The organism is Streptomyces sp. NPDC046909 (assembly GCF_040644695.1).
GTDB lineage: Bacteria > Actinomycetota > Actinomycetes > Streptomycetales > Streptomycetaceae > Streptomyces.
In genome coordinates, this window is record NZ_JBEYXC010000003.1 from 562,447 (window position 1) to 618,029 (window position 55,583).

The 55,583-nt window shown below is 70.4% G+C and carries 55 protein-coding genes, 2 tRNA genes and 1 pseudogene (1 of these 58 running past the window's edge); 25 read left to right on the forward strand and 33 right to left on the reverse strand.

The genetic code is table 11. The features are described from left to right. The 3 genes in view from pdhA (ABZ928_RS11350) to ABZ928_RS11360 are tightly spaced (at most 10 nt apart) and all read left to right on the forward strand, a layout consistent with a single transcriptional unit that may run on beyond the window. Positions 1-566 carry the final stretch of a pyruvate dehydrogenase (acetyl-transferring) E1 component subunit alpha gene (gene pdhA, locus ABZ928_RS11350; protein WP_361517051.1) on the forward strand. It extends 592 nt beyond the left edge of the window, so the window shows 566 of its 1,158 coding nt (coding positions 593-1,158); its start codon lies off the left edge, out of view; it ends in the stop codon at positions 564-566. Positions 567-568: 2 nt separating this feature from the next. Next, positions 569-1,564: an alpha-ketoacid dehydrogenase subunit beta gene (locus ABZ928_RS11355; protein WP_361517052.1), complete on the forward strand. Its 996-nt coding sequence runs from the start codon at positions 569-571 to the stop codon at positions 1,562-1,564. A 10-nt stretch (positions 1,565-1,574) separates the two neighbouring features. After that, complete coding sequence (locus ABZ928_RS11360; RefSeq protein ID WP_361517054.1) at positions 1,575-2,942, forward strand: dihydrolipoamide acetyltransferase family protein; 1,368 nt, start codon at positions 1,575-1,577, stop codon at positions 2,940-2,942. A gap of 67 nt (positions 2,943-3,009) precedes the next feature. On the opposite strand, the gene ABZ928_RS11365 is transcribed toward ABZ928_RS11360, so the two are convergent. The 3 genes and pseudogenes from ABZ928_RS11365 to ABZ928_RS11375 form a co-directional block, all read right to left on the reverse strand. Further along, a complete protein-coding gene (locus tag ABZ928_RS11365) occupies positions 3,010-3,546 on the reverse strand; it encodes a bacterial proteasome activator family protein (protein WP_361517056.1) in 537 nt (178 codons plus the stop codon). A gap of 115 nt (positions 3,547-3,661) precedes the next feature. Further along, complete coding sequence (locus tag ABZ928_RS11370) at positions 3,662-3,928, reverse strand: hypothetical protein (protein ID WP_361517058.1); 267 nt, start codon at positions 3,926-3,928, stop codon at positions 3,662-3,664. A gap of 215 nt (positions 3,929-4,143) precedes the next feature. Then, positions 4,144-4,341, reverse strand: a pseudogene (locus ABZ928_RS11375) (PadR family transcriptional regulator); the annotation flags it as partial. 33 nt (positions 4,342-4,374) lie between these two features. Here ABZ928_RS11375 and ABZ928_RS11380 point away from each other — a divergent pair. Next, entirely contained in the window at positions 4,375-5,145 is a 771-nt protein-coding gene (locus ABZ928_RS11380) for a hypothetical protein (protein WP_361517060.1), read from the forward strand. Between the two features lie 42 nt (positions 5,146-5,187). Here the strand turns inward: ABZ928_RS11380 and ABZ928_RS11385 are convergent, their stop codons facing one another. Next, the gene (locus ABZ928_RS11385) at positions 5,188-6,168 is read right to left on the reverse strand and encodes an NAD(P)H-quinone oxidoreductase (RefSeq protein ID WP_361517061.1); all 981 of its coding nucleotides are present in this window, start codon (positions 6,166-6,168) and stop codon (positions 5,188-5,190) included. A gap of 230 nt (positions 6,169-6,398) precedes the next feature. On the opposite strand from ABZ928_RS11385, the gene ABZ928_RS11390 reads away from it, so the two are divergent. Then, on the forward strand, positions 6,399-7,424 hold the full coding sequence (locus ABZ928_RS11390; protein ID WP_361517063.1) for an ATP-binding cassette domain-containing protein: 1,026 nt from the start codon (positions 6,399-6,401) through the stop codon (positions 7,422-7,424). Then, the gene (locus ABZ928_RS11395) at positions 7,421-8,269 is read left to right on the forward strand and encodes an ABC transporter permease (RefSeq protein WP_361517064.1); all 849 of its coding nucleotides are present in this window, start codon (positions 7,421-7,423) and stop codon (positions 8,267-8,269) included. Before ABZ928_RS11390 ends, ABZ928_RS11395 begins: the two co-directional genes overlap by 4 nt. Before the next feature lie 3 nt (positions 8,270-8,272). On the opposite strand, the gene ABZ928_RS11400 is transcribed toward ABZ928_RS11395, so the two are convergent. The 6 genes from ABZ928_RS11400 to pdhA (ABZ928_RS11425) all read right to left on the reverse strand — a co-directional run bounded on the left by ABZ928_RS11400 (position 8,273) and on the right by pdhA (ABZ928_RS11425) (position 15,204). Beyond that, complete coding sequence (locus ABZ928_RS11400; RefSeq protein ID WP_361517065.1) at positions 8,273-9,370, reverse strand: potassium channel family protein; 1,098 nt, start codon at positions 9,368-9,370, stop codon at positions 8,273-8,275. Beyond that, a complete protein-coding gene (locus ABZ928_RS11405; RefSeq protein ID WP_361517066.1) occupies positions 9,367-10,737 on the reverse strand; it encodes a molybdopterin molybdotransferase MoeA in 1,371 nt (456 codons plus the stop codon). Before ABZ928_RS11405 ends, ABZ928_RS11400 begins: the two co-directional genes overlap by 4 nt. After that, positions 10,734-11,642, reverse strand: coding sequence for an NTP transferase domain-containing protein (locus ABZ928_RS11410; RefSeq protein ID WP_361517067.1), 909 nt, complete (start codon positions 11,640-11,642; stop codon positions 10,734-10,736). The genes ABZ928_RS11405 and ABZ928_RS11410 overlap by 4 nt, the downstream gene beginning before the upstream one ends. 78 nt (positions 11,643-11,720) lie before the next feature. Continuing rightward, entirely contained in the window at positions 11,721-13,058 is a 1,338-nt protein-coding gene (locus tag ABZ928_RS11415; protein WP_361517069.1) for a dihydrolipoamide acetyltransferase family protein, read from the reverse strand. Then, the gene (locus ABZ928_RS11420) at positions 13,058-14,062 is read right to left on the reverse strand and encodes an alpha-ketoacid dehydrogenase subunit beta (protein ID WP_361517071.1); all 1,005 of its coding nucleotides are present in this window, start codon (positions 14,060-14,062) and stop codon (positions 13,058-13,060) included. The genes ABZ928_RS11415 and ABZ928_RS11420 overlap by 1 nt, the downstream gene beginning before the upstream one ends. Beyond that, the gene (gene pdhA, locus ABZ928_RS11425; protein ID WP_361517073.1) at positions 14,059-15,204 is read right to left on the reverse strand and encodes a pyruvate dehydrogenase (acetyl-transferring) E1 component subunit alpha; all 1,146 of its coding nucleotides are present in this window, start codon (positions 15,202-15,204) and stop codon (positions 14,059-14,061) included. The genes ABZ928_RS11420 and pdhA (ABZ928_RS11425) overlap by 4 nt, the downstream gene beginning before the upstream one ends. A gap of 190 nt (positions 15,205-15,394) precedes the next feature. On the opposite strand from pdhA (ABZ928_RS11425), the gene ABZ928_RS11430 reads away from it, so the two are divergent. Beyond that, complete coding sequence (locus ABZ928_RS11430; protein ID WP_361517648.1) at positions 15,395-15,880, forward strand: Lrp/AsnC family transcriptional regulator; 486 nt, start codon at positions 15,395-15,397, stop codon at positions 15,878-15,880. A 1-nt stretch (position 15,881) separates the two neighbouring features. Here ABZ928_RS11430 and ABZ928_RS11435 read toward each other — a convergent pair whose 3' ends face one another. Both ABZ928_RS11435 and ABZ928_RS11440 read right to left on the reverse strand, forming a co-directional pair. Beyond that, positions 15,882-16,472 carry a TetR/AcrR family transcriptional regulator gene (locus tag ABZ928_RS11435; RefSeq protein ID WP_361517075.1) on the reverse strand — a complete coding sequence of 197 codons (591 nt, stop codon included), beginning with the start codon at positions 16,470-16,472 and terminating at the stop codon, positions 15,882-15,884. Continuing rightward, positions 16,469-17,986 carry a 3-hydroxyacyl-CoA dehydrogenase gene (locus tag ABZ928_RS11440; protein WP_361517076.1) on the reverse strand — a complete coding sequence of 506 codons (1,518 nt, stop codon included), beginning with the start codon at positions 17,984-17,986 and terminating at the stop codon, positions 16,469-16,471. Before ABZ928_RS11440 ends, ABZ928_RS11435 begins: the two co-directional genes overlap by 4 nt. A 172-nt stretch (positions 17,987-18,158) precedes the next feature. On the opposite strand from ABZ928_RS11440, the gene paaN reads away from it, so the two are divergent. Continuing rightward, positions 18,159-19,868: a phenylacetic acid degradation protein PaaN gene (gene paaN, locus ABZ928_RS11445; protein WP_361517078.1), complete on the forward strand. Its 1,710-nt coding sequence runs from the start codon at positions 18,159-18,161 to the stop codon at positions 19,866-19,868. Here the strand turns inward: paaN and ABZ928_RS11450 are convergent. From ABZ928_RS11450 to ABZ928_RS11460, 3 genes are read right to left on the reverse strand one after another with little or no spacing between them, the layout of a single operon-like run. Then, the gene (locus ABZ928_RS11450) at positions 19,865-20,605 is read right to left on the reverse strand and encodes a TrmH family RNA methyltransferase (protein WP_361517080.1); all 741 of its coding nucleotides are present in this window, start codon (positions 20,603-20,605) and stop codon (positions 19,865-19,867) included. The two genes, paaN and ABZ928_RS11450, sit on opposite strands and share 4 nt — an antisense overlap. Beyond that, positions 20,602-21,819 (reverse strand): HTTM domain-containing protein, encoded by a 1,218-nt coding sequence (locus ABZ928_RS11455; RefSeq protein WP_361517082.1) that lies wholly within the window; start codon positions 21,817-21,819, stop codon positions 20,602-20,604. The genes ABZ928_RS11450 and ABZ928_RS11455 overlap by 4 nt, the downstream gene beginning before the upstream one ends. Beyond that, a complete protein-coding gene (locus ABZ928_RS11460; RefSeq protein WP_361517084.1) occupies positions 21,816-22,634 on the reverse strand; it encodes a DUF5819 family protein in 819 nt (272 codons plus the stop codon). The genes ABZ928_RS11455 and ABZ928_RS11460 overlap by 4 nt, the downstream gene beginning before the upstream one ends. Before the next feature lie 278 nt (positions 22,635-22,912). Between ABZ928_RS11460 and paaA the strand changes: the two genes are divergently transcribed. The 6 genes from paaA (at position 22,913) to ABZ928_RS11490 (ending at position 27,797) form a co-directional block, all read left to right on the forward strand. Beyond that, positions 22,913-23,932 (forward strand): 1,2-phenylacetyl-CoA epoxidase subunit PaaA, encoded by a 1,020-nt coding sequence (gene paaA / locus ABZ928_RS11465; RefSeq protein WP_361517085.1) that lies wholly within the window; start codon positions 22,913-22,915, stop codon positions 23,930-23,932. Further along, positions 23,929-24,216: a 1,2-phenylacetyl-CoA epoxidase subunit PaaB gene (paaB, locus tag ABZ928_RS11470; RefSeq protein ID WP_103554257.1), complete on the forward strand. Its 288-nt coding sequence runs from the start codon at positions 23,929-23,931 to the stop codon at positions 24,214-24,216. The genes paaA and paaB overlap by 4 nt, the downstream gene beginning before the upstream one ends. After that, complete coding sequence (gene paaC / locus ABZ928_RS11475; RefSeq protein ID WP_361517087.1) at positions 24,213-24,947, forward strand: 1,2-phenylacetyl-CoA epoxidase subunit PaaC; 735 nt, start codon at positions 24,213-24,215, stop codon at positions 24,945-24,947. Before paaB ends, paaC begins: the two co-directional genes overlap by 4 nt. Then, positions 24,941-25,480: a 1,2-phenylacetyl-CoA epoxidase subunit PaaD gene (gene paaD, locus ABZ928_RS11480; protein ID WP_361517088.1), complete on the forward strand. Its 540-nt coding sequence runs from the start codon at positions 24,941-24,943 to the stop codon at positions 25,478-25,480. The genes paaC and paaD overlap by 7 nt, the downstream gene beginning before the upstream one ends. Next, positions 25,480-26,541 carry a 1,2-phenylacetyl-CoA epoxidase subunit PaaE gene (gene paaE, locus ABZ928_RS11485; protein WP_361517090.1) on the forward strand — a complete coding sequence of 354 codons (1,062 nt, stop codon included), beginning with the start codon at positions 25,480-25,482 and terminating at the stop codon, positions 26,539-26,541. Before paaD ends, paaE begins: the two co-directional genes overlap by 1 nt. A 122-nt stretch (positions 26,542-26,663) precedes the next feature. After that, positions 26,664-27,797, forward strand: coding sequence for an acyl-CoA dehydrogenase family protein (locus tag ABZ928_RS11490; protein ID WP_361517091.1), 1,134 nt, complete (start codon positions 26,664-26,666; stop codon positions 27,795-27,797). A 14-nt stretch (positions 27,798-27,811) separates the two neighbouring features. Here the strand turns inward: ABZ928_RS11490 and ABZ928_RS11495 are convergent, their stop codons facing one another. From ABZ928_RS11495 to ABZ928_RS11515, 5 genes are all read right to left on the reverse strand, one after another. Further along, on the reverse strand, positions 27,812-28,159 hold the full coding sequence (locus ABZ928_RS11495; protein ID WP_361517093.1) for a rhodanese-like domain-containing protein: 348 nt from the start codon (positions 28,157-28,159) through the stop codon (positions 27,812-27,814). A 128-nt stretch (positions 28,160-28,287) separates the two neighbouring features. After that, a complete protein-coding gene (locus tag ABZ928_RS11500; RefSeq protein ID WP_361517650.1) occupies positions 28,288-29,082 on the reverse strand; it encodes a J domain-containing protein in 795 nt (264 codons plus the stop codon). A 228-nt stretch (positions 29,083-29,310) separates the two neighbouring features. Continuing rightward, positions 29,311-29,787 carry a hypothetical protein gene (locus ABZ928_RS11505; RefSeq protein WP_361517094.1) on the reverse strand — a complete coding sequence of 159 codons (477 nt, stop codon included), beginning with the start codon at positions 29,785-29,787 and terminating at the stop codon, positions 29,311-29,313. 37 nt (positions 29,788-29,824) lie between these two features. After that, entirely contained in the window at positions 29,825-31,258 is a 1,434-nt protein-coding gene (locus ABZ928_RS11510; RefSeq protein WP_361517095.1) for a DUF2252 domain-containing protein, read from the reverse strand. Positions 31,259-31,456: 198 nt separating this feature from the next. Then, positions 31,457-31,807 (reverse strand): helix-turn-helix domain-containing protein, encoded by a 351-nt coding sequence (locus ABZ928_RS11515; RefSeq protein ID WP_361517097.1) that lies wholly within the window; start codon positions 31,805-31,807, stop codon positions 31,457-31,459. A 109-nt stretch (positions 31,808-31,916) separates the two neighbouring features. Here ABZ928_RS11515 and ABZ928_RS11520 point away from each other — a divergent pair, with 109 nt between their 5' ends. Next, positions 31,917-32,570 carry an NAD(P)H-dependent oxidoreductase gene (locus ABZ928_RS11520; RefSeq protein ID WP_361517098.1) on the forward strand — a complete coding sequence of 218 codons (654 nt, stop codon included), beginning with the start codon at positions 31,917-31,919 and terminating at the stop codon, positions 32,568-32,570. Positions 32,571-32,707: 137 nt separating this feature from the next. Here ABZ928_RS11520 and ABZ928_RS11525 read toward each other — a convergent pair. Beyond that, a tRNA-Leu gene (locus ABZ928_RS11525) sits at positions 32,708-32,791 on the reverse strand. Between the two features lie 524 nt (positions 32,792-33,315). On the opposite strand from ABZ928_RS11525, the gene ABZ928_RS11530 reads away from it, so the two are divergent. From ABZ928_RS11530 to pknB, 6 genes are all read left to right on the forward strand, one after another. Continuing rightward, a complete protein-coding gene (locus ABZ928_RS11530; protein ID WP_361517099.1) occupies positions 33,316-34,191 on the forward strand; it encodes a DUF3662 and FHA domain-containing protein in 876 nt (291 codons plus the stop codon). Positions 34,192-34,201: 10 nt separating this feature from the next. Continuing rightward, complete coding sequence (locus ABZ928_RS11535) at positions 34,202-34,714, forward strand: FHA domain-containing protein (RefSeq protein ID WP_266824712.1); 513 nt, start codon at positions 34,202-34,204, stop codon at positions 34,712-34,714. Positions 34,715-34,803: 89 nt separating this feature from the next. After that, positions 34,804-36,372 carry a Stp1/IreP family PP2C-type Ser/Thr phosphatase gene (locus ABZ928_RS11540; protein WP_361517651.1) on the forward strand — a complete coding sequence of 523 codons (1,569 nt, stop codon included), beginning with the start codon at positions 34,804-34,806 and terminating at the stop codon, positions 36,370-36,372. A gap of 16 nt (positions 36,373-36,388) precedes the next feature. Next, positions 36,389-37,828, forward strand: coding sequence for an FtsW/RodA/SpoVE family cell cycle protein (locus ABZ928_RS11545; RefSeq protein WP_361517100.1), 1,440 nt, complete (start codon positions 36,389-36,391; stop codon positions 37,826-37,828). Further along, positions 37,825-39,294: a penicillin-binding protein 2 gene (locus tag ABZ928_RS11550; protein ID WP_361517102.1), complete on the forward strand. Its 1,470-nt coding sequence runs from the start codon at positions 37,825-37,827 to the stop codon at positions 39,292-39,294. The genes ABZ928_RS11545 and ABZ928_RS11550 overlap by 4 nt, the downstream gene beginning before the upstream one ends. 168 nt (positions 39,295-39,462) lie before the next feature. Beyond that, a complete protein-coding gene (pknB, locus tag ABZ928_RS11555) occupies positions 39,463-41,472 on the forward strand; it encodes a Stk1 family PASTA domain-containing Ser/Thr kinase (protein ID WP_361517104.1) in 2,010 nt (669 codons plus the stop codon). 117 nt (positions 41,473-41,589) lie between these two features. Here pknB and ABZ928_RS11560 read toward each other — a convergent pair whose 3' ends face one another. From ABZ928_RS11560 to ABZ928_RS11585, 6 genes are read right to left on the reverse strand one after another with little or no spacing between them, the layout of a single operon-like run. Continuing rightward, the gene (locus ABZ928_RS11560; RefSeq protein WP_361517106.1) at positions 41,590-42,321 is read right to left on the reverse strand and encodes a class E sortase; all 732 of its coding nucleotides are present in this window, start codon (positions 42,319-42,321) and stop codon (positions 41,590-41,592) included. A 13-nt stretch (positions 42,322-42,334) separates the two neighbouring features. Next, positions 42,335-43,381: a class E sortase gene (locus ABZ928_RS11565; RefSeq protein WP_361517108.1), complete on the reverse strand. Its 1,047-nt coding sequence runs from the start codon at positions 43,379-43,381 to the stop codon at positions 42,335-42,337. Beyond that, on the reverse strand, positions 43,378-44,016 hold the full coding sequence (locus tag ABZ928_RS11570; protein ID WP_361517110.1) for an aminodeoxychorismate/anthranilate synthase component II: 639 nt from the start codon (positions 44,014-44,016) through the stop codon (positions 43,378-43,380). The genes ABZ928_RS11565 and ABZ928_RS11570 overlap by 4 nt, the downstream gene beginning before the upstream one ends. Next, positions 44,013-44,210, reverse strand: a complete 198-nt coding sequence (locus tag ABZ928_RS11575) for a hypothetical protein (protein WP_361517112.1) — start codon at positions 44,208-44,210, stop codon at positions 44,013-44,015. The genes ABZ928_RS11570 and ABZ928_RS11575 overlap by 4 nt, the downstream gene beginning before the upstream one ends. Positions 44,211-44,228: 18 nt before the next feature. After that, positions 44,229-44,936 (reverse strand): class E sortase, encoded by a 708-nt coding sequence (locus tag ABZ928_RS11580; RefSeq protein WP_361517114.1) that lies wholly within the window; start codon positions 44,934-44,936, stop codon positions 44,229-44,231. Between the two features lie 19 nt (positions 44,937-44,955). After that, positions 44,956-45,735, reverse strand: coding sequence for a DUF881 domain-containing protein (locus tag ABZ928_RS11585; protein ID WP_361517116.1), 780 nt, complete (start codon positions 45,733-45,735; stop codon positions 44,956-44,958). A 142-nt stretch (positions 45,736-45,877) separates the two neighbouring features. Here ABZ928_RS11585 and crgA point away from each other — a divergent pair, with 142 nt between their 5' ends. Next, the gene (gene crgA / locus ABZ928_RS11590; protein ID WP_059194346.1) at positions 45,878-46,132 is read left to right on the forward strand and encodes a cell division protein CrgA; all 255 of its coding nucleotides are present in this window, start codon (positions 45,878-45,880) and stop codon (positions 46,130-46,132) included. Between the two features lie 282 nt (positions 46,133-46,414). Here the strand turns inward: crgA and ABZ928_RS11595 are convergent, their stop codons facing one another. Both ABZ928_RS11595 and ABZ928_RS11600 read right to left on the reverse strand, forming a co-directional pair. Then, entirely contained in the window at positions 46,415-47,326 is a 912-nt protein-coding gene (locus ABZ928_RS11595) for a rhomboid family intramembrane serine protease (protein WP_361517117.1), read from the reverse strand. A gap of 90 nt (positions 47,327-47,416) precedes the next feature. Next, positions 47,417-47,950 (reverse strand): peptidylprolyl isomerase, encoded by a 534-nt coding sequence (locus ABZ928_RS11600; RefSeq protein WP_361517119.1) that lies wholly within the window; start codon positions 47,948-47,950, stop codon positions 47,417-47,419. A gap of 351 nt (positions 47,951-48,301) precedes the next feature. On the opposite strand from ABZ928_RS11600, the gene ABZ928_RS11605 reads away from it, so the two are divergent. Continuing rightward, the gene (locus tag ABZ928_RS11605; protein ID WP_361517120.1) at positions 48,302-49,003 is read left to right on the forward strand and encodes a DUF5324 family protein; all 702 of its coding nucleotides are present in this window, start codon (positions 48,302-48,304) and stop codon (positions 49,001-49,003) included. Positions 49,004-49,475: 472 nt separating this feature from the next. Here the strand turns inward: ABZ928_RS11605 and ABZ928_RS11610 are convergent. Then, positions 49,476-49,548, reverse strand: a tRNA-Ala gene (locus tag ABZ928_RS11610). A gap of 182 nt (positions 49,549-49,730) precedes the next feature. Between ABZ928_RS11610 and ABZ928_RS11615 the strand changes: the two genes are divergently transcribed. Together ABZ928_RS11615 and ABZ928_RS11620 are read left to right on the forward strand one after the other, a co-directional pair. After that, entirely contained in the window at positions 49,731-50,279 is a 549-nt protein-coding gene (locus ABZ928_RS11615) for a DNA-binding protein (RefSeq protein WP_031036313.1), read from the forward strand. A gap of 276 nt (positions 50,280-50,555) precedes the next feature. After that, positions 50,556-52,193 carry a protein kinase gene (locus ABZ928_RS11620; protein ID WP_361517122.1) on the forward strand — a complete coding sequence of 546 codons (1,638 nt, stop codon included), beginning with the start codon at positions 50,556-50,558 and terminating at the stop codon, positions 52,191-52,193. Positions 52,194-52,314: 121 nt separating this feature from the next. Here the strand turns inward: ABZ928_RS11620 and ABZ928_RS11625 are convergent, their stop codons facing one another. The 3 genes from ABZ928_RS11625 to ABZ928_RS11635 form a co-directional block, all read right to left on the reverse strand. Then, on the reverse strand, positions 52,315-53,355 hold the full coding sequence (locus ABZ928_RS11625) for a restriction endonuclease (protein ID WP_361517124.1): 1,041 nt from the start codon (positions 53,353-53,355) through the stop codon (positions 52,315-52,317). A 166-nt stretch (positions 53,356-53,521) separates the two neighbouring features. Beyond that, the gene (locus tag ABZ928_RS11630; protein WP_361517126.1) at positions 53,522-54,895 is read right to left on the reverse strand and encodes a hypothetical protein; all 1,374 of its coding nucleotides are present in this window, start codon (positions 54,893-54,895) and stop codon (positions 53,522-53,524) included. Between the two features lie 299 nt (positions 54,896-55,194). Continuing rightward, entirely contained in the window at positions 55,195-55,323 is a 129-nt protein-coding gene (locus ABZ928_RS11635) for a DLW-39 family protein (protein WP_003999697.1), read from the reverse strand. Positions 55,324-55,583: the final 260 nt, after the last annotated feature.

Consider the following 55,583-nt stretch of genomic DNA (forward strand, 5'->3'; position numbering starts at 1 on the left):
CCTTCTCCGCGGTCTACAACGCCCCGGTCGTGTTCTTCTGCCAGAACAACCAGTGGGCGATCTCCGAGCCCACCGAGAAGCAGACCCGCGTCCCGCTCTACCAGCGCGCGCAGGGCTTCGGCTTCCCGGGCGTCCGCGTGGACGGCAACGACGTACTGGCCTGTCTCGCGGTCACCCAGTGGGCGCTGGAGCGGGCCCGCAACGGCGAGGGCCCGACGCTGGTCGAGGCGTACACCTACCGGATGGGCGCCCACACCACCTCCGACGACCCGACCAAGTACCGGGCCGACGAGGAGCGGGTCGCGTGGGAGGCGAAGGACCCGATCCTGCGCCTTCGCCAGTACCTGGAGGCCTCAAACCACGCGGACGAGGGATTTTTCGCGGAACTCGAGGCCGAGAGCGAGGCGTTGGGCAAGCGAGTGCGTGAGGCGGTCCGTGCCATGCCGGACCCGGACCACTTCGCCATCTTCGAGCACGCGTACGCGGACGGGCACGCGCTCGTCGACGAGGAGCGCGCCCAGTTCGCCGCCTACCAGGCGTCGTTCGCCGAGGAAGAGGGGGTCTGATCATGGCAACCGAAGCTGCGACCATCAAAAGCATGGCCCTGGCCAAGGCGATCAACGATTCGCTGCGCCGCGCCCTGGAGACGGACCCCAAGGTCCTGATCATGGGTGAGGACGTCGGCAAGCTCGGCGGCGTCTTCCGTGTGACGGACGGCCTCCAGAAGGACTTCGGCGAGAGCCGCGTCATCGACACCCCGCTCGCCGAGTCCGGCATCGTCGGCACCGCGATCGGCCTCGCGCTGCGCGGCTACCGCCCGGTGGTGGAGATCCAGTTCGACGGCTTCGTCTTCCCGGCGTACGACCAGATCGTCACGCAGCTCGCGAAGATGCACGCCCGCTCTCTGGGCAAGGTCAAGCTCCCGGTCGTCGTGCGCATTCCGTACGGCGGTGGCATCGGCGCGGTCGAGCACCACTCCGAGTCCCCGGAAGCGCTCTTCGCGCACGTGGCGGGCCTCAAGATCGTCTCCCCGTCCAACCCGTCCGACGCGTACTGGATGATGCAGCAGGCCATCCAGAGCGACGACCCGGTGATCTTCTTCGAGCCCAAGCGCCGCTACTGGGACAAGGGCGAGGTCAACACGGAGGCCATCCCCGGCCCGCTGCACAAGGCGCGGGTGGTCCGCGAGGGCACCGACCTGACGCTGGTGGCGTACGGCCCGATGGTGAAGACCTGCCTGGAGGTGGCCGCCGCTGCCGCCGAGGAGGGCCGGAACCTGGAGGTCCTGGACCTGCGCTCGGTGTCCCCGCTGGACTTCGACTCCATCCAGACCTCGGTGGAGAAGACCCGCCGCCTGGTCGTCGTCCATGAGGCGCCGGTGTTCTTCGGCTCGGGCGCGGAGATCGCCGCCCGGATCACGGAGCGCTGCTTCTACCACCTGGAGGCCCCGGTGCTCCGGGTCGGCGGCTACCACGCCCCGTACCCGCCGGCCCGCCTGGAGGAGGAGTACCTGCCGGGCCTGGACCGGGTACTCGACGCCGTCGACCGTGCCCTGGCGTACTGAGGAGAGGGTCGTGACGACGATGACGGAAGCGTCCGTACGCGAGTTCAAGATGCCGGACGTGGGCGAGGGCCTCACCGAGGCCGAGATCCTCAAGTGGTACGTCCAGCCCGGCGACCAGGTCACCGACGGCCAGGTGGTGTGCGAGGTCGAGACCGCCAAGGCGGCAGTCGAACTGCCCATCCCGTACGACGGGATCGTCCGGGAGCTCCATTTCCCCGAGGGCACGACGGTCGACGTGGGTACGTCGATCATCGCCGTGGATGTGTCGGGCGGGGCGGCTCCTGCACCCGTGGAAACCACCCCCGCACCGGAGCCGGAGAAGAAGCCCGAGGGACGCCAACCGGTGCTCGTCGGGTACGGCGTCGCCGCGTCCTCGACGAAGCGGCGGCCCCGGAAGGGGCCCCAGGTCCCGGTCCAGGAGGCCTCGGCGGCGATCCAGACCGAGCTCAACGGCCACGCGGCCGTCAAGGAGCGTCCGCTGGCGAAGCCGCCGGTGCGCAAGCTGGCCAAGGATCTCGGTGTCGACCTGGCGACGGTCACCCCGTCGGGCCCGGACGGCATCATCACCCGCGAGGACGTCCACGCGGCGGTGGCCCCGGCTCCCGAGCCGACGGTCGTCGAAGCGCCCGCGCCGGTGCGGGCCCCCGCGTCCGCGCCCGTGGCGACGTACGACACGGCCCGGGAGACCCGTATCCCGGTCAAGGGCGTGCGCAAGGCGACGGCGGCGGCGATGGTCGGTTCGGCGTTCACCGCGCCGCATGTCACGGAGTTCGTGACGATCGACGTGACGCGGACGATGAAGCTGGTTGAGCAGCTCAAGGCGGACAAGGAGATGCAGGGCCTGCGGGTGAACCCGCTCCTCCTCATCGCCAAGGCCCTGCTGGTCGCCATCAAGCGCAACCCGGACGTCAACGCGTCCTGGGACGAGGCGAACCAGGAGATCGTGCTCAAGCACTACGTGAACCTGGGCATCGCCGCGGCCACCCCGCGCGGGCTGATCGTCCCGAACATCAAGGACGCCCACGCCAAGACCCTGCCGCAGCTGGCGGAGTCCCTGGGCGAGCTGGTGGCGACGGCACGCGAGGGCAAGACGTCCCCCGCGGCGATGCAGGGCGGCACGGTGACGATCACCAACGTCGGCGTCTTCGGCGTCGACACCGGTACGCCCATCCTCAACCCCGGCGAGTCCGCGATCCTCGCGGTCGGCGCGATCAAGCTCCAGCCGTGGGTCCACAAGGGCAAGGTGAAGCCGCGTCAGGTCACCACGCTGGCCCTCAGCTTCGACCACCGTCTGGTGGACGGGGAGCTGGGCTCCAAGGTGCTGGCGGACGTGGCGGCGATCCTGGAGCAGCCCAAGCGGCTGATCACCTGGGCGTGAGACATGAGTGAAGGGGCCGGCGTCCACTGACGCCGGCCCCTTCTCGACATCTGTCCGGGCGTACGTCCTAGAGGTACGGCCCGCCCGAGCGGCCGCCCGGGTGCCCGTCCTCGCCGTCGTGGCCCACACCCGGCGGCAGCGCCCGGCGCATCTGCTCCAACTGCGCCCGCGCGGCCATCTGCTGGGCGAACAGGGTGGTCTGGATCCCGTGGAAGAGACCCTCCAGCCAGCCGACCAACTGGGCCTGAGCGATCCGCAGTTCGGCGTCGCTCGGGGTCGCGCCGTCCGTGAACGGCAGCGACAGCCGCTCCAGCTCCTCGACAAGTTCCGGGGCCAGACCGTCCTCCAGCTCCTTCACCGAGCTGCGGTGGATCTCCTTGAGCCGCACCCGGCTGGCCTCGTCGAGGGGAGCCGCGCGCACTTCCTCCAGAAGCTGCTTGATCATGCTGCCGATCCGCATGACCTTGGCGGGCTGCTCCACCATCTCCGTCACCGGAATCTCGCGGGAGTCCTCGTCCCCGGTGCCGCCGAGCGCCATACCGTCCTGACCCACGACCAGGATCTGGGGCTGCTCGGGCGACCGTTCGTTCCTCGGCATCTCCATGCCGCCATTCTCTCGCACCACTACACCTCACCACTGAGGTGCCCCCGGTGGAGGGTGATCCACCGTTTACGGTGCGGAAGTTTCCGTCGGAGGGAGAGGTGGTGAGCTGGGAGTGTCAGTCACCGGCTTCACGGGACTGGGTGAACCTCAGCGCCTCCGTGTGGCAGAGGAGCTGCTCCAGCACCAGGAGCCGGGCGACGTCGTCCGGATGCTCGGGCGCCCGCGCCAGGGCCTCGGCCCGCTGCCGCAGATGCGTGTGCAGGGCGCGCGAGACATGCCGCCGCTGGGCCTCGACGACCTGCCGTACGTCGACGCCGGCACCCCCCACCGCCATCACCAGCTTGATCGCCAGCTCGTCCCGCGGCGGCGTCTCCCGCTCCACGGGCCGCGCGAACCAGGGCCTGTCCGGCGGATCAGGCCGGCTGTAAGGAGCGGTGCCTGCCAGGCTGACCCGAGCGGGGGCGATGGGGGCCCCTCCCGCTCGAGCGAAGTCGAGAGTGGGGGAGCGTGCAGCTGCAAGGCGGAGGAGGGCGGCGACGCGGTGGGGGCCCCTCAGACCCCGCGACGCCGGCATGATCCGCCGGACAGGGCCTAGCCCCGCAGCTCGGCCCGGCCCGCCTCCGTCAGCCCGTACAGCGCCCGCCCCGCCTCGTCCACGCCCTCCTGCGCGACCATCCCGTCGGTACGCAGCCGTGAGCCATAGCGGGGGCCGCGTTCGAGGAGCGCCAGCAGGCCGTGTCGTATCGACATACCCGGATTGTGCGTCCGCCCCGGTACTTCGGCGGCACCCGGAATGCCGGAATCCCCGAGCGGTGTGACGCTGGTTCCGTGACGCGATGGCTGCGCACAGTGCGCGCTACTGGACTGGTGATCGCCCTGGGAGTGGGGGCGGTGGCAGCGCCGTGCGGGGTGGGGGCGGCGGAGGGTGTGGCCAGAGCACAAGGCACCGCACAGGGCAGCAGGCACACGCCCGGCAGAGCGGCCACCCCCGGAGCAGCCACACCCGGAACGCCGGACGCCGCGACCGAGCCGAAGGCGCCGGCCGGAGCACCCACGCCCGCGGCACGAGACACCCATCCCGCACGGGAGACGCGCGGCACGGAGCCCGCACCCGGAGCGCGAGAGACCGAGGCCGCGCGAGGCGCGCACGGCCCGCTGACAGCACCGCGGCCCAAACCGTCCGCGTCCGCGCCGCCGGCCCCCGAGCCTTCCCGCGCCGGGAGCCGGGCGGGCGAGGGGCGGGAACGGCCAGGACGGCAGGAGGCGGCGAGGCCCGACGGGGCGACGGACCAGGAAGCCGCCGAGGAGAAGCCGGACACGGAGGCCGGGGGCAAGACGGCCCCCGATCACGCCTCCGACGCCGACGCCCCCACCAACGGCGCCGCCACCCCCGTATCGAAACCGTCGCGCGAAGCCACCCCGCCGACGACATCGACAACGACCCTCGCCCCGCCACCTCAGCCCGCCCAGCAGTCCGTCGCGCACGCGGAACGCGCCGTGGAGCCCGTCCTGCGGATCCTGCCGCTCGGCAGCGGTCTGGTCCTGATCGGGCTCGGCCTGGGACTCGCCCTGCTAGGGGTACGGCTCCGCCGAGGCTGAACGCCGACGCGGAGGCGACCCCCGCCGCAAGCCCTCCCCGCCCTACTCCACGACCAGCAGCACCTTCCCCACATGCCCGCTCTCCTCCAGCACCCGATGCGCCGCCGCCGCGTCGCTCATCGGAAGCTCACGGTCCACCACGGGACGGACATGCCCCCCGTCCAGCAACGGCCAGACATGCTCACGCACCGCCGCCACGATCGCCGTCTTCTCGGCGAGCGGCCGGGCCCGCAGCGAGGTCGCGCTGATCGCGGCGCGCTTGTTGAGGAGCGCGGCGATGTTGAGCTCGCCCTTGATGCCGCCCTGCATGCCGATGATCGCGAGGCGGCCGTTCACCGCGAGGGCCTGGACGTTGCGGTCGAGATACTTGGCGCCCATGTTGTCGAGGATGACGTCGGCTCCCGCCCCGCCCGTAGCGGCCTGCACCTCGGCCACGAAGTCCTGCTCGCGGTAGTTGATCAGCACGTCCGCGCCCAGGTCGGCGCAGTGCGCGAGCTTCTCCTTCGTACCCGCCGTGACCGCGACCTTCGCGCCGACGGCCTTCGCGAGCTGGATCGCCATCGTGCCGATGCCGCTGGAGCCGCCGTGCACGAGCAGCGTCTCGCCGGGACGCAGGTGGGAGATCATGAAGACGTTCGACCAGACCGTGCAGGTCACCTCGGGCAGCGCGGCGGCCCGCCGGAGATCCACACCCTTGGGAACGGGCAGCAGCTGCCCCGCCGGAACGACGACCTTCTCCGCGTACCCGCCGCCCGCGAGCAGCGCACACACTTCGTCGCCGACGCCCCAGCCGGAAACCCCTGGCCCGAGCTCGACGATCCGCCCGGAGCACTCGAGTCCGGGGTAGGGGGAGGCGCCGGGCGGCGGATTGTAGAAACCCTGGCGCTGCAGGATGTCGGCCCGGTTGACGGCACTGGCCACCACTTCGACCAGCACTTCGCCCTCACCGGGCACAGGCTCAGGGACCTCGCTCCAGACCAACGCCTCAGGCCCACCGGGTTCAGGAATCGCGATCGCATGCATGCCCTTGACGCTACAGCTGGGGGCTCCTGCATCTGCCCTAGGGGCGCGGGGAACTGCGCGCGCAACCCCCACGCACCCGCAGCCGCCCGACAACCCGGCCAGGCACCCCCGGACGGCGCCGGCCCCCAAAATTCCCCGCGCGAAACCGATGAGTTCGCGCGACCGTAAAAGTCTCCCCATGCGTAGCCCAAGCAAGCGCCGGCGCCCCGCACGCGGAAGGAAACCCCACCATGAGCCAGCACACCTCCGGCCTGGCCATCGAGACCGCAGGACTGGTGAAGACCTTCGGCGAGACAAGGGCCGTCGACGGAGTCGACCTGGCCGTCCCGGCCGGCACGGTCTACGGCGTCCTCGGCCCGAACGGCGCCGGCAAGACGACCACTGTGAAGATGCTCGCCACCCTGCTCCGCCCCGACGGCGGAGAAGCCCACGTCTTCGGCCACGACGTCGTCCGCGAGGCCGACGAGGTGCGCGGCCGGGTGAGCCTCACCGGCCAGTACGCCTCCGTCGACGAGGACCTGACCGGCGCCGAGAACCTGATCCTGCTCGCCCGGCTCCTCGGCCACCACAAGAAGGCCGCGCGGGTACGTGCCGCCCAGCTCCTGGAGGCCTTCGGGCTGACGGACGCGGCCGGAAAGCAGGTCAAGCACTACTCGGGCGGCATGCGGCGCCGTATCGACATCGCCGCGTCCATCCTGAACACCCCCGACCTGCTGTTCCTGGACGAGCCGACGACCGGCCTGGACCCACGCAGCCGCAACCAGGTGTGGGACATCGTGCGCGCGGTCGTCGCCCAGGGCACGACCGTGCTGCTGACCACGCAGTATCTGGACGAGGCGGACCAGCTGGCGTCCCGGATCGCCGTCATCGACCGCGGCAAGGTGATCGCGGAGGGCACGAAGGGCGAGCTGAAGGCGTCCGTGGGCGCCGGGTCCGTTCATCTGCGGCTGCGGGATCCAGCGCGGCGGCCGGAGGCGGAGCACCTCTTGAGGCGCGCGCTCGACACCGACGTACAACGGGAACCGGATCCGGTGGCGCTGACCGCGCGGCTGTCCGGGGCGAGCGGGGATTCCGCCGCCGAGCAGGCGTCCCGCGCGCTCGCCGAGCTGGCCCGTACCGGCATCACCGTCGACAACTTCTCGCTGGGGCAGCCCAGCCTGGACGAGGTGTTCCTCGCCCTCACCGGACACGACACCCACGAGACCGGCCACGACACGCAGGGGACCGGCCACGAGACCGAGGAGGCGGCGGCATGAGCACCGCGACCACCACCGAGACCAAGGAACTCGCGCCGGTCAGTGCCGAGTCGCTGGCCGCTCTGCTCGTGGCCGGGGAGCGGCCGGCGCGGCCCAGCGCGCTGTCCGCCTCGCTCACCTTCGGCTGGCGGGCGATCCTCAAGATCAAGCATGTGCCCGAGCAGCTCTTCGACGTGACCGCGTTCCCGATCATGATGGTGCTGATGTACACGTACCTGTTCGGGGGCGCCCTGGCCGGGTCCCCGAAGGAGTACATCCAGTTCCTGCTGCCGGGCATCCTGGTGATGTCGGTCGTGATGATCACGATGTACACCGGTGTCTCGGTCAACACCGACATCGAGAAGGGCGTCTTCGACCGCTTCCGCTCGCTGCCCATCTGGCGTCCGTCGACGATGGTCGGCTATCTGCTGGGCGACGCCCTGCGCTACACGATCGCGTCCGTGGTGATGCTCGTCGTCGGCATGGTCATCGGCTACCGCCCGGACGGCGGCGTCGGCGGCGTCCTCGCGGGGATCGCCCTGCTGGTCGTGTTCTCGTTCGCGTTCTCGTGGATCTGGACGATGTTCGGGCTGCTGCTGCGCACCGAGAAGTCGGTGATGGGCGTCAGCATGATGGTGATCTTCCCGCTGACCTTCCTGTCCAACGTCTTCGTCGACCCGAGGACCATGCCGGGCTGGCTCCAGGCCTTCGTCAACAACAGCCCGATCACCCATCTGTCCTCGGCCGTACGGGGCCTGATGGCGGGCGACTGGCCCGCCGACGAGGTCGCCTGGTCGCTGGGGTGGGCAGGCTTGTTCGTCGCGGTCTTCGGCCCGGTCACCATGCGGCTGTACAACAGGAAATGACGGTCAGTCCTCGGGAATCGGACGGGCGTCGGGCGCGACCTGCGTGCCCGGCGTCACCCGCACGATCGTGATCAGCCGGTCCGTCAACTCGAGCGTCCCGACGGCCGGATCGTCGTATCCGAGCACCCGATGCCCGCGTACGACGCTCACCACCAGGTCCTCCGTCTCCCGCGGTTTCTTTCCCACCTCGGCCTTTATGACCGGCCGTTCGATGATGTCGAGCCCGCTGCCCTGCTGGATGAGGTCCTCCATCACCATGCCGGCGGCGGGGCTCAGCACGGAAAGCCCGAGCAGCCGCCCGGCGGCACTGGCGCTGGTGATGACGGCATCCGCACCGGACTGCTTCAGCAGCGGCGCGTTCTCCTCCTCGCGCACCGCAGCCACGATCTTGGCGGCCTTGTTGAGCTGCCGGGCGGTGAGCGTCACCAGGACGGCCGTGTCGTCCCGCTGCGTGGCGATGATGATCTTCCGCGCCTTGTGGACCTCGGCCCGCTTCAGCACCTCGCTGCGTGTCGCGTCCCCGACGATCCCCGCATAGCCCTCGGCTGTGGCCGCGTCGATCACCTTGGCGCTGGGGTCGACCACGATGACCTGCTCCTTCTTCAGTCCCGTGGCACAGACGGTCTGGATCGCCGACCGCCCCTTGGTGCCGAACCCGACGACGACGGTGTGCTCTCGCAAGGTGGACCTCCAGCGGTTGATCCGCCATTCCTCCCGCGTGCGTTCGGTGAGGACTTCGAGCGTGGTGCCGACCAGGATGATCAGGAACAGCACGCGCAGGGGCGTGATGACGAGGATGTTGGTGAGCCGGGCGCCGTCGCTGACGGGGGTGATGTCGCCGTAGCCGGTGGTGGAGAGGGTGACGGTCGCGTAGTAGGCCGCGTCGAGGAAGTCCACGGAGCCGTCGGAGTTGTCGTTGTAGCCGCTGCTGTCGGCGTAGACGAGGAAGGTGGTGGCCGCGAGCACCAGCAGCGCCATGGCGAGCCGCTTGGCGACCTGCCGGAACGGGTTCTCCACCGCCTTCTTCGGGAGTTTCACTCGATGGGTCACGAGATGTTCGTCCGCCTGGCGGGCGATCGCGTCATGGCCCGGAAGTTTCACGTGAAACACACCTCGATCCCGGCGGACGCCCAGGGCAGATCAAGCAGTTCGAGCACCTGACCGGGCCGGGCACCACCAGGCGGTACGACGGCCAGCGCATCCGCCGCCGCGATGCCCCGCAGCATGGCCGGACCGTTGTAGTGCAGTGGTACGGCACTGTCGCCGCGCAGGGCGACGGGGATGAGCCGGGTGTCGTACGGGTGCCCGTGCGCCTCTTCCCGCAGCGGCACCCCGTACGGCTCCGGGGCCGGGTGCGCGGCGAGGGTCCGCAGCAGCGGCTCGGCGAGCGTGAGCAGGCCGGAGACGGCGGCGAGGGGGTTGCCGGGCAGTCCGACGAGGTGCTGGTTCTCCTTGGTGCGGGCCAGCAGCATGGGGTGGCCGGGGCGGACCTTGACACCGTTGACGAGGAGTTCGGCGCCGATCCGCTTCAGGGTGGGGTGGACGTGGTCGACGGGGCCGGAGGCGGTGCCGCCGGTGGTGACGATCAGGTCGGCGTCGGAGCTGGTGATCGCCTTGTACAGGGCGCTCGCGTCGTCCCCGAGCCGGCGTACGGCGATGACCTCGGCGCCGAGTGCGCGCAGCCACGGCGGGAGCATCGGGCCGAGGGCGTCCCGGATCAGGCCGTCGTGCGGGCGTCCTTCGGTGAGCAACTCGTCGCCGAGGACGAGGACTTCGGCGCGGGGGCGGGGGACCGCGCTGAGGGTGTCGTATCCGGCGGCGGCGGCGAGTCCGAGGACGGCCGGGGTCACGAAGGTGCCGACGGGCAGGAGTTGATCGCCGTTACGGCACTCCTGGCCCCGGGGGCGGATGTCCTGACCGTGTGCCAGGTCCCGGACGGCGTGCAGTCGGCCCTGGGCGTCGGTACGGCCGTGCTCGCTGCGCAGGACGGCGGTGGTGTCCGGGGGGATCCGTGCGCCGGTGGCGATCCGGACGGCCTCCCCGTCGGTGAGCGGCTGCGGCTCCGCATGCCCGGCGAGGACGCCCTCGTCCCGTACGTCCCAGGGGCCCGGTCCGGCGACCGCCCAGCCGTCCATCGCGGAGGTGTCGAAGGAGGGCAGGTCGGTGAGGGCGGTGAGGGGGGCGGCCAGGGTGAGGCCGAGAGCGGCGCCGAGGGGGACGGAGACGGGGGCGCGGCGGGCGGCCCGGGTCGCGGTGCGCGCGGCGCGGGCGGCGATGGCGCGGGCCTCGGGCCAGGCGGTGGCCTTGTGGTGGGCGTCCGGCTTGGTGGCGCCGGTGGGTGAGGAGGCGGGCGGGGACGCGGGCGTCCCGTCGGCGGGGGTACGGCCGTTGTCGTTCACGAGGGCGAGCACCTCCTCGACGTCCAGGTCCTCGGCGGCCTCGGCGTCCGCGCCGGTCCGGGCGGTCATCCGGCGTCCGTGCCGGGCTGGGGATCAGCGGCGGGGGCGGGCTGGGCGTCGGAGGTGTCCTCCTCGGACCAGCCGAGGGCGAGGGCGGCGGCCTTCTGGGCGAGCTCGGCGACCTTCTCCGGGCCTCCCCCGGCCTGTGCGGCGGCGTAGCCGACGAGGAAGGTGGTCAGCGGCGCACCCGGCCTGGCCACGTTGTGGGCGGCGTCGCGCGCGAGATCGAGCAGGACGCCGGTGTCGACGTCGAGCTCGATGCCCAGCTCGTCCTTGACTGCGGAAATCCATTCATCCAACACGTGACCATGCTCCCTGATGCGTGCCCTGGCGGTGGCGATGTCGTCCCAGGTGTCGCAGTCGAAGGACGCGACGGGGTCGGGGACGCGGGTGAGGTGGAGTGCGCCGGTCAGCCGCCGCAGCGGGAGCCCGGTGAGGCCGTCGCCCGCGGCGGAGCCGCTGATCGATGCCGCTTTCGCGAGCGCCGTCAGCTCGCGGTGCAGCGCGGCCGTACGGTACGCGGCGACCAGCGGCTGGTCGCGGCCGTCGGCGTCGGTGAGCAGGGCGCCGTCGGCGTCGCTCTCCCGCAGGGCCGTCAGCAGCTGCCGGACGGTGTCGGGCGCGAGGAACGGCAGGTCGGCGGAGAGGACGACGACGTCCGGTGCCGTGGTGTGGTGCAGCCCGGCGCCGAGCGCGGCGAGCGGGCCCCCGCCGGGCGGGTCCTCGCGGGCCCAGGTCACGGGCCGGGAGGTGGGCCGGGGGTCGGCGACCACCACGGTCGTGCGCGCGTCGGCGCAGGCGGCCAGCACCCGGTCGAGCAGCGCCCGGCCGCCCACCCGTACGGCGGGCTTGTCCGCGCCGCCGAGCCGCCGGGCGGCACCTCCGGCGAGCACGACGACGTCGTATGCGGTCACCCCCCGAGTATGCGTGCCCTGGCGATCACAGGGAACGCGGGGGAGACCGCGCAATCAGAGCATGCGCGGGCTGTTGGATCAGAGGGTGCGCAGCAGCACCGCCGGTTGTTCGACGCAGTCCGCCACGTACCGCAGGAAGCCGCCCGCGGTGCCGCCGTCGCAGACGCGGTGGTCGAAGGTGAGCGACAGCTGGACGACCTGCCGCACGGCCAGTTCTCCCTCGTGCACCCATGGCTTGGGGACGATGCGGCCGACGCCGAGCATGGCGGCCTCGGGGTGGTTGATGATCGGCGTGGAGCCGTCGACGCCGAAGACGCCGTAGTTGTTCAGTGTGAAGGTGCCGCCGGTGAGGTCCGCGGGCGTCAGCCTCCCGTCCCGGGCCGCCTCGGTCAGTCGCGTGAACTCCGCGCTCAGCGCCTCGGCGTCGCGCGCGTGGGCGTCCCGGACGACGGGCACGACGAGCCCGCGCCCGGTCTGCGCGGCGAACCCGAGGTGCACCTGGTCGAGCTGGACGACCTCCCTGGCCTCCATGTCGACGGTGGAGTTGAGCTCGGGGTACCGGGCGAGGGCGGCGGTGCAGATCCGGGCGAGGAGCGCGAGCAGGGAGATCTTCGGCCCGCCCGCCGCGTTCATCGCCGTACGCGCGCGCATCAGCTCCGTGGCGTCGGCGTCCACCCAGCAGGTCGCGTCGGGGATCTCGCGCCGGCTGCGGGAGAGCTTGTCGGCGACGGCGCCGCGGATGCCCTTGAGGGGGGTGCGGAGGCCTCCGGCGGTGCGGGCGGGGGCGAGCGTCGCGTCCGGTATGGCGGCCGGCACGGGTGCGGGGCGGGCCTGTGCCTCCGCGGCTCGCAGCGCGTACTCGACGTCCGCCCGCAGGATGAGCCCCTCAGGCCCGGAGCCGGTCAGCTCCCGCAGGTCGAGGCCGTTCTGGCGGGCGAGGCGGCGCACCAGCGGGGAGATCACCGGAACCGGGCCCTCCACCACTTCGGGCACCACCGGCCGGCCGTTCGCCGCCGCTGCCGCCCGCTGTTCGGGCCGCACCCTGCGCCGTCGCGCCGGTGCCTCCGAAGTGCCGTATCCCACGAGGACGTTGCCCGAGCCCTCGCTCTTCTGACCGGAGGTACCGGAGCCCGGTTCCGGCAGGGCCTCCGCCGCGCCGGTGGCGACCGGTGCCCCGACCGCCACCGTCAGCAGCGGCGCCCCCACGGGAAGTTCCGTGCCCTCCTCGCCGAACCGCGCGGTGACCACGCCGCCATAGGGGCACGGCACGTCGACCAGTGCCTTGGCGGTCTCGACCTCGACCACCGGCTGGTCGACGGCGACGACGTCGCCGACCTGCACCAGCCAGCGCACGATCTCCGCCTCGGTGAGCCCCTCCCCGAGGTCGGGGAGCCTGAACTCCAGGACCTGTGCCATCAGTTCTCGGCCTCCCACTGCAGGCGCCCCACGGCGTCCAGGATCCGGTCCACGCCGGGCAGGTGGTGACGCTCCAGCATCGGCGGCGGGTAGGGGATGTCGAACCCGGCCACGCGCAGCACCGGCGCCTCCAGGTGATGGAAGCAGCGCTCCGTGACACGGGCCGCGATCTCCCCGCCCGGGCCGCCGAACCCGCCCGACTCGTGTACGACGACCGCGCGTCCGGTCCGCCGTACCGACGCGCAGACCGTCTCGTCGTCGAACGGCACCAGCGAGCGCAGGTCGACGACTTCGAGGTCCCACCCCTCGGCCCGAGCCGCCTCGGCGGCTTCGAGGCAGACGGGTACGGACGGCCCGTACGTGATGAGCGTGGCGCTCCGGCCCGAGCGCCGCACCATCGCGCGGCCTATCGGTTCAACGTCCGTCGGATGCTCGGGGTTCCAGGTGTCCTTCGACCAGTACAGGCGCTTGGGTTCGAGGAAGACGACCGGGTCGTCGGAGGCGATCGCGGCGCGCAGCAGGCCGTAGGCGTCGGCGACGGTGGCGGGCGTGACGACGTGCAGGCCCGGGGTCGCCATGTAGTAGGCCTCGGAGGAGTCGCTGTGGTGCTCGACGCCGCCGATGCCGCCGCCGTAGGGGACGCGGACGGTGATGGGCAGCGGCATCGCGCCGCGCGTGCGGTTGCGCATGCGGGCGACGTGGGAGATCAGCTGCTCGAAGGCGGGGTAGGCGAACGCGTCGAACTGCATCTCCACGACCGGCCGAAGGCCGTACATCGCCATGCCCACCGCGGTGCCGAGGATGCCGGCCTCGGCGAGGGGGGTGTCGGTGCAGCGGTCCTCGCCGAACTCCTTGGCGAGGCCGTCGGTGACGCGGAAGACCCCGCCGAGGGTGCCGACGTCCTCGCCCATGACGTGCACGGTCGGGTCGGCGGCCATCGCGTCGCGCATCGCGCGCGTGAGGGCCTGCGCCATGGTGGCGGGTTTGAGGGCGACGGTGGTCATCGGTGCGTGCCCCCCTGGTCGAGGTGTTCCGCCGCCAGCTCGGCCCGCAACTGTGCCCGTTGCTCGCGCAGTTGGGGGGTGGGCTCGGCGTAGACGTGGGCGAAGAGGTCCATCGGGTCGAGCGCCGGGTCCTGGTTCATGCGCTCGCGCAGGTCGGCGGCCATGGTCTCGGCGGCGTCGCGCGCGGCCTGTATGCCGTCGTCGTCGATGAGTCCGCGCGCGGTCAGTTCGTGTTCCAGGAGGGCGATCGGGTCGTGCCGGCGCCAGGTCTCGACCTCGGCGTCGCCCCGGTAGCGGGTCGCGTCGTCGGCGTTGGTGTGGGCCTCGACGCGGTAGGTGATGGCTTCGACGAGGGTGGGACCGCCGCCCGCGCGCGCGTGCCGTACGGCATCGGCGAGGACCTCGTGCACGGCGGCCGCGTCGTTGCCGTCGACCAGCCGGCCGGGCATGCCGTAGCCGACGGCCTTGTGGGCCAGCGACGGGGCCGCGGTCTGCTTGGCGAGCGGGACGGAGATCGCGAAGCCGTTGTTCTGGACGAGGAAGACGACCGGCGCCTGCCAGACCGCGGCGAAGTTCAGTGCCTCGTGGAAGTCGCCCTCGCTGGAGCCGCCGTCGCCGACCATGGCGAGCGCGACCACGTCGTCGCCCTTGAGGCGGGCGGCGTGGGCGAGGCCGACGGCGTGCGGGAGCTGGGTGGCGAGGGGGGTGCACAGGGGGGCGATCCGGTGTTCGCGCGGGTCGTAGCCGGTGTGCCAGTCGCCGCGCAGCAGGGTCAGCGCGTGGACGGGGTCGAGGCCGCGGGCGACGGCGGCGAGGGTGTCGCGGTAGCTGGGGAAGAGCCAGTCGCACTCTTCGAGGACCAGCGCGGCGGCGACCTCGCAGGCCTCCTGGCCGGTGCTGGAGGGGTAGACGGCGAGGCGGCCCTGCTTGGTGAGGGCGGTGGCCTGGACGTTGTAGCGACGGCCGCGCACCAGTTCGGCGTACAGGCGGCGCAGCAGGCCGGGGTCGGCCTGCGCGGCCGCGTCCGTGCCGAGGACGCGGTACGGCTCGGCGTCGGGCAGCAGCGGCGCGGGGTCCGTGCGGGGCTGCCAGGCGGGCGGCGGCGATGGCCGGTACGCGCCCCGCTGCTCCATGACCGTCATGACGGCACCTCCTCGTGGGAGCGGCTTCAGACGCGTCACGGGTTGTGATGCGCCTCACCTACCGATTGTTCGGTCGTCGGCACATTTTGGCTACAGGCACCCTCAGGCTGTGGACAAACGGTTCTGCACAGCCTGCAATGAACGCAGTACGTCCATGGTAGGGAGGCGGGGGGACATGGCACCTGAACAAATGGCCGAAAGCCCGGAGGGCGGCCGCCCGCTGCCGCCCGCCCGTCCCCTCGACTCCATCGACGAGGACATCCTGAAGATGCTCCAGGCGGACGGCCGCGCGTCGATAAGGTCCGTCGCCGAACGCGTGCACGTCTCCCGCGCCAACGCCTACGCGCGTATCAACCGCCTCGTCGAGGACGGCGTCATCCGCGGCTTCGGCGCCCGCGTCGACCACGAACGCGCCGGTCAGGGCACCTCCGCGTACATCACCCTGAAGATCGTCCAGAACACCTGGCGCACGGTCCGGGAACAGCTCATCCAACTCCCCGGCGCCTCCCACATCGCCCTGGTCGGCGGCGACTTCGACGTCCTGCTCCTCGTCCACACCCCCGACAACAGGGCCCTGCGCGAACTGGTCCTCACCCGCCTCCAGGCGATCCCGGAGGTGCTCAGCACGCGCACGCTGCTGGTGTTCGAGGAGGAGGACCTGGAGCCGCAGGGCTGAGTCAGCCGGCGTTCCTGAGTCCCCCGAACACCAGCTGCACCACCGCGTCCGCCACTTCCCGCTCGCTCATCCCGCGCCCGTCCGGCCGGTACCACTCCACGATGGAGTTGATCATCCCGAAGACCAGCCGGGTCGCAAGCCGTACCTCGACATCGCCGCGCACGTCCCCCTCCGCGGCCGCCGCCTTGAGCAGTTCGGCGACCCGGTGGTCGAAGTCGCGGCGCCGTTCCAGGGCCCAGCGCTCGGTGCCGGTGTTGCCGCGGACGCGCAGCAGCAGGGTGACGTACGGCAGTTCGGTGATGAGTACCTCGACCATGCGGCGCACGACGTACTCCAGGCGCTCGGCCGCGCCGCCCACGCGCGCGTGCTCCTCGTCGAGGATGCCGAAGAGGCCGTCGAGGGCGCGGCTGACGGCTCTGCGCAGCAGTTCCTCCTTGCCCGCCACGTGGTGGTAGATCGAGGACTTGGAGATACCGGCCGCCTTGGAGAGGTGCTCCATGGACGTGCCGTCGTAGCCGCGCTCGTTGAAGACCTGGACGGCGACGGACAGCAGCGTCTCCGGCGTGTACGTGTCGCGCTTGGCGGTGGTCATGAGGTGCTGCCCTCCCGCTTGTCGGTGGCGTACGCGTGGCGGTACAGCGCGAGGGAGGGCGCGTAGCGGCCGCTCGGGTCGCGCAGATGCAGGTCGTCCAGGAGGGCGTACGCCCAGTTGCGGCCGAGCCTGCGGCTCCATTCGAAGGGGCCCAGCGGATAGTTGACCCCGAGCCGCATCGCCGTGTCGATGTCCTCCTCCGTGGCCACGCCCTTGGCGACCGCGTCGTGCGCGAGGTCGACGATCCGGGCGACCGTACGAGCGACGATCATGCCGGGAACGTCACCGATCACGCTGACGTCCTTGCCGAGCGCCTGGAAGAGGCCGATGGCCTCGGCGAGGGTCTGCGGCGCGGTGTCCTGGGAGGCCGACAGGGCGATACGCGTGGCGCGGCGGTAGTCGAGCGCGAGGTCGAAATACACCACGTCCCGGAACTCCACCGACGTCTGGCCGTCGGCGAGCGCCAGCTGGCCCCCGCTCGGCAGCACCAGCCGCGTCCCGTGGTCCTCCTCGTCCTCGCGCACCGGGATGCCCCTCTCGCGGATCAGCGCGAGCAGTTCGGACGCGGGGCCCAGGTCGCCCTCGGCGACGACGTACGCGGGCGCCTGGGCCGGTTCCGCGGTGTGCGGCTCGGCGGGCTCGGCACCGGCGCCGTACTCGTACCAGCCCTGCCCGCTCTTGCGGCCCAGCCGGCCCGACTCGACCAGGCGGCGCTGGGCGAGCGAGGGCGTGAAGCGGACGTCGTGGAAGAAGGACTGCCAGACCGAGTGGGTGACGGACTCGTTGACGTCCTGGCCGATGAGGTCGGTGAGTTCGAAGGCGCCCATCCTGAAGCCGCCCGACTCGCGCAGCACCGCGTCGATGGTGGCGGGGTCGGCGCCCTGCGCCTCGTACACCGCGAAGGCCTCGGCGTAGTACGGCCGGGCGATGCGGTTGACGATGAAGCCGGGGGTGTCGGCGCAGGCGACCGGCGTCTTGCCCCAGGCGCGTGCCGTCTCGTACGCGCGCGTGGCCGAGGTGACGTCGGTGGCGAACCCGGAGACGACCTCGACGAGCGGCAGCAGCGGCGCGGGGTTGAAGAAGTGCAGGCCCACGAGCCGGCCCGGGTTGCGCAGGGCGCCGCCGATGGCCGTCACCGACAGGGAGGAGGTGTTGGTGGCGAGCAGACAGTCCTCGCCGACGACGTCCTCCAGCTCCCGGAACAGCCCCTGCTTGACGTCCAGGCGCTCCAGGACGGCCTCCACGACCAGGGCGCAGTCCGCGAGGTCGGCGACGCTCCCGGCGGCCGTCAGACGCGCGCGTGCCGCGTCCCGGTCGGCCGCGGTGAGACGGTCCTTCTCGACGAGCCGGTCGAGCCGGGCGCCGATCGCGTCGGCCGCCTCCTGGGCGCGCCCGGGGGCAGTGTCGTACAGCCGTACGGGATGGCCGGCGACCAGCGCGACCTGGGCGATGCCCTGGCCCATGGTGCCGGTGCCGACGACGGCCACGGGGCTGCTGAGGTCGAGTGCTGTCATGTGCGCGATCCTCCCGCACGGGGTTTTCCACAGATGCGGCGGACCCCCTTGTCCCGACCGATCGTTCGGTTACTCTAACTCTGACTGGCCGTTCCCGCCCATGGTTCCGACCATGGTGGTGCCCAGGTCATGAGCTCGACGAAGAGTTCTCAAGACGAGGAGTTGGTCCCGCATGGCCGCCGCCGAACTGACCGCCCACGAGCTGATCGCCAAGCACCGGCCCACCCTCGACCAGGCGCTGGAGGCGATCCGCACCCGCGCGTACTGGTCGCCGCACCCCGAACATCCCAAGGCCTACGGCGAGAACGGCAGCCTGGACGCGGCGGCGGGCAAGGCCGCCTTCGACGCCCTCCTGGGCACCCGCCTCGACCTCGGCCAGCCCGGTACCGACGGCTGGGTAGGCGGCGAGGTGTCGCCGTACGGCATCGAGCTGGGCGTCGAGTACCCGCACGCGGACGTGGACGTGCTGCTGCCCGCCATGAAGGCCGGTCAGAAGGCCTGGCGGGACGCGGGCGCGGAGATCCGCGCGGTGGTCTGTGTGGAGATCCTCAAGCGGATCAGCGACCGGACGCACGAGTTCGCGCACGCGGTCATGCACACCTCGGGCCAGGCCTTCATGATGGCGTTCCAGGCGGGCGGCCCGCACGCCCAGGACCGCGGTCTGGAAGCGGTGGCGTACGCGTACGTGGAGCAGGTCCGCACCCCCGACACCGCTGAGTGGACCAAGCCGCAGGGCAAGCGCGACCCGCTGGCGCTCACCAAGCAGTTCACGGCCGTCCCTCGCGGGACCGGCCTGGTCATCGGCTGCAACACCTTCCCGACCTGGAACGGCTACCCGGGCCTGTTCGCGTCCCTGGCCACCGGCAACGCGGTCCTGGTCAAGCCCCACCCGCGCGCGGTGCTGCCGCTCGCGCTCACCGTCCAGGTCGCGCGCGAGGTGCTGAGCGAGGCCGGGTTCGACCCGAACCTCGTCGCGCTGGCCGCGGAGCGCCCCGGCGAGGGCATCGCGAAGACCCTGGCGACGCGCCCGGAGATCCGCATCATCGACTACACCGGCTCGACGGCGTTCGGCGACTGGCTGGAGGCCAACGCCCGCCAGGCGCAGGTCTACACGGAGAAGGCCGGCGTCAACACCGTGCTGGTCGACTCGACGTCGAACTACAAGGGCATGCTCTCCAACCTGGCCTTCTCGCTGTCCCTGTACAGCGGCCAGATGTGCACCACCCCGCAGAACCTCCTCATCCCCCGCGACGGCATCCGCACCGAGGAGGGCCCGCGCACCTACGACGAGGTCGTCGCCGATCTCGCCCGCGCGGTGGACGGCCTGCTCGGCGACGACGCCCGCGCGAACGCGCTCCTCGGCGCGATCGTCAACCCGGACGTCAAGGCCCGCCTGGAGGCCGCGGCGGGGCTCGGCGAAGTCGCCCTCGCCTCCCGCGAGATCGCCAACCCGGACTTCCCGGACGCGGTCGTGCGCACGCCGGTCATCGTCAAGCTCGACGGTGCGCGGAAATATTGGGAGGGGGCGGACGACGAGGCCGCCTACATGAGCGAGTGCTTCGGGCCCGTCTCCTTCGCCGTCGCGGTCGACTCCTCGGCCGACGCCGTGGAGCTGCTGCGGCGCACGATCCGCGAGAAGGGCGCGATGACGGTCGGCGCGTACACGACCGACGACGAGGTCGAGCAGGCCGTCCAGGAGGTCTGCCTGGAGGAGGCCGCGCAGTTGTCGCTGAACCTCACGGGCGGGGTGTACGTCAACCAGACGGCCGCGTTCTCCGACTTCCACGGGTCCGGAGGCAACCCGGCGGCGAACGCCGCCCTGACGGACGGCGCGTTCGTGGCCAACCGGTTCCGGGTGGTCGAGGTGCGCCGGGAGGCCTAGAAGCCGGCCGCGCTCCAGTGGTACAGCGTCATTCCCACGCTCGTCGCCAAGTTGTAGCTGGAGACCTGCGGACGCATCGGCAGGCGCAGCAGATGGTCGGTACGCGCGCGTAGGCCGGCCGACAGGCCGCTGCGTTCCGAGCCGAAGGCGAGGACGGCGTCGTCCGGGAGCTTCACGCCCCGGATGTCGTCGCCCTCGGCGTCGAAGGCGAACACCGGGCCCGGGGGCAGCTCGTCGACGGACAGACGCTCCACCGCGGTCGCGAAGTGCAGTCCGGCCCCGCCGCGCACCACCGTCGGATGCCATGGATCGAGCGTCCCCGTCGTGACGACGCCCGTCGCTCCGAAGCCCGCCGCCAGCCGGATCACGGCACCGGCGTTGCCGAGGTTGCGCGGCTGGTCGAGGACCACCACCGGGGCGGTGCGCGGCACCCGGGCCAGCCGCTCCAGATTGGCCGCGCGGGACGGTCGTACCGCCAGGGCGGCCACCGCCGTCGGATGCGGGCGCGGCACCAGCGAGGCGTAGACCGGCTCCGGGATCTCCGTCAGCAGCGCGTCCAGGGACGGTCGTACGTCGGGGGCGAGTTCGTCCGCGAGGGCGAGCGCGGCCCCCCGATCGGTGGTGACCGCGACCGTGACCTCGGCGCCGAAGCGCACCGCGTGCTTGAGGGCGTGGAAGCCGTCGAGCAGGACGGCGGAGCCGGCGAGCCGGTGCCAGCGGGCGGCGGGGTCGGTCATGCCGTGAAGCCTACGTGCGTCTCCTCGGCGCTCTCGGGCGTACGAGGCGGCGGCACCGGCGTACGGCCGCCCCGTGCCGCCAGGACGCGGGCACGCGCGCGTGCCGCCCAGTCGCCGATCCGGCGCAGGAACGGCGTCGGCAGGAAGACCGCGTCGGCGGCGATCATCGCCAGCGAGAAGAACGGCAGCCCGAGGACGACCGCGATCACCGCGTGCTCGGTCATCATGGCCGCCAGCAGGACGTTCTTGACCCGCCGGTTGAACAGGGTGAACGGGAAGGCGACCTGGACCAGGACGGTCCCGTACGTCACGAGCAGCACCATCACCGCGCTGGACGACAGGGCGTCGGCGAGCGCGGGCCAGGGCGAGAAGTAGTCCAGGTGCAGCGGGTAGTAGACGGCGGTGCCGTCCTGCCAGCGCGAGCCCTGGATCTTGTACCAGCCGGCCGTGGCGTAGATCAGACAGGCCTCGGCCATGATCACGAGCAGGGCGCCGTTGTGCACGAGGTTGGTGATCACGTCGAGCAGGATCCGCGGCTGCGCGCTCCGCGCGAACCGCCCGACCGCCCACCGCACACCGAGCCCCAGCCACACCGCCCACAGCAGCGCCGGAACGAACAGGTCGCCCTCCAGCAGCCGGCCCCCCGCCGTCACCGCGACCAGCGTCGCCCCGAGCACCACCCACAGGGCCGGACCGGTCCGGTCCGCGACCCGCTCCCCACGCGCGCGTGCCGCGCTCTCGCGCCGCGCCCTGCGCGCGTCCAGGGACCAGACCTGGCCGCAGCGGGTGAAGACGAGGTAGACGCACATCAGGTGCAGGACGTTGTCGCCGCCGTCGCCCATGAAGATGGACCGGTTCTGCAACGACAGCACGCCGACCATGAACAGCACCGACAGAGTGCGGGTGCGCCAGCCCAGCAGCAGCAGGACCGCGGACAGCACGGCGAGACCGTAGACGATCTCGAACCAGAGGCCGCTGTCCGACCACATCAGCGCCGTGAAGGCGCCGTTGCCGGCGATCAGCTGCTCGGCGAGGTCCCAGCTCCACGGGCCGTCGGGGCCGTACAGCTCCTGGCGGTGCGGGAGCTCGCGCAGCAGGAACAGCAGCCAGGTCGCGCTGAAGCCGATCCGGACGACCGCGCTCTGGTAGGGGCCCAGCGCCGAATCGGTGATCCGGGCGATGGCGCTGGACAGGCACAGGGCGAAGCGGTTCACCGGTCACCTCCGGGCAGGTCGGCCGGTGTGACCGACCACCAGGGCAGTTCGCGGTGGACCGGTTTGTCGGAGACCTGCTCCTGGCTCCACTTCGGCGGGCGCACATTGGTGGTACGCGAACGGACCTGCACGCGTTCGACGCTGCCGCCGGGACCCGGCCCGGCCGCGTCGTCCCGGTCCAGGCGCATCACCACGATGCGGCGCAGATACGTCTCCGACAGGGCGCCGCGCAGGCCGACCGGACGGTTGTCGGTGCCGTGCGTGGCGACGAAGAAGTCCCACGCCCGGCGCAGCTCGTTCTGCTGCGTGTGGCTCGGCAGCAGATTGCCGTCGATGGCCCGGCCGTCCTCCGCGGACAGGTCGTACCAGCCGGTGGTCCGCACCGTCCCGTCCGCGTCCAGGACCTGCGCCCGGACCTGGATCGCGATGTTCTGCTGGAGCGGGTTCGGCGCGAACAGCTTCCAGTTCTGCTCGAACTCCGGGTAGATCCAGTCGTCGATCGCCGCGCCGTGCTGCTTGGTCACCGCGTTCGCCGGCGCCACGTGCAGAAACGTCATCCCCAGGTGCACACAGACCGTGACCGCCACGATCGCCAGCGCCAGCGCGGCCCCGATCTGGTACCGCAGCGAGAGCGCGGCGACACCGGTACGGGGCTCGGCGAGCGGGTCGAGAGGCGGGGGCGGATCACCGTACGGCGGGAGCGGGGGAGTCGACGAGGGCGGCAGGGCAGCCCGCGGCTCGGCGCCCCCTTCCGGCTCCCGCGGCCCGTCGTCCGGCCCCTGCCGGGCGTCCGAGCCTGTGTCGTACGCGTCCATTGCGCCCCGTCTCCCGATGTCGGTCCCGTCCCGCCGCCGCCCGGCCGCGCCGCGCCGTACGCCCCTCGTACGCCGCTCCGCCGCGCTCGCACGGGAACGGTACTCAGGCCCGCCCGCCCGGCACACCCCTCGCCGGAAGACGCCCTCGCCCACAGGGGACCCCCGCAGGTTATCCACAGCGGTTGACACCTTACGGCGCCCGGCACACCATGGAATCGACGAACCGAACGATCGGTCGGGAGCCTGCCCCGGGCAGCGCACAGGGTCGAGGGGGCCACATGGCAACAGCAGCGCAGGCGTACGACAGGACGGACGCCGCCGGTCAAAGCGCCGGTCAGGACGCGTACGAGCGTGCCTTCGACGCCGCCGTGGCCGCCGACGAGCGCATCGAGCCGCGCGACTGGATGCCGGACGCCTACCGCGCCACGCTGGTCCGCCAGATCGCCCAGCACGCGCACTCCGAGATCATCGGCATGCAGCCGGAGGCGAACTGGATCACGCGCGCGCCCAGCCTGCGCCGCAAGGCCATCCTGATGGCCAAGGTCCAGGACGAGGCCGGCCACGGCCTGTACCTCTACAGCGCCGCCGAGACCCTCGGCACCGGCCGCGACGAACTCCTCGACAAGCTCCACTCCGGCCGCCAGAAGTACTCCTCGATCTTCAACTACCCCACGCTGACCTGGGCAGACGTCGGCGCCATCGGCTGGCTCGTGGACGGCGCCGCGATCACCAACCAGGTCCCCCTGTGCCGCTGCTCCTACGGCCCGTACGCGCGCGCGATGGTCCGCATCTGCAAGGAGGAGTCCTTCCACCAGCGCCAGGGGTACGAACTGCTGCTGGCCCTGAGCAACGGCACCCCCGAACAGCACGCGATGGCGCAGGACGCGGTGGACCGCTGGTGGTGGCCGTCCCTGATGATGTTCGGCCCGCCCGACGACGAGTCCGCGCACTCCGCGCAGTCGATGGCCTGGAAGATCAAGCGCCACTCCAACGACGAACTGCGCCAGCGCTTCGTCGACATCTGCGTCCCCCAGGCCGAGTCACTCGGCCTCACCCTCCCCGACCCGGACCTGAAGTGGAACGAGGAGCGGGGGCGGCACGACTTCGGCCCGATCGACTGGACCGAGTTCAAGAACATCCTCAAGGGCAACGGCCCCTGCAACGAACAGCGGATCACCCAGCGCAGGCGCGCCCACGAAGAGGGCGCCTGGGTCCGCGAGGCCGCCGCGGCCTACGCCGGCAAGCACAGCGGACAGCACAGGGCACAGCACACCGAGACGGGAGCCACGCGCGCATGACGAACACCGACTGGCCTCTGTGGGAGGTCTTCGTACGCTCCCGCCGCGGCCTCTCGCACACCCACGCCGGCAGCCTGCACGCGCCCGACGCGGAGCTCGCCCTGCGCAACGCCCGCGACCTGTACACCCGCCGCGGCGAGGGCGTCTCGATCTGGGTCGTACCGTCCGCCGCGATCACCGCGTCCTCTCCGGACGAGAAGGACCCCTTCTTCGAACCGTCCGCCGACAAGCCGTACCGCCACCCCACGTTCTACGAGATCCCGGAAGGGGTGAAGCACCTGTGACCGCCGACGTGACCCTCGACGCGACCACGCGCACCGCCGCCCTGGCCCTCGGCGACGACGCCCTGGTGCTCTCCCACCGCCTCGGCGAATGGGCCGGCCACGCGCCCGTGCTCGAAGAAGAGGTCGCCCTCGCCAACATCGCCCTCGACCTGCTCGGCCAGGCCCGCGTCCTGCTGTCGACGGCCGGCGACGAGGACGAACTGGCGTACCTGCGCGAGGAGCGCGCCTTCCGCAACCTCCAGCTGGTGGAGCAGCCGAACGGCGACTTCGCCCACACCATCGCCCGCCAGCTGTACTTCTCCACCTACCAGCACCTCCTGTATGCCGAACTGGCCGCCGGCGAGGGCCCCTTCGCCCCGCTCGCCGCGAAGGCCGTCAAGGAGGTCGCCTACCACCGCGACCACGCCGAACAGTGGACGCTGCGCCTAGGCGACGGCACCGACACCAGCCATGAACGCATGCGGCGGGCGTGCACGGCACTGTGGCGGTTCACCGGCGAGATGTTCCAGCCGGTGCCGGGCGTCGACGTCGACTGGACGGCCATGGAGGCGACTTGGCTGGCGTCCGTCACGGACGTCCTGGGCCGCGCCACCCTGACCGTCCCCGAGGGCCCCCGCACGGGCGCGTGGGCGGCCGGTGCGGGACGGCAGGGCCTGCACACCGAGTCCTTCGGGCGGATGCTCGCCGAGATGCAGCATCTGCACCGCAGCCACCCGGGGGCGTCATGGTGACCGTGACCCCGCTGGAGGCGGAACTCCTCGAAGTGGCCGGGTCGGTGCCCGACCCCGAGCTCCCCGTGCTCACCCTGCGCGAGCTGGGCGTCGTACGGGCGGTGCACGCCCACGGCGAGGACGCCGCCGAGGCCTCGGTCGAGGTCGAACTGACCCCGACCTACACCGGCTGCCCCGCCGTCGAGGCCATGTCCGTGGACATCGAGCGGGTGCTGCACGCCCACGGCGTCCGCGAGGTCACCGTCCGCACCGTGCTCGCGCCCGCCTGGTCGACGGACGACATCTCCGACGAAGGCCGCCGCAAACTGCGGGAGTTCGGCATCGCCCCGCCGCGCACCCGGCAGCCGGCCGCCGGACCGGTGCCCCTGTCCCTGGGCCCGACCAGGACGGCCGACGCCGCCGACCCCGTCCGGTGCCCGCACTGCGGATCCGCCGACACCGAACTGCTCAGCCGTTTCTCCTCCACGGCCTGCAAGGCGCTGCGCCGCTGCCTGGACTGCCGTGAACCGTTCGACCACTTCAAGGAGTTGTGATGGCCCGCTTCCACGCGCTCCCGGTGGCGGCGGTCGACCGGCTCACCGACGACTCGGTGGCCCTCACCTTCACCGTGCCCCCGGAACTCGCCGAGGAGTACCGGTACACCCCCGGCCAGCACCTCGCCCTGCGCCGCAGGATCGACGGCGAGGAGATCCGGCGCACGTACTCGATCTGCTCACCCGCCCCGGACAACGGTGACGCGCCTCGCCGACTGCGCGTCGGCGTACGCCTGGTCGACGGCGGCGCGTTCTCGACGTACGCGCTCAAGGAGATCGCCGTCGGCGACGAGCTGGAGGTGATGACCCCGGCCGGGCGCTTCACCCTCACGCCCGCGCCCGGCCGGTACGCGGCGATCGTCGGCGGCAGCGGCATCACCCCGGTGCTGTCGATCGTGTCGACGCTGCTGGCGCGCGAGCCGGAGGCCCGGTTCTGCCTGATACGCAGCGACCGTACGGCCGCCTCGACGATGTTCCTGGACGAGGTCGCCGACCTGAAGGACCGCTACCCCGAGCGGCTCCAGCTGGTCACCGTGCTCTCCCGCGAGGAGCAGCAGGCGGGGCTGCCGTCGGGGCGCCTGGACCGGGAGCGGCTGACGGGGCTGCTGCCCGCGCTGCTGCCGGTCGCGGAGGTGGCGGGCTGGTTCCTGTGCGGGCCGTTCGGTCTGGTGCAGGGCGCCGAACGCACCCTGCGCGAGCTCGGTGTCCCGCGCGCCCGCATCCACGAGGAGATCTTCCACGTCGACGAGTCGACGGCCTCGGCACCGCGCTCCCCCGCCCCCGCGCACAGCAAGGTCACGGCCCGCCTCGACGGCCGCGGCGGTACCTGGCCCGTCCAGGACGGCGAGTCCCTCCTCGACGCGGTCCTGCGCAACCGCCCCGACGCGCCCTACGCCTGCAAGGGCGGCGTGTGCGGCACCTGCCGCGCCTTCCTCGTCTCCGGGGAGGTCCGCATGGACCGCAACTTCGCGCTGGAGCCGGAGGAGACGGAGGCGGGGTACGTACTGGCGTGCCAGTCGCACCCGGCGACGGAGACGGTGGAACTGGACTTCGACAGGTAGCAGGCGAGGGGAGCGGGCGGCCGGACCCGGACGAGCGGAGGTTGCGGCCCCGTTCCCTTCTTCTAGAACCTGTTCTATCTTGACGCACCGTCAGATCAGTGGCCGTCGGGAGGACAGGGACCGTGGACTTCACCTTCACCGAGGAGCAGCAGGCGGCGGCCGAGGCGGCGCGCGGAGTGTTCGCGGGGGTCGCACCGGACTCGGTGCCCAGCCCGGCACTCACCGTGGGCGCCGTCGCCGACGGCTTCGACCGCGCCCTGTGGAACAAGCTCGCCGAGGCGGACCTGCTGAGCCTGCTGCTGGCGGAGGAACACGGCGGGGCGGGCCTGGACGCGGTAGCGCTGTGCCTCGTACTGGCCGAGTCGGCGAGGGTACTGGCCCGGGTGCCGCTGCTGGAGAGCAGCGCGGCCGCGGCGGCCGTACAGGCCTACGGCAGCAAGGAGTTGAGGTCCGACCTTCTCGCCCGGGCGGGCCGCGGTGCGACCGTCCTGACCGTCGCCGCGAGCGGCCGCACCGGCCACGACCCCGCAGAACTCGCCGTCACCGCACGCCAGGAGGGCCCGGAGTGGGTCCTGGAGGGGGTGCAGACGGCGGTGCCCTGGGCGTACGACGCCGACCGCGTCGTCGTACCCGCGCACACCGCGGCCGGAGCGACGGTGCTCGCGCTCGTCGCACCGGACGGCGAAGGGGTCGTCCTCGCCGAGCAGTTCTCCACCACCGGCGAGCGGCTGGGCGAGCTGCGCCTGGAGTCGGCGCGGATCGCGGCCCGGGACGTCGTCGACGCGGACGGCGCGTGGGAGTGGCTACGGCATCTGCTGACCGTCGGCACCTGCGCGCAAGCCCTCGGTCTCGGCCGCCAGGTCCTGCGGATGACCAGTGAGTACACCGGCAAGCGGGAGCAGTTCGGGTTCCCGGTGGCCACCTTCCAGGCGGTCGCCGTGCAGGCCGCCGACCGCTACATCGACCTCAAGGCGATGGAGGCCACGCTGTGGCAGGCGGCCTGGCGGATCGGCTCCGGCACGCAAGGGGCGCTGCCCGTCTCGGGCGAGGTCGCCGTCGCGAAGATCTGGGCCTCCGAGGGCGTACGCCGGGTCGTGCAGACGGCACAGCATCTGCACGGCGGCTTCGGCGCCGACGTCGACTACCCCCTGCACCGGTACCACGCCTGGGCCAAGCACCTGGAACTGTCGCTCGGCCCGGCAGCGGCCCACGAGGAGACCCTGGGCGACCTGCTGGCGGCCCACCCACTGAGCTGAGCAAGGGGAAGGTCCTAGAGGACGAACGCCGGCGAACCGCTCTCCGTCACCATCGGGCGGCCGGCGCCGTCCCAGGCCAGCATGCCGCCGTCGATGTTCACGGCGTCGATGCCCTGCTGGACCAGATACTGGGTGACCTGCGCGGAGCGACCACCGACACGGCACATCACATAGGCCCGCCGACCGTCCGCCACCGCCTCGGTCACCTCACCGAACCTGGCCACGAAGTCACTCATGGGCACATGCAGCGCACCCTCGACATGCCCCGCGGCGAACTCGTCGGCCTCACGGACATCCAGCACAAGACCGTCAGCCGGAACACCGGCGACATCCACCGAGGGCAAGGCAGCTCCGAAACTCATGGCCCGAGGCTACCTGAGCGACACCGGGAGGCGAGGGCCACGGGATCTGTGCGCACCCGGGGGACACGGCCGACACCAGCGAGCGCATCCGACGAACGCACCCTGCCGACGCCCCCGACTGACGACGCCTACTGCCCCAGCAACTCCGCCAGCTCGCGCTCCCGCTCGGCGACCTGTGCCAGCAGTTGCTCGGCGATCTCCTCCAGGAGGCGGTCGGGGTCGTCCGGGGCCAGCCGGAGCATCGAGCCGATCGCGCTCTCCTCCAGCTCCTTCGCGACCACGGTGATGAGTTCCTTGCGCCGGGCGAGCCACTCCAGGCGGGCGTAGAGCTCCTCGCTCTCCGTCGGCCCCTGCTCCGGCGCCTTCGGCCCCGCGGCCCACTCCTCGGCCAGCTCCCGCAGCAGCGGCTCGTCGCCACGGCCGTAGGCGGCGTTGACCCGGGTGATGAACTCCTCGCGCCGCGCCCGCTCGGTCTCGTCCTGCGCCAGGTCGGGGTGGGCCTTGCGGGCCAGCTCGCGGTAGAGCTTGCGGGCCTCGTCGCTGGGCCGCACCCGCTGCGGGGGCCGCACCGGCTGCTCCGTGAGCATCGCCGCGGCCTCCGGGAACAGCCCGTCCCCGTCCATCCAGCCGTGGAACAGCTCCTCGACACCCGGCATCGGCATCACCCGGGCACGGGCCTCGTCCGCCTTGCGCCGGTCCTCGGGGTCACCGGAACGCTCGGCCCTGACCTCGGCGATCTGCGCGTCCAGCTCGTCGAGCCGGGTGTACATCGGCCCGAGCTTCTGGTGATGGAGCCGGGAGAAGTTCTCGACCTCGACCCGGAAGGTCTCCACCGCGATCTCGTACTCGATCAGCGCCTGCTCGGCGGCCCGCACGGCCCGCTCCAGCCGCTCCTCGGGCCGGGGCACACCGTCCTCGGGCACCGCCCGCGTCCCGCCGGCGACACCCTCCTGCTCAGCTTCCGGGCTAGTCACCCGCCCAGCGTAGGCCACGACGGGGGCGACCCCTTCTGGCGCGGGGCAGCGAACCCACCCAAGGGTCGCGGACCTGCACAGCTATGCGGCTCCGCCGCGTGGGCGCGACCAGCCACAAACAGCCCGCACTCGCCGACGACCAGTCCGCCCCCCTACGAGCAGGCGCCCGGCCCCACCTCACCCGAATCCGGGCGCATCCGGACAATCGGCCGCCACCCACTCCGCCACCAGATCCCCGCACGCCACGATCAGCGTCCCCGGCCGACAGGCGACCTCATGCGTGCAGCCACCCTCATACGGCAGCACCTCGTCGAGAATCACCTCCCCGAGCCCCGCCACATCGCACCCGTCCAGCACATCCACCTGGAACCGCGAGACCCCCACGTACCGGACGACCAGATCCTCGTCGTGCTTCCAGCAGTTGTGCCCGAAGCGGATCTCGATCTCCTCGTCCCCGATACGCCGCACCCGCTCCGGCTTGAGATCCTTCACACACCGCTTGCCGGAGAACGCGTAGTGCCCCGGATCGGTCGCGAAGGCCCGCGCCCCCGGCGGCAGTAGCTCCGCCAGCTCGGGCAGCTTCGCGAGGTACGGCCGCGGGTCGATGATCCCCGTGACCTCCCCGTCCCGCCCGTCGAGATCGACGTACCTCACCGAAGACCCCCCACGCCGCCCACCGGCCGCCCGCCTCTCAGACCCCCATCTCCGCCGCGACCCTCCCCGACCGCACCGCCGCCACCAGTTCCGCGTGGTCCGCCTCCGTGCGGTCGGCATAGGCCACGGCGAACGCGGCGATCGCCTCGTCCAGTTCCTCGTTCTTGCCGCAGTAGCCGGCGACGAGACGCGGGTCGGTGCTGTGGGAGTGGGCGCGGGCCAGGAGCGCGCCGGTCATGCGGCCGTAGTCGTCTATCTGGTCGGCGGCGAGCGCGGCGGGGTCGACGCTGCCCTTGCGGTTGCGGAACTGCCGCACCTGGAAGGGCCGCCCCTCGACCGATGTCCAGCCCAGCAGGATGTCGCTGACGACCTGCATCCGCTTCTGCCCGAGGACGACCCGGCGGCCCTCGTGCTCGACGACGGGCGCCTCGAAGCCGGCGGTCACCAGGTGCGGCAGCAGCGCCGAGGGGCGGGCCTCCTTGACCTGGAGGACCAGCGGTTCGCCCCGGTGGTCGAGGAGCAGCACCACGTACGACCGCGTGCCCACGCTGCCCGTGCCGACGACCCGGAAGGCGACGTCGTGCACCGCGTGCCGGGACAGCAGCGGAAGCCGGTCCTCGGAGAGCGACTCCACGTACTGCTCCAGGGACCCGGCCACCGCAGCGGCCTCCGCGTCCGGCACGCGCCGCAGCACCGGCGGGGCGTCCACGAACCGGCGCCCGCCGTCCTCGGTCGGCTCCGTCGACTTCGCCGCGAACCGCCCGCTGGTGTTGGCCCGCGCCTTCTCGGAGACCCGTTGCAGGGTGCCGACCAGGTCGTGGGCGTCGGTGTGGGAGACGAGCTCCTCGTCCGCGATGGCGTTCCACGCGTCCAGCACCGGGAGCTTGGCCAGCAGCCGCATCGTGCGCCGGTACGCGCCGACCGCGCCGTGCGCCGCGCTGCGGCAGGTGTCCTCGTCGGCGCCCGCCTCCCGCCCCGCGAGCACCAGCGACGCGGCGAGCCGCTTGAGGTCCCACTCCCAGGGCCCGCTGACCGTCTCGTCGAAGTCGTTGAGATCGATGACGAGGTCACCGCGCGCGTCCCCGTACAGACCGAAGTTGGCCGCGTGGGCGTCGCCGCAGATCTGGGCGCGGATCCGGGTCATGGGGGTGCGCGCCAGGTCGTACGCCATGAGGCCCGCCGAGCCGCGCAGGAACGCGAAGGGCGTGGCCGCCATGCGTCCGACGCGTATCGGGGTGAGTTCGGGGATACGGCCGCGGCTGGACTCCTCGACCGCGCTCACCGCGTCGGGCCGCGAGCCGTCCAGGTCGAGCGCGACGTGCGCCCCGCGCGGGACCTTCCGCCGCAGCGCCTTGCCCTCTTCCTTGGGCGAGCCCTGCGCGGGCCACTCGGCGAAACCGCGCGCCCGCGGCAGCCTGCGCCCCGCCTCCACGGAAACCTCCGCAGCAGTCCCGGTACCGACCTCGGTCACACCGACCGCCTCCCCCGAACACGAACCCGCATGCCTGTACGCACGCACCGAACATCAACTCGTCCAGACCGTACCGCCGGTGGCCGAAACGCGTCAGACCCTGTGGACAACTCCACGGCTGTGGGAAACCCCGCTCACCGCACCGCCAGGCACCGCCCGGTCACCGCACCGCCCCCACCGCCCGGCCCCGCGGAGCGCCTAGCACCCGCTGCCCGGCAGATGCACCTTCGACCAGTCCCGCAGCGCCGCGAACGCCGGCTCCAGCGCCGCCCCCGCCTCCGTGAGCCGGTACGACACCCGCAGCGGAGGTCCCTCGTCGACCTCGCGCAGGACGAGCCCGGCGGCGGCCAGCTCGGTGAGGCGGTCGGAGAGCATCCGCTCGCTGATGCCGGGGATCGCCCGGCGCAGGTCGACGAAGTACGCGGGACCCGGGGTGAGGACGGCCACGATCGGGCCGGTCCAGCGCTTACCGAGCAGCTGGAAGACCCGGGTGATCCCGTCGTCCACCCGCCTGCACGCCTCCGTGCCGTGACTCTCCTCGACCGTCATACCCCTCAGGGTACTGCGCTCCCGTATGGGGATGAAAAAAAGTAAGTCCCTGTGTTATCAATAGTCGAGTACGAACTATTAGCCACGCACCGCTCCTCAGGAGATCCCCATGGCCACGCTGCTGCACATCGACTCCTCCGTGTTCCCGCACGGCGCCTCCTCCTCCCGCTCCGTCACGGACGCCTTCCGCAGGACCTGGGAGGAGCAGCACCCCGAGGGCACGGTGATCTACCGCGACCTCGCCGCCGACCCCGTGCCGCACATCACCGCCGACGCCCACACCGCCGGCTTCTCCGATCCGGCCACGCACACCCCCGAGCAGGCCGCGGCCTTCCACGCGCGCGTGCGACTGATCGAGGAACTGGAGGGGGCGGACGCCGTACTGATAGGCGCCCCCATGTACAACTTCGCGATCCCCTCGACCCTCAAGGCCTGGCTCGACAACGTGATCCTCATGGGCCGCACCTTCATGACCGAGGAATCGAAGATCGCCGGCACCCCGGTCACCGTCGTCGCCAGCCGCGGCGGCTCCTACGCGCCGGGCACCCCGCGCGAGGGCTACGAGTACGTGCAGAACTATCTGCAGGCGGTGCTCGGCGACACCCTCGCCCTGGACGTCGACTTCATCGTCCCAGAGCTGACCATGGCCCCGCAGAACCCGGCGATGGCCGAACTGGTCCCCCTCTACGAGGCCTCCCGCACCCGCACCCTCCAGGAGGCGGAGGCCAGGGCGAAGACCCTCACCGAGCGCCTGGCCGCATAGGCCTTCGCCCGGGAGCACATCGTGTGATTGTCCTCACCACGCGGCGACGCCCGCGGCCCCGCCGAACGGCAGCGCCACGGGCGCGTGCGGACAACGCAAAAGCCCCGCAGGTCCGAGACCTGCGGGGCTTCCAGCTGTGCGCGAGGGGGGAGTTGAACCCCCACGCCCTTGCGGGCACTGGAACCTGAATCCAGCGCGTCTGCCTATTCCGCCACCCGCGCATTGGGTGTGTCCTCAGGCCCTCTTCCCCTTGGGGCTGGCGCCTTCCGACATCCAGAACATTAGCACGCTGGCAGGGGTGGATTCACATCCCTTATCCAGGGCAGCCGCCCACCAGGACGACCGCCAGCACGGCCGACAGCACCCCCACCAGCGCCGTCGCCGACGCCCGCCCGAGAAGCCACCAACCCGCCGGGTCCCCGGCTACGTATCAACCCATGTCTGTTCACGTATCAACCTCGTACCGGTACCGCCCGTCTCCCCAGGAGCCGGTCGGGGTCCACAGTCAGGTGCGGGACACTTGTCTGCGGCCGCCTCTACGATCCTTGACAGGAGAGGAGTCGGCCCGGGGAGTTCGAAGAGGAGCTCCACAGGGAACTTCGGAGGCGTCGACACCCGTCGACGGGGCCGACAGGGGGAACCAGCCGATTGACCGGCGCGTGGATACGATCAGTAAGCAGTACCAGGTAAGGCAGTACCCGCTCTGCGGGGTGCAGGACGGCAGCAGCTACGGAGGAGGTGCCCCATGGGAGTCCTGAAGAAGTTCGAGCAGCGCCTCGAAGGTCTGGTCAACGGCACCTTCGCCAAGGTGTTCAAGTCCGAGGTACAGCCCGTGGAGATCGCGGGAGCGCTCCAGCGCGAGTGCGACAACAACGCGACCATCTGGAACCGCGACCGCACGGTCGTACCCAACGACTTCATCGTGGAGTTGAGCACACCGGACTTCGAGCGCCTGAGCCCCTACTCCGGGCAGCTCGGCGACGAACTCGCCGGCATGGTGCGCGACTACGCCAAGCAGCAGCGCTACACCTTCATGGGCCCCATCAAGGTCCACCTGGAGAAGGCCGACGACCTCGACACCGGCCTGTACCGGGTGCGCAGCCGCACGCTCGCCTCCTCCACCAACCAGCAGGCCCCCGGTGCGGCCGCCCCGGCCGCCAGGCCGACGGCCCCCAGCGGCTACGGCTACCCGCAGCCCGCCGCTCCCGCGGCAGCCCCGGGCGCCCCGCCCATGCCCGCCGCGCCGCCGCCCGGCGGCCGCCCCGGCGGTTACGGATACCCGCAGCCCGCCCAGGCCCCGCGCTCCGGCGGACCGGCCGGAGCGCCGGCGCCCGGCGCACGCACCCGCCACTGGATCGAGATCAACGGCGCCCGCCATCAGATCTCCCGCGCGACGCTCGTGCTGGGCCGCAGCACCGAGGCCGACGTGCGGATCGACGACCCCGGCGTCTCCCGCCGGCACTGTGAGATCCGGACCGGAACGCCCTCGACCGTCCAGGATCTCGGATCCACCAACGGCATCGTGGTGGACGGGCAGCACACCACCCGCGCTACGCTCCGCGACGGCTCGCGGATCGTCGTGGGCAGCACCACCATCATTTACCGGCAAGCCGAAGGGTGAAGCGGGGGCAATGTCAGAGCTGACCCTCACGGTCATGCGGCTGGGTTTCCTGGCCGTACTGTGGCTGTTCGTGATCGTGGCCGTGCAGGTCATCCGCAGCGACCTGTTCGGTACGCGCGTCACCCAGCGCGGGGCCAGGCGAGAGGCCGCCCGGCCGCAGCAGGCCCAGCGGCAGCAGGCGCCCCCGCAGCAGCGCCAGCAGCCCGCCGCCGGCCGCCGCGGCCGTAACGCCCCCAGCAAGCTGGTCGTCAGCGAGGGCACCCTCACCGGCACCACCGTCGCGCTCCAGGGCCAGACCATCACGCTGGGCCGGGCGCACGACAGCACCATCGTGCTGGACGACGACTACGCCTCCAGCAGGCACGCCAGGATCTACCCCGACCGGGACGGCCAGTGGATCGTCGAGGACCTCGGATCCACCAACGGCACATACCTGGACCGGAGCCGGCTGACGACCCCCACACCGATTCCGCTGGGCGCGCCGATCCGCATCGGCAAGACAGTCATCGAGCTGCGGAAGTAGTGCTACATCATGAATAGGCGCGAGCGGAGCGAGCACGCGGTGGCCGACGGCCCCGGCGCGCTCCCGACCGGAGGGTGGGCACCGTGCGGATGTACCCGGAGCCGACGGGCGAGGTGCGCATGAGTCTGTCACTGCGCTTCGCCGCCGGATCGCACAAAGGCATGATCCGCGAGGGCAACGAGGACTCCGGATACGCCGGTCCCCGTCTGCTCGCGATCGCCGACGGCATGGGCGGCGCCGCCGCCGGTGAGGTCGCCTCCTCCGAGGCCATCTCCACCATCGTCGCCCTCGACGACGACGTGCCCGGATCCGACGTCCTCACCTCCCTCGGCACCGCCGTCCAGCGCGCCAACGACCAACTGCGCGCCCTGGTCGAGGAGGACCCCCAGCTCGAAGGCATGGGCACCACGCTCACCGCCCTCCTGTGGACCGGCCAGCGACTCGGCCTCGTCCACGTCGGCGACTCGCGCGCCTACCTGCTGCGCGACGGCGTCCTCACCCAGATCACCCAGGACCACACCTGGGTGCAGCGCCTCGTCGACGAAGGCCGCATCACCGAGGAAGAGGCCACCACCCACCCGCAGCGCTCCCTGCTGATGCGCGCGCTGGGCAGCGGCGAGCACGTCGAACCCGACCTCTCCATCCGCGAGGTCCGCGCCGGCGACCGCTACCTCATCTGCTCCGACGGACTGTCCGGCGTCGTCTCCCACCAGACCCTCGAAGACACCCTCGCCAGCTACCAGGGCCCCCAGGAGACCGTGCAGGAGCTCATCCAGCTCGCCCTGCGCGGCGGCGGCCCCGACAACATCACCGTCATCGTCGCCGACGTACTCGACCTCGACACCGGAGACACCCTCGCCGGGCAGCTCTCCGACACCCCGGTCGTCGTCGGCGCGGTCGCCGAGAACCAGCTCCAGCTGCACGACAACGGCATCATGCAGACCCCCGCGGGCCGCGCCTCCGGACTCGGCCGGCAGGTACCGGGACAGGGCGGGGGCGGCGAGTTCGGCCCGCCCGGCTCCGGCGACGTCACCGGATTCATCCCCACCGACGGCTTCGGCGACTACAGCGACGAGGACTTCGTCAAGCCCCGCAAGGGCCGCAAATGGCTGAAGAGATCCCTCTACATCGCGCTCACCCTCGGCGTCATCGGCGGCGGCCTCTACGGCGGCTGGCGCTGGACCCAGACCCAGTACTACGTCGCCGCCAACGGTGAGCACGTCGCCCTGTACCGGGGCATCAGCCAGGACCTGGCCTGGGTCTCCCTCTCGAAGGTCGACAAGGACCACCCCGAGATCGAACTCAAGTACCTGCCGCCCTACCAGCAGAAGCTCGTCGAAGGCACCATCGCCGAGGGCGACCGCAGCACCGCCCAGAAGAAGATCGACGAACTCGCCTTCCAGGCCACCGCCTGCAAGAAGAAGGCCGAACAGCAGCAGGCCGAGAGCGAGAAGAACTCCAAGACCGGCGAAGGCGAGGCCGGAGGCACCACGGGAACCACCAAGACGTCCCTCACGTCCAAGGCCTCACCGACCCCGTCCACCTCGACCTCACCGTCCCCGAACGCTTCCGCAACCCCGACCGCACCCACCACACCCAGCCCCGGCCCCACTCTCTCGGAGGAAGAGCAGAAGGCCGCCGAACAGTGCGGTACGTGAGAGGCCCCGTCACACGATGAGCAGTACAACCAACACGTCGACGCACCACACGTCCACGATCGGCTCGATCGGCACCCCGAGCCGGCGCAACACCGAGCTCGCCCTGCTCGTGTTCGCCGTCGTCATCCCGGTCTTCGCCTACGCCAACGTAGGCCTCGCCATCAACGACGAGGTGCCCTCCGGCCTGCTCAGCTACGGCCTGGGCCTCGGCCTCCTGGCCGGCGTCGGCCACCTCGTCGTACGCAAATTCGCGCCGTACGCCGACCCCCTGCTGCTGCCGCTCGCCACGCTCCTCAACGGACTCGGCCTCGTCGTCATCTGGCGCCTCGACCAGTCCGACCTGCTCCAGTCCATCAAGCAGGCCGGCACCGCAGCCCCACGCCAGCTGATGTACACCGCCATGGGCATCGGCCTGTTCATCGTGGTGCTGATCTTCCTCAAGGACCACCGCGTCCTTCAGCGCTACACCTACATCTCCATGGTCGGCGCGCTGTTCCTGCTGCTGCTCCCGCTCGTACCGGGCCTCGGCCAGAACATCTACGGCGCCAAGATCTGGATCTCGGTCGCCGGATTCTCCATCCAGCCCGGCGAGTTCGCGAAGATCGTCCTCGCGATCTTCTTCGCCGGCTACCTCATGGTGAAACGCGACGCCCTCGCCCTCGCCAGCCGCCGCTTCATCGGCCTCTACCTGCCGCGCGGCCGCGACCTCGGACCGATCATCGTCGTCTGGATGATCTCCATCCTCATCCTGGTCTTCGAGACCGACCTCGGCACCTCGCTGCTGTTCTTCGGAATGTTCGTCATCATGCTGTACGTCGCCACCGAGCGGACCAGCTGGATCGTCTTCGGTCTGATGATGTCCGCGGTCGGCGCCGTCGGCGTCGCCTCCTTCGAACCGCACATCCAGCAGCGCGTCGACGCCTGGCTCGACCCGATGAAGGAGTACACGCTCTCCCGGCAGGGCGTCGGCGGCCACTCCGAACAGGCCATGCAGGCCCTGTGGGCGTTCGGCTCCGGCGGCACCCTCGGCACCGGCCTCGGCCAGGGCCACTCCGACCTCATCCGGTTCGCCGCCAACTCCGACTTCATCCTCGCCACCTTCGGCGAGGAACTCGGACTCGCCGGCATCATGGCGATCCTGCTGATCTACGCACTCATCGTCGAACGCGGCGTACGCACCGCCCTCGCCGCCCGCGACCCCTTCGGCAAACTCCTCGCCATCGGCCTCTCCGGCGCCTTCGCCCTCCAGGTCTTCGTCGTCGCCGGCGGCGTCATGGGCCTCATCCCCCTCACCGGCATGACCATGCCGTTCCTGGCGTACGGCGGATCCTCCGTCATCGCCAACTGGGCCCTCATCGGCATCCTGCTGCGCATCAGCGACACCGCCCGCCGCCCCGCGCCGGCCCCCGCCCCCAACCCCGACGCCGAGATGACCCAGGTGGTCCGCCCGACATGAACAAGCCCCTGCGCCGGATCGCGATCTTCTGCGGGCTCCTGGTCCTCACCCTGCTCATCCGCGACAACTGGCTCCAGTACCTCAAGGCCGACGACCTGCGCACCGACACCGCCAACCGCCGGGTCGCCATCGAGCGCTACGCCACCCCGCGCGGCGACATCATCGTCGACGGCAAGGCCATCACCGGCCACACCACCACCTCCGGCGACTTCAAGTACAAGCGCACCTACAAAGACGGCGCCATGTGGGCGCCCGTCACCGGCTTCGTCTCCCAGTCCTACGGCGCCAACCAGCTGGAGAACCTCGAGGACGGCATCCTCACCGGCAACGACGACCGGCTCTTCTTCCGCAACACCCTCGACATGATCACGGGCAAGGCGAAGGAGGGCGGCAACGTCGTCACCACCCTCAACGCCGCCGCCCAGAAGGCCGCCTACGAGGGCCTCGCCAAGCGCGGCAAGGGCGCCGTCGTCGCCCTCGAGCCCTCCACCGGCAAGATCCTGGCGCTGGCCTCCTACCCCTCCTACGACCCGGGGACCATCGCCGGCGGCAGCGACTCGGACGCGGCGGCCTGGAAGAAGCTCGACAAGAAGAACAACCCCGACGACCCCATGCTCAACCGGGCCCTGCGCGAGGTCTACCCGCCCGGCTCCACCTTCAAGGTCCTCACCGCGGCCGCCGCCCTCCAGAACGGCCTCTACGACGATGCCGACGAAAAGACCAAGTCGCCGCTGCCCTGGACCCTGCCCGGCACGGTCACCCCGCTGAAGAACGAGGGCAACATCCCCTGCGAGAACGCCACCATGCGCGTCGCCCTCCAGTGGTCCTGCAACACCGTCTTCGGCAAGATCGGCTACGACCTCGGCAACGACAAGATGCTGGAAGAGGCCAAGAAGTTCGGCTTCACCGAGGAGCAGTTCACCCCGGTCCGCTCCAGCGCCTCCGTCTTCTCCGACGACATGGCCGACTCCGAGGTCGCCCTCTCCTCCATCGGCCAGTTCAACACCGCCGCGACCCCCCTCCAGATGGCCATGGTCGCCTCCGCGGTCGCCAACGACGGCAAGCTCATGAAGCCGTACATGGTCGACGAGCTCCAGGCCTCCAACCTCGACGTCATCGAGAAGAACGACCCGACCGAGTACAGCCAGCCGCTGTCGGCGGACAACGCGCAGATCCTCCAGTCGATGATGGAGACCGTCGTCAAGGACGGCACCGGCAAGACCGCCCAGATCGACGGCGTCACCGTCGGCGGCAAGACCGGCACCGCCCAGCACGGCGAGAACAACAGCAAGAACCCGTACGCCTGGTTCATCTCGTACGCCAAGCTCGCCGACGGCAGCAAGCCGGTCGCCGTCGCCGTGGTCGTCGAGGACGAGAGCGCCGTCCGCGAGAACATCTCCGGCAGCGGCCTCGCGGCGCCGATCGCGAAGAGCGTGATGGAGGCGGTCATCGGCACCAAGAAGTGACCCCCATCACGTCCCCTTCACATCGGTGCACGTTGCGATACCGGTCCTGTATCGGGTGACGCACTTGGACAGGTCACACAAAGCCAGCCGGGTACGGTAGGCCCGGACGGCAGCCTCCGACCGCACACCAGTGCCGGTCGGGACCGACGGAGAGGGCTGGTAGGAGCTATGGAAGAGCCGCGTCGCCTCGGCGGCCGGTACGAGCTGGGCCAGGTGCTCGGCCGTGGTGGCATGGCGGAGGTCTACCTCGCGCATGACACCCGTCTCGGCCGCACCGTTGCCGTGAAGACGCTGCGCGCGGACCTCGCGCGCGACCCGTCCTTCCAGGCCCGGTTCCGCCGGGAGGCCCAGTCGGCCGCCTCGCTCAACCATCCCGCGATCGTCGCGGTCTACGACACGGGCGAGGACTACATCGACGGGGTCTCGATCCCGTACATCGTCATGGAGTACGTCGACGGCTCCACGCTCCGCGAACTGCTGCACTCCGGCCGCCGGCTGCTGCCGGAGCGCACCCTGGAGATGACGATCGGCATCCTCCAGGCCCTGGAGTACTCCCACCGGGCCGGCATCGTCCACCGCGACATCAAGCCGGCCAACGTCATGCTGACGCGCAACGGCCAGGTCAAGGTCATGGACTTCGGCATCGCCCGCGCCATGGGCGACTCCGGCATGACGATGACGCAGACGTCCGCGGTCATCGGCACAGCCCAGTACCTCTCGCCCGAGCAGGCGAAGGGCGAGCCGGTCGACAACAGGTCCGACCTGTATTCAACCGGCTGCCTGTTGTACGAACTCCTCACGGTCCGCCCGCCGTTCGTGGGCGACTCCCCGGTGGCCGTCGCCTACCAGCACGTCCGCGAAGAGGCCCAGCCCCCGTCGGTCTTCGACCCCGAGATCACGCCCGAGATGGACGCGATCGTGTTGAAGGCCCTCGTCAAGGACCCCAACTACCGCTACCAGTCCGCCGACGAGATGCGCCTCGACATCGAGGCCTGCCTCGACGGGCAGCCCGTCGCGGCAACGGCGGCCATGGGCTCGGTCGGCTACGGCGCCTACCCCGACGACCAGCCCACCACCGCCCTGCGCTCCGCCGACGCCGGCGCCACGTCGATGATGCCGCCCATGAACCCGGACGACCCGGGCTACGGCGGCTACGACGACCGCCCGGACCGCCGCCGCCAGCAGAAGAAGAACAACACCTCGACGATCCTCCTGGTCGTCGCGGCCGTTCTCGTGCTTGTCGGCGCGATCCTCATCGGGAAGTGGGCGTTCAGCGGCAACAACGCGGCCGACGATCAGGTGGCGGTGCCGAGGTTCATCGGCGAGACGCTGGACAGCGCCAAGACGATGGCGACCAACAGCGATCTCAAGCTGGCCACCACCGAGAAGACCTGCGAGAACCAGCCCAAGGGCAACATCTGCACGCAGGACCCTGATCCGAACACCAAGGTGGACAAGCAGTCCACCATCAACCTGGTGGTCTCGACGGGCGCCCCGAAGGTCACCGTGCCCAGCGTCATCGGCGACCAGTTCGACGATGCCAAGCAGCGACTTGAAGGCGACGACTACGGTCTCATCGTCAAGAAGAAGGAGAAGGAGTCCACCGAGGAAACGGGCTCCGTCCTCGACCAGAACCCGGTCTTCGGCAAGGAAGTCGAAAAGGGCACGACGATCACCCTCACCGTCGCCACGGAGATCCAGAAGTCCACGGTCCCGGACGTCGCCGGCAAGACCTGCGACGAGGCCAAGGCGCAGATGACGCAGAACGAGCTCAGCGGCAACTGCGTCGAGCAGGAGACCGAGGACGACAACCTGGTCGGCAAGGTCATCAGCACCAACCCGACGGCCGGCTCCTCGGTCGACAAGAACTCGACGGTGCAGATCACCATCGGCAAGGCCGCCGAGGACGAGCAGGTCCAGGTGCCGACGGTGACCCAGATGACCGTCAAGGACGCCAGGAAGACCCTTGAGGACAACGGTCTGTCCGTGGGGCAGATCGGCGGCTCCTCGGACGACAACGCCATCGTCCTCACCCAGGACCCGCAGCCGGGCACCACGGTCGCCGAAGGCACCGCGGTCAACCTGGTCGCCGTGGCCCAGAACAACAACGGCGGCAACAACGGCGGCACCAACTTCTTCGGCGGCACCACCGGAACGGCGGCCCGCACCGAGGACTGACCTCGCCCTCCGGCGACAGCTGAGCCCCGGCACCCTGGTGACAGGATGCCGGGGCTCAGTCGTAGGCGGCCGACCAGCGTTCGGTCAGTACAGCTCGGTCAGGTCAGTACAGCCCGGTCAGCGCAGTTCCTTCGGCAGCGTCCGCTCGCTGTCCACCTTCTCCACCCGCACCAGCTCGCCCCACACCACGTACCGGTAGCGAGACGTGTACACCGGCGTGCAGGTCGTCAGCGTGATGTACTTGCCGGCCTTCTTCTTCCCCGACTCCTTCGGGACGGCCCCCAGCACCTTCACGTTGTACTTCGACGTCTCGGGAAGGATCGCGTACGCCTTGTAGACGTACCACTTGTCCTTCGTCTCGAAGACGATCGCGTCACCCTTCTCGATCTTGTCGATGTTGTGGAACTTGGCACCATGGCCATCCCGATGCGCGGCCAGCGAGAAGTTGCCGTCCTTGCCCGACATCGGCAGCGTCGCCTTGACCGGATCCGTGTAGTACCCGGCCACACCGTCATTGAGGATCTTCGTCGAAGTCCCCTTCTCGACCAGCACCTCCCCGTTCTTCATCGCGGGAACGTGCAGAAAGCCGATGCCGTTCTTGGTGTCGAGCGCACCAGGGCCGGTGTCCTGAGCCCAGTTGTCGCGGACCTTGTCCGCCTGCTTGCCCGCCTCACGGTCGGCGACGACGTTCGTCCACCACAGCGAGTAGACGACGAACAGGCCGAGCACCAGGCCCGCCGTGATGAGGAGTTCACCGAAGACACTGACCGCCATCGCGATCCGGCCCATACGGCGCCTGCGGGGCGCCGGAGACGCGGAGATCTCTTGCTGCTCCGTGCTCGCTGCCACTGTTCATCTGCCCTTACTGGACGAGCGCATCCGGCTTGCCCTTGCTGCGCGGCCGTTCCTCGACCATCTTGCCCCAGACGATCAACCGGTACTTGCTGGTGAACTCCGGTGTGCACGTCGTCAGGGTGATGTAACGGCCCGGCCCGGTGAATCCCGACTGCGGAGGCACCGGATTCAGCACGCTCGTATTGCTCGGCGACGTCACCGGCAGCGACGACGCCACCTTGTACACGAAGTAGTCGTCCTGCGTCTCCACGACGATCTCGTCGCCCTTGCTCAGCCGGTTGATGTACCGGAACGGCTCGCCATGCGTGTTCCGATGCCCCGCAAGCCCGAAGTTGCCGGTCTTCGCGCTCGGCATCGCCGTCTTCAACGCGCCCTCGGAGTAGTGCCCGACCATGCCCCGGTCCAGCACCTTCTTGTTGCTGACGCCCTCCGCTATCGGCACGACCACGTCCAGCTTCGGAATGTGCAGCAGCGCGAAACCCTGCCCCGGCTCGAACTCACCCGGCGCCCCCTTGCCGGTGGCCCACTCGTTCTGGAGCGTGCTCGCCTCCTTGCCGGCCTGCGCATGCGCCCGCACATTCGTCCACCACAACTGATAGGTGACGAACAGCAGCATCAGCACACCGGTGGTGATGAACACCTCGCCGATCGCCCGGCTCGCCAGCACCGCCGCACCCGGCTTGCGCGCCCGCGCCTGCCGCCGCGCCTCGACCCGGGAGAGCGGAGCGGACGACGATTCCGCGGCCGATTCCTCCGCCGGTTCCTCGACCGAGGGCCTCGCCCCACCCCCATGACGCCCACCACGCCGCTTGGCGGCCTTTCTGCGGGCCGCACGACCCCCCGCAGGGGTTCCAGTGGCTCCTGTGGCGGACGAGGCGTCAGACGCCGATATGGACCCGCCCACGTACCCCGGGATGTCGGCTATTCGCAGCGCCACCGTCTCCTCGTCCGGAGGCGGCATCCACAGCTCCTGCTCCCCAAGCACACCGGCATCCTCGTACGACTGCTCCCCGTACGAGGTCCCGGACTCGCGCTCGGGGCGCAGTGCGGTCACGCCGAGGCCCTGCCCACCACCGGGGCCAGCCCCGCGCTTCTCGCCACCGCACCCCGGTCACCGCACTCCACCAGCCAGTTCGCCAGCATCCGATGCCCGTGCTCCGTCAACACCGACTCAGGGTGGAACTGAACGCCCTCAACGGGCAGTTCACGGTGCCGCAGCCCCATGATGATCCCGTCATGCGTCCGCGCGGTCACCTCCAGCTCCGCCGGCACCGTCTCCGGCTCCGCCGCGAGCGAGTGATACCGAGTCGCGGTGAAAGGCGTCGGCAGACCCGCGAACACACCCTTCCCCTCGTGCTCCACCAACGACGTCTTCCCATGCAGCAGCTCCGGCGCACGGTCCACGACCCCGCCGTACGCCACCTGCATCGACTGCATCCCCAGACACACACCGAACACCGGCACCCCGGTCACCGCGCAGTGCCGCACCATCTCGATGCAGACACCCGCCTCCTCCGGCGTCCCCGGCCCCGGCGACAACAGCACACCGTCGAAACCGTCCTGGGCATGCGCCGTCGACACCTCGTCGTTGCGCAGCACCTCGCACTCCGCACCCAGCTGGTACAGGTACTGCACAAGGTTGAAGACGAAGCTGTCGTAGTTGTCCACGACGAGAATCCGCGCACTCACTGGTTGTCCACCGTCACATCGTTGAAGGGCAGCAGCGGTTCGGCCCACGGGAAGACGTACTGGAACAGGACGTAGACCACAGCGAGCGCCAGCACGAGTGAGATCAACGCCCTCACCCACGCGTTCCCCGGCAGATGCCGCCAGATCCAGCCGTACATGCCGTCCCTTCCGTCGCACCACGGCACCGGACTCACGCCGTACCAGCCACCAGACTAACGGCGCAGCGCTTCCGGTTTCCCGTCCTCCACAGGCTGCGTGGAGTCCAGATGCGCCCACACGATCAGCCGGTGGCTATGACCCCACTCCGGATCGCACGTGGTCAGCGTGAGATAGCGGCCCGACCGCGTATACCCCGACTTACGTGGCACAGGGTCGATCACCTCAACATCCGTCGGAACGGTTTTGTAAGGCCCTTTGTCGATCCGATACGTGAACCAGGTCGTCCCGTCCGTCAACACCACCGCGTCCCCCCGCCGCAGCTTCGGAAAGTCCTTGAACGGATCCCCATACGTCCGCCGATGCCCCGCCACCGAGAAGTTCCCCTCCTCGCCGAGCTGCGAGGTCCGCGCGTAGTGCCCGAGCCCCTTCTTGAGCGTCCCCACGGACGTCCCCTCAAGGACCGGCTTGTTCCACGTGAAACCAAGCCGCGGGATGTACATGATCGCGAAGGCCTTCCCGCTCTTGTACGGCGCCGGCGCAGCCGGAGACACGGTGGCACCCCCCGCACCCCCCGCGCCCCCCGTGGACCGGGGCTGCTCCACACTCCCCTTCGCCCACTGGTCCTGCAGCTGATCGATCTGGTCGCCCATCACGTCGTCGGCCTTCACGCCGGTCCAGAAGAGCACGTAGACCACGAACAGGCAGATCAAGGCGCCGACGGTGATGCACAGCTCGCTCACGGTCCTGACGACGACACGCACCGGCCGCTCCAGAAGAGACCTACTCCACAGGCTTGGCGTACTGCAGATCCACTGTGCCCGAGTAGCCGGGCAGAGTCACCGTCCCTTCGTCCTCGACTTTCCAGCCGAGCCCGTAGACGTTGACGTACACCATGTAGTTCTGAATCGCCGGACTCGCCGCGAGCGACTCCTTCAGCTTCTCCGGATCCCCGACCGCCGTGATCTTGTACGGCGGCGAGTAGACCCGACCCTGGAGAATCAGGGTGTTGCCCACACACCGCACGGCACTCGTGGAGATCAACCGCTGATCCATGACCTTGATCCCCTCGGCGCCCGCCTGCCACAGCGCGTTCACCACGGCCTGGAGGTCCTGCTGATGGATGACCAGGTAGTCGGGCTGCGGCTCGGGATAGCCAGGAAGCTTGGCGGTGGCGTCCGGCGGAGCGTCGTTGAGCGTGACGGAGATCGCCTCGCCCTTCAGCTTCTGCGTACCCGCCTTCTCCTCCAGCCCCGCCAGCTTGTCGTCCTCGGCCTGCGTACTGCCGTCATCCCGCTCGGCCAACGCCTCCACGTCGTCCCTGAGCGCCCCGTTGGTCTCGTCGAGCTGACCGTTCTTGTGACTGCGCTCCAGGATCAGGTCGGAGAGCTTCAGCAGCGAGGCATCCGTACGGATATTGGTGCCCTTGGCCGTATTGAAGCTGGTGAAGAAAATGAGGCCCGCGAGAGCGAAGACAGCCACCGTGAGCAGCCGCACAGGCCGGAAACCTCGCCTGCGGCCAGGGCTGGATCCAGCCTGGGGGGAGTCGGCAGAATTGCTCAACGTACCCTTATCTCCTTCAGCGCCACGGAAGCACTACGCTAACGGACGCCCGGGGGAGCACTAAGTGTCCCCTTGTACGCTGCCCCCGAGCCCGACCCAGTTACCTGCGCGGCCACGCAGCGCATCGACAGGAGAGACCCTCGTGCCGAAGTCACGTATCCGCAAGAAGGCCGATTACACGCCGCCGCCGGCGAAGCAGGCGACCAGCATCAAGCTGAACAGCCGCGCCTGGGTCGCACCCGTGATGCTGGCCCTGTTCGTCATCGGGCTGGCCTGGATCGTCGTCTTCTATGTGACCGACGGCTCGCTGCCCATCGACGCCCTGGACAACTGGAACATCGTGGTCGGCTTCGGCTTCATCGCCGCCGGCTTCGGCGTCTCCACGCAGTGGAAGTAGCTCTGCCCCGAGCTATCCGCTGAGTTATCCACAGAACGAAGAAGTATCCACAGGCTCCCTGGGGATATTAGAACGACGATCTGTGGATAACTCACACAGCGTTGACGCCGATACGACTGCCACACCGGTCGTCCGCAAGCCTGTTCGAACCTGTTCGCCCCCTGCCTGACCTGCGAAAACACGGGTCAGCGACAGGGGGCACAGTTGTTCGCGCACACTATGCACAAGATTCGCCACCCGCTGTGGACAACTGGGCGGGGGGCGGTGTCGCAAGCAGCCCGCTCAGGTGAGCTGCGCCGTCCTCACGAGCGTCACTACGACGACCACGGCGAGGACCAGGGCACAGGTGCCGTACTGGATCAGGGTCCGGCGCTCGCGTGGGGCGTGCACCATGGCGTACCCGATGACGACGCCTCCGACGAGGCCGCCGATGTGGGCCTGCCAGGCGATGTCGGGCCAGCCGAAGGTGAAGATCAGGTTGATCACCAGCAGGGCGATGACCGGCCGCATGTCGTAGCGGAGCCGTCGCATCAGGATGGCGGTGGCGCCGAAGAGGCCGAAGATGGCGCCGGAGGCGCCGAGCGAGGGCTGGTTCGACTCGGCCAGCAGATAGGTGAGCGCGCTGCCGGCGAGGCCGGAGACGAAGTAGAGCGCCAGGTAGCGGGCGCGGCCGAGGGCTGCTTCGAGGGGGCCGCCGATCCACCACAGGCTGAGCATGTTGAAGATGATGTGCATGTAGCTGCCGTGCAGGAACATCGCGGTCAGCAGCCGGTACCACTGGCCCTCCGCGACGCCTTCGACATCGCCCAGGACGGGCACGTAGGCGCGTCCGAGGAGGTCGAAGCTGTCGGTGAAGCGGTCGCCGACGGAGAGCTGGACGAAGAAGACGGCGAGGCAGACGCCGATGAGGATCTTGGTGACGAGCCGGGGGTCGGTCGCGACAGTGCCGCCGGCGAGGGTGCGGGGGGTGGCGGCGTCGGGGCGGTGGCCGGTGCCGGAGCCGCCGCGGACGCAGTCGGGGCACTGGAAGCCGACGGAGGCGCTGACCATGCACTCGGGGCAGATCGGGCGTTCGCAGCGGGTGCAGCGGATGCCGGTCTCGCGGTCCGGGTGGCGGTAGCAGCCGGGCAGGCCCTGGGTGGGCTGCGGACCCTGGTCCTCCGGGCCCTGTGGGCTGCCTGGCGCCTGGTCCATGGGCTCCCCTAAGTCGTCGTATGCAATGAAACCGCCCCGCCCCTCCTTACGGACGAGCGGGGCGATAGGTTCCCTGCTCCGCGGGCGGGGTCAGCGCTCGCGGGTCTCGACGACGACCGACTCGATGACGACGTCGTTGAGCGGGCGCTCGGTGCGCGGGTTGGTCGGAAGGGCGGCGATGGTGTCGACGACCTTCTGGCTGGCCGCGTCGGTGACCTCGCCGAAGATGGTGTGCTTGCGGTTCAGCCACGTCGTGGTGCCGACGGTGATGAAGAACTGCGAGCCGTTGGTGCCCGGGCCGGCGTTGGCCATGGCGAGCAGGTAGGGCTTGTCGAAGCGCAGGTCGGGGTGGAACTCGTCGCCGAACTCGTAGCCGGGGCCGCCGATGCCGGTGCCGAGCGGGTCGCCGCCCTGGATCATGAAGCCGCTGATGATGCGGTGGAAGACGGTGCCGTCGTAGAGCTTCTTGGTGGACACTTCGCCGGTGCCGGGGTGGGTCCAGGTCCGCTCGCCCTGTGCGAGCTCGACGAAGTTCTTGACCGTCTTGGGAGCGTGGTTCGGCAGAAGCCGGACTTCGATGTCGCCTTGGCTGGTCTTCAGGGTGGCGTAGAGCTGCTCGGCCACGGTCTGCCTTCCGTTGCTTCCGTTGTCCCTCTTGTGACTCCACGATCCTCGCACGGTCCGTGGGATCCGATGCCCGTCGTCCTCTTGTGTGCAGAAAAGCGGTCCAGTAGTCCCGGGCCGGGGGCGCTCAGCGGCGATCCGTGGCATTGTCGACGACAAGCTCCCGTTGCCCCGTATTCATCCGCTATTGCATGTGATCGGTTCTTCAGCAGCGCTTGATCGGAGAGGGTCCGGGGTCCGTGTCCGTGACCCGGATGCCCGCCCTCGCATGCCCGGTGGCCTGTTGCCAGGCATGATCCGTAAAAGGGTGGAAAGTCGAAATACCGTACGCCACCGAGGAGGAGGATTCCCGTGACCCGCATCGACAGCGTGCGCGCCGCGACCGGTTCGGCGAAGGACAGCGTGCTGCACGCCGCGGAAGTGGTGGCGCCCTACGCCGACACGGCCAAGGACAAGGCCGCGCACTACGCACACGAGGCACGCGTACGGCTCGCGCCGAGGGTGTCGCAGGCGGCCGATCAGGCTCGCGTCCAGTACGACGCGCATGTCGCGCCGCGCGTGGAGCAGGCCTTGACACATGTGCCGCCGAAGGTCGACCAGGCCGCCCATGAGGCCGCCGTCCGCACCCGTAAGGCTGCCCGGCAGGCCGCTGACTACTCACGTCCGAGGATCGAGCAGGCCGTGGCCGCGGCCGGCCCTGTCAGGGACGAGGCCGCGTCCCGTGGTGCGGCCGCGTTGCTGGCGCTGCGCGGCCAGGTCTCGCCCGAGGAGATCCAGAAGCTGACCCGCAAGCATGAGCGGCGGGCGAGGGCCAGCCGTCTCGCCAAGGCGCTGGCGATCGCGGGCATCTTGGCGGGTGGTGCTTTCGCCGCCTGGAAGTGGTGGGACAAGCAGGCCAACCCTGACTGGCTGGTCGAGCCGCCTGCCGCGACGGAGGTCCCGGAGTCGAGTCGGCTGACATCGGTCGACGGCAGCGGCCAGTCGGTGCTGGACCCTGAGGTGCAGGCCAAGGAGGCCGAGGAGGAGGCCGCGCACCGCGACGACCGGCGGTAGCCAGTGACTGATAGCCGGTAGCGTCCGTCGCTTCGAACCGCGCTGTGGGGCGGGAGACTTGAGGGTCTCCCGCCCCACAGCGTTGTTTCACGTGGAACCGGAGTTGATTGCCCTGTGCATCCACGATGACGTTTGCAACGGTTCAGGTGTGCAGGTTCCGCACAGATCGGATGGACGGACGGCAACGTCCTGATTACATGCGCCCGCTCTCACCAGTCCCCACAAGGCCTCCACCACCGGAACCCCTGCCTCCGGCCGCTCACCCGCCCCCTGGGTGACGGAGCGCCACTCCCGGCGACCTCTCGCATTTGCGCAAACATCCGCAACGTTTTCGAGCCCTTCGAGTGACTCACGTCACCTCCGGAGCCACGCTTCGTCCACATCCGCCGCCCCCGTGGATCCGCTGCGTGAAAAACCGGCACATGCAAGAACCGGCCAGCGCCCGAGAAGGGCGGCTGACCGGTCCGAGGTGTGGAGCCTAGGGGAGTCGAACCCCTGACATCTGCCATGCAAAGACAGCGCTCTACCAACTGAGCTAAGGCCCCGGAAGAGGAGCGTCCGACCGGAAGTGACTCATACCGGCGGGCGTCGCAGACCAGAGTACCGGGTCGCCCCCGGTATCTCGCAAAAAGATTGGGGGTCCCGATGAACGACCACTCTCCGTAAGATGCTCGGCGTGGTTCGCTAGAGCGAACCGCGGTATTTGGGGAAGCGATGGGGAGACGCAATGGACGCCGCACAGCAGGAAGCGACCGCGAGAGCGCGGGAACTGCAGCGGAACTGGTACGGGGAGCCGCTGGGGGCGCTCTTCCGTAAGCTCATCGACGATCTTGGTCTCAACCAGGCTCGTCTCGCGGGGGTACTGGGACTGTCCGCGCCGATGCTGTCGCAGCTGATGAGCGGTCAGCGGGCGAAGATCGGCAATCCGGCCGTGGTCCAGCGGGTGCAGTTGCTGCAGGATCTGGCGGGGCAGGTCGCGGACGGCAGCGTGAGCGCCGCCGAGGCGACCGAGCGGATGGACGAGATCAAGAAGTCGCAAGGGGGCTCGGTGCTCAGCAACACCACGACCACGACGAGCAGTTCGGGAGCACCGACGGTCAAGCGGGTCGTCCGTGAGATCCAGTCGCTGCTGCGCTCGGTCGCGGCCGCGGGGGACATCATCGACGCGGCGGACACGCTCGCCCCGACCCACCCGGAACTCGCCGAGTTCCTCCGGGTCTACGGCGCGGGCCGCACCTCCGACGCGGTCACGCACTACCAGTCCCACCAGAACTGAACCTGAGGCCCGGCCACCGAAGGGGGTTCGGCAGCCGGGCCGACGGCCGAGAGGGCGCGAGGGGGTCGCGCCGCCCGGGGAGAGCGCGGGGTCCGTCGCTCGTCCGGAGGGGACACATGGGGGCGTGTCACCGGCCGGACGGTGGACGGGCCTTGGCACTCGCCGCCCGGCGGTGCGAGGGGTGTCACTCGTCCCGGAGCGGTGCGAGGGGAGTCGTACCGCCCGTCGCGGGGGAAGCAAGGGGGGAGACCGAAGGGGGAGGAGCGTCGCACAGCCATGGGTGAGGTCTTCGCCGGCCGGTACGAACTCGTCGATCCGATCGGGCGCGGAGGTGTCGGCGCCGTCTGGCGCGCCTGGGACCACCGGCGCCGTCGCTATGTCGCCGCCAAGGTGCTCCAGCAGAGCGACGCGCACTCGCTGCTGCGCTTCGTCCGCGAGCAGGCGCTGCGGATCGACCACCCTCATGTGCTCGCGCCGGCCAGCTGGGCCGCCGACGACGACAAGGTCCTGTTCACCATGGATCTGGTCGCCGGCGGTTCGCTGGTCCATCTGATCGGGGACTACGGCCCGCTGCCGCCGTCCTTCGTCTGCACGCTGCTCGACCAGCTCCTGGCGGGGCTGGCGGCGGTGCACGCGGAGGACGTGGTCCACCGGGACATCAAGCCCGCCAATGTGCTGCTGGAGGCCACCGGTACGGGCCGGCCGCGGCTGCGGCTGTCCGACTTCGGCATCGCGATGCGGCTGGGCGAGGCGCGGCTGACGGAGACCAACCTCGTGGTGGGGACGCCCGGTTACATCGCGCCCGAGCAGATGATGGGCTCGGAGCCGGACTTCCCCGCCGACCTGTTCGCCGTCGGCCTGGTCGCGCTGTATCTCCTGGAGGGCGCCAAGCCGGACGCCAAGGAACTCATCCAGTACTTCGCGGCGCACGGCACACCGAGTGCCCCCAAGGGCATTCCCGAGCCGCTGTGGCAGGTCGTGGCCACGCTCGTGCAGCCCGACCCACAGGCCCGCTTCCGCACCGCCACGGGGGCGCGCAAGGCGCTCGCCGCAGCCTCGGAACTGTTGCCGGGGTCGGGCCCCGACGACGAGATGATCGAGATCTTCGACCAACTCGGCCCCCTGCCAGCGGGGTTCGGTCCCGGAGGGCCGCTCAAGCTCGCGCCGGGGGTGCAGCCGGGGTATGCCAGGGCGGGGCAGGGCGGGGAACCGTCGGGTTCGGACACCGGGGCCGGCGCCCCGTCCGCACGGGGCGGTCCGGAAGCAGGCACCGGCTTCTCGTCCTACCCGCACGATGGCCCGGCCCCGGGCACCGGCGCCCGCCCGGTCGTACGGGACGACTCCGACTCCATATGGCCCGGCACGGGATCCGTCCCGACCGACCCGCGCCGGGGCACCGGGCCCCTGCCGACGACTTCCGGCTCCGAATCCGAATCCTCCGGTGCCGTGCGGCCGCCCAGCATGTCGGACACCGGAAGCTTCCACCTGCCGCCCCCGCAGCCCCCGGTCTCCTCCGGTCAGACTGCTCAGAACCCTCAAGCCTCTCAGGAGCAGCGGCACGAGCCCCAGGCACCCGCCCAGCCCCACAAGGGCGACGCACAGCACCAGTCCGCGCCCGTCTCCCCCCATGACCCCACGCACGTCCTGTCCTCCCCCCGACCGCAGGCGCCGCCCTACCCGCCGGCGCAGCCCCTCAGCTCGCCGCCGCTCCTCCGCGCCGATGCCTCTACTGCTTCGTACACCGCTCAGGTCCCGCAGGTTCCACCTCCGGCCCGGGAAATTCCTCGACACCGTGCGAGCCGGACCACGAACAGGGCCCGCCGCCCCGGTCCTCCGGCGAGGGTGGTCGTCCCGATGCTGCTTCTGGCGCTGGCCTGCTACGCGGTGGGGTTCTGGGCGCTGGCGCAAATCTGAGTACTGCCGACGGAGCTGCGGGGCTGACAGGCCCTCTTATGGAGGGTCAGTCGCCTAACATGACGGAGGCCCGAAGCCGCAACCACCTTTTGCGACTTCGGGCCTTGTCACATTGCCGTGACTACTCCAGGACCTTCAACGGCTCCCCGGTGCTCCAGTCCTCCAGCACCCCACGGTGTACGGCAGTGATGCCGGTCTCGGAGGCAAGGGCGAGGGCTTCAGGTGTGAACGGGCATGTCGCCACGAAGAGCGCCACCTCCGCGCTGTACAGGACTTTCGCCGAGCCGATGAACTTCTGGATGTCCGAGCTGGCAACGGTGAGGTAGGGGGAGCGCCGCTTGCACTGGACGACCATGCGTCGTCCGTCGGCCGTGAGCCCGATGAGGTCGACACCCCTGTCTCCGTGGCCGCCCTGTACGACAACGTTGGTGCAGCCGTCTCGGATCAGCAGCTTGGCGATGTGGCGTTCGAACGTGCGGCCGTTCATGGCGTCCATGGCGGCCATGGCTCCGACGGCGGGGCGGTCGTCCCGTACCCCTTCGAGCCTCTTCAGCCGGTCGTGGTGCTGATGGAGCCGACGCTCGATGCGCTGGACTCCTGAGCGCAGGGCGATCAGTTCCTGGCGGTGTTCGCCCGAGGTCTCGATCAGGGCGTTGAACATGGGGACGACCGTCTTGCCGAGGATGTGGGTGATGCGCTGGTCGATGCGGGTGTCGAGGTCGTCGGGGGTGACGGGGTCTGTGGATACCGAGTTATCCACAGGCTGGGTACGGGCCAGGTACTCCATGTCCAGGAGGTACACACGCACCTGACGTGCGACTTCGCTGTCGCGGAGGAGCATGGCGACGTTGAGGACGGCCCGGCGTGGATACAGCGCGAGGGATCGAGAGCGCGACTGAATCCCACTGACCTCCTTGAAGGAGGTCAGTTCTGTACCCGTCAAAACGCGGTAACCACTTGCTACCAGTTCGTCGCGGTGGTCGATCACCAACGACTCGATGGCTTTCAGGCCCACCTCGAAGTACGCCGCCACCATCGCCGTAGTCACATGCATCCCATCCGGCAGCAACGACAGCGCCTTCACCCTGTCGAGCACATCCGTCCGCTGGAGCACGCTGTCGCGCAGACTCTTCGACTCCAACAGCACTGACTCGTTGATCATGTTCTGCCCTTCTGATCGAGCATGGCCTCATGGCCAGGGCAGAGCTCCGACACCCCACCCCATCCGATCAACGAGTCGTCATATAGGAAGACACGGTCGAAACGGGAACACCCGCCCGGAACGGCACCCTCCGACCAGGGCCGGCCCCACCCGGCCACACCTCGCCCTACCAGGCCCCACCCCTCCGCCGAGCCACCACCGTCCACGCCCCCAGCACCACCAGCACCAAGGTCCCCCCACCGATCCCGGCCGCCGCGACCACCTTCATCACCGCACCGCCCCCAGAACCCGCACCCCCACCCGCGCCACCCTCCTCCGCCCCCGCATCCACCCCGTCCGCAGACCCCGCCCCCCGATCCTGGACCGCGACCTCGAACACCCCCCGAGGCTCGGACTCCCCCACATACTCAGGCGCTGCCTCGCTCGAACCGTCCACCCGCACCCGAAGCGTCACCCCGAACGGCCCGTCGCCGTACTCCTCGGCCATCCGCTCCGAGAGATGCAGGGCGAGGTAGTAACCGCCGGCGAACCGCATCGCGCTCTGCGACTTGGTGGCGGCGTAGCGGTTGTCGTAGGCGACCGGTGGCAGGGAGGGGAGGGAGCGTGACTTCTGGGTGCCGTTGAAGCCGAGGGTCGCGTCGTCGACGGGCACGCGCGCGGGGTTGTAGAGGGACATGGTGAGGGCGCCGATGACATAGCCGCCGTCGGTCGCCGCGCCGTCGAGTTCGGCGGTGGCCTGGAGGCGGCGGCCCCAGTCGACCGGCACTTCGTAGAAGAGGGTCTGACCGGGCGTGAGGTCGGCGCTCCAGGCCCCCGTCCTCGCGGTCACGGCTCCGTCGAATCCCGGGCCGCCGGGAAGCCGTACCGCCTCGCCCGCCTCACCCGTCTCGCCCGTCGGCGGCTTCGGGGACTCGGAGTCCCAGTCCTTCGGTGCCTCCGTCGTCCCCTCGGCCCCCTTCACGCCCGGTTCCGACATCGGCGCCAGCTCCAGGTCCCATGTGTCCGGCGACGGGTCCGTTCCGTCGAGGCGCTCGACGACGACGTAGTACGTGCCGGCCTCCTTGCAGGAGGTGCGCTTGGAGAAGGTCTCGCGGGCGCCCCAGGCCGCGATCGGGCGCGGGCTGCCGCCGGAGCCGAAGTAGGAGGTGTTGCCGGAACAGGTGTGGCTGTCGTCGGCCTGGAGGTACACCCTGATGCCGCCGCCGGCGGAAATCTTCGTACGCGCGCGTGGGACGGCGGTGACGGAGACGTAGGTGTCCGAGGTGTCGTCGAGTACGACGCTGTAGTAGAGCTTGCCGCCCTCCGGAAGGGAGCTCTTATAGGTCGCGCCGAGTTCGAGGGACCCGGCGCCGGCCGCGCTCGAAGCGCCGGTGACCGTCCGGACGTCCGGGGCGAAGCCATAGGAACTGGGGCTGGGGCTGGGCGTGCTGTCGGCGGCGAGAGCGGCGCCCTGTCCGGGGAGCAGCAGGGCTGCCGTACAAGACAGTGCTCCGGACAGAGCCAGGCACACGCCGCGCCACCGCACCGTACGCCGCCCCATCACGCGCCACCCCTCGCCGTAGCCGTTCCCCGGACCGCCGTTCCCCGGACCGCCGCTCTCCCGGACCGCCGCTCTCCCGGACCGCCGCTCTCCCGGACCGCCGTTCCTCAGGCCGCCGGAGCCCCGAGCCCCGGTCGTCCGAACCGTGGCCCATCCTGCCCCGCCGAACGGCGGATCACCCGCGCTTCCCGTACGTGCGTCCGAAACCCCCGGGTCCGCAGCACACCGTGGCGGACCCGGCAACACAAAACCCCGACCGCGAAGGCGGCCGGGGTCTTTTCAGAACCGGATGTCGGTACTCACGAACCCGTGGGCACGGAGTCAGTCGCCTCCGTCCACAGATCCTGCTCGGCGCGATCCGCCTGGATCTGGCGGTACACGAGGAGCCCGCCGATGGCGGCCAGTGCGACCAGGAGAAGCTTCTTCACCGCGCGACCTCGTCTTTCCTTGACGTAGGGGACCTCTGGCGCCCGACTATACACACCGACCGATACCGATCGGTGACCTGCGTCAGCCCCTCAACTTCCGCCCTCAGCACCGCAGTAGAAGCGGATGACGCCGCTCCGATCGGAGGGTGATCACACCTCCACAGGCGGTGACTTTGGCCTTCCTCCTCCACTCTCCTCCACTTTTCGGGCCTCTTGCACCCATCCGGGTGGTGTTCATCTGAAGATCGACGCGCCACGGG

What these genes read in the sequence shown, in the direction of transcription:
- paaB (WP_103554257.1), top strand. Translation starts at nt 23,929, where the DNA reads ATGACGAACACCGACTGGCCTCTGTGGGAGGTCTTCGTACGCTCCCGC.
- ABZ928_RS11495 (WP_361517093.1), bottom strand. Translation starts at nt 28,159, where the DNA reads ATGAGTTTCGGAGCTGCCTTGCCCTCGGTGGATGTCGCCGGTGTTCCG.
- ABZ928_RS11355 (WP_361517052.1), top strand. Translation starts at nt 569, where the DNA reads ATGGCAACCGAAGCTGCGACCATCAAAAGCATGGCCCTGGCCAAGGCG.
- ABZ928_RS11515 (WP_361517097.1), bottom strand. Translation starts at nt 31,807, where the DNA reads ATGACGGTCGAGGAGAGTCACGGCACGGAGGCGTGCAGGCGGGTGGAC.
- ABZ928_RS11620 (WP_361517122.1), top strand. Translation starts at nt 50,556, where the DNA reads ATGGGTGAGGTCTTCGCCGGCCGGTACGAACTCGTCGATCCGATCGGG.
- ABZ928_RS11530 (WP_361517099.1), top strand. Translation starts at nt 33,316, where the DNA reads ATGGGAGTCCTGAAGAAGTTCGAGCAGCGCCTCGAAGGTCTGGTCAAC.
- ABZ928_RS11385 (WP_361517061.1), bottom strand. Translation starts at nt 6,168, where the DNA reads ATGCATGCGATCGCGATTCCTGAACCCGGTGGGCCTGAGGCGTTGGTC.
- pdhA (WP_361517073.1), bottom strand. Translation starts at nt 15,204, where the DNA reads ATGACGGTCATGGAGCAGCGGGGCGCGTACCGGCCATCGCCGCCGCCC.
- ABZ928_RS11540 (WP_361517651.1), top strand. Translation starts at nt 34,804, where the DNA reads ATGTACCCGGAGCCGACGGGCGAGGTGCGCATGAGTCTGTCACTGCGC.
- ABZ928_RS11420 (WP_361517071.1), bottom strand. Translation starts at nt 14,062, where the DNA reads ATGACCACCGTCGCCCTCAAACCCGCCACCATGGCGCAGGCCCTCACG.
- paaD (WP_361517088.1), top strand. Translation starts at nt 24,941, where the DNA reads ATGGTGACCGTGACCCCGCTGGAGGCGGAACTCCTCGAAGTGGCCGGG.
- paaA (WP_361517085.1), top strand. Translation starts at nt 22,913, where the DNA reads ATGGCAACAGCAGCGCAGGCGTACGACAGGACGGACGCCGCCGGTCAA.
- ABZ928_RS11615 (WP_031036313.1), top strand. Translation starts at nt 49,731, where the DNA reads ATGGACGCCGCACAGCAGGAAGCGACCGCGAGAGCGCGGGAACTGCAG.
- ABZ928_RS11520 (WP_361517098.1), top strand. Translation starts at nt 31,917, where the DNA reads ATGGCCACGCTGCTGCACATCGACTCCTCCGTGTTCCCGCACGGCGCC.
- ABZ928_RS11630 (WP_361517126.1), bottom strand. Translation starts at nt 54,895, where the DNA reads ATGGGGCGGCGTACGGTGCGGTGGCGCGGCGTGTGCCTGGCTCTGTCC.
- ABZ928_RS11535 (WP_266824712.1), top strand. Translation starts at nt 34,202, where the DNA reads ATGTCAGAGCTGACCCTCACGGTCATGCGGCTGGGTTTCCTGGCCGTA.
- ABZ928_RS11395 (WP_361517064.1), top strand. Translation starts at nt 7,421, where the DNA reads ATGAGCACCGCGACCACCACCGAGACCAAGGAACTCGCGCCGGTCAGT.
- ABZ928_RS11435 (WP_361517075.1), bottom strand. Translation starts at nt 16,472, where the DNA reads ATGACCACCGCCAAGCGCGACACGTACACGCCGGAGACGCTGCTGTCC.
- ABZ928_RS11440 (WP_361517076.1), bottom strand. Translation starts at nt 17,986, where the DNA reads ATGACAGCACTCGACCTCAGCAGCCCCGTGGCCGTCGTCGGCACCGGC.
- ABZ928_RS11415 (WP_361517069.1), bottom strand. Translation starts at nt 13,058, where the DNA reads ATGGCACAGGTCCTGGAGTTCAGGCTCCCCGACCTCGGGGAGGGGCTC.
- ABZ928_RS11460 (WP_361517084.1), bottom strand. Translation starts at nt 22,634, where the DNA reads ATGGACGCGTACGACACAGGCTCGGACGCCCGGCAGGGGCCGGACGAC.
- ABZ928_RS11545 (WP_361517100.1), top strand. Translation starts at nt 36,389, where the DNA reads ATGAGCAGTACAACCAACACGTCGACGCACCACACGTCCACGATCGGC.
- ABZ928_RS11450 (WP_361517080.1), bottom strand. Translation starts at nt 20,605, where the DNA reads ATGACCGACCCCGCCGCCCGCTGGCACCGGCTCGCCGGCTCCGCCGTC.
- pknB (WP_361517104.1), top strand. Translation starts at nt 39,463, where the DNA reads ATGGAAGAGCCGCGTCGCCTCGGCGGCCGGTACGAGCTGGGCCAGGTG.
- paaN (WP_361517078.1), top strand. Translation starts at nt 18,159, where the DNA reads ATGGCCGCCGCCGAACTGACCGCCCACGAGCTGATCGCCAAGCACCGG.
- ABZ928_RS11405 (WP_361517066.1), bottom strand. Translation starts at nt 10,737, where the DNA reads ATGACCGCCCGGACCGGCGCGGACGCCGAGGCCGCCGAGGACCTGGAC.
- paaE (WP_361517090.1), top strand. Translation starts at nt 25,480, where the DNA reads ATGGCCCGCTTCCACGCGCTCCCGGTGGCGGCGGTCGACCGGCTCACC.
- ABZ928_RS11550 (WP_361517102.1), top strand. Translation starts at nt 37,825, where the DNA reads ATGAACAAGCCCCTGCGCCGGATCGCGATCTTCTGCGGGCTCCTGGTC.
- ABZ928_RS11625 (WP_361517124.1), bottom strand. Translation starts at nt 53,355, where the DNA reads ATGATCAACGAGTCAGTGCTGTTGGAGTCGAAGAGTCTGCGCGACAGC.
- ABZ928_RS11595 (WP_361517117.1), bottom strand. Translation starts at nt 47,326, where the DNA reads ATGGACCAGGCGCCAGGCAGCCCACAGGGCCCGGAGGACCAGGGTCCG.
- ABZ928_RS11390 (WP_361517063.1), top strand. Translation starts at nt 6,399, where the DNA reads ATGAGCCAGCACACCTCCGGCCTGGCCATCGAGACCGCAGGACTGGTG.
- ABZ928_RS11365 (WP_361517056.1), bottom strand. Translation starts at nt 3,546, where the DNA reads ATGGAGATGCCGAGGAACGAACGGTCGCCCGAGCAGCCCCAGATCCTG.
- ABZ928_RS11430 (WP_361517648.1), top strand. Translation starts at nt 15,395, where the DNA reads ATGGCCGAAAGCCCGGAGGGCGGCCGCCCGCTGCCGCCCGCCCGTCCC.